This window comes from Paraburkholderia nodosa DSM 21604, from assembly GCF_000519185.1.
In the GTDB taxonomy this organism is placed as follows: Bacteria; Pseudomonadota; Gammaproteobacteria; order Burkholderiales; family Burkholderiaceae; genus Paraburkholderia; species Paraburkholderia nodosa.
Map to the genome: position 1 here is coordinate 1 of NZ_JAFA01000038.1, position 57671 is coordinate 57671.

49 protein-coding genes, 1 tRNA gene and 1 rRNA gene are annotated in these 57671 nt (G+C 64.8%); 35 read left to right on the forward strand and 16 right to left on the reverse strand.

The annotated features are described in order from the left end of the window. Nucleotides 1–103: 103 nt before the first annotated feature. A 5S ribosomal RNA gene (gene rrf, locus A3CW_RS0135495) occupies nt 104–217 on the forward strand. Nucleotides 218–344: 127 nt separating this feature from the next. Here rrf and A3CW_RS0135500 read toward each other — a convergent pair. After that, nucleotides 345–1538, reverse strand: coding sequence for a M20 aminoacylase family protein (locus A3CW_RS0135500; RefSeq protein ID WP_028207777.1), 1194 nt, complete (start codon nt 1536–1538; stop codon nt 345–347). Between the two features lie 179 nt (nt 1539–1717). On the opposite strand from A3CW_RS0135500, the gene A3CW_RS0135505 reads away from it, so the two are divergent. Together A3CW_RS0135505 and A3CW_RS0135510 are read left to right on the forward strand one after the other, a co-directional pair. Next, complete coding sequence (locus A3CW_RS0135505; protein WP_028207778.1) at nt 1718–3796, forward strand: molybdopterin-containing oxidoreductase family protein; 2079 nt, start codon at nt 1718–1720, stop codon at nt 3794–3796. A gap of 148 nt (nt 3797–3944) precedes the next feature. Beyond that, nucleotides 3945–5618: a long-chain fatty acid--CoA ligase gene (locus A3CW_RS0135510; protein WP_028207779.1), complete on the forward strand. Its 1674-nt coding sequence runs from the start codon at nt 3945–3947 to the stop codon at nt 5616–5618. Between the two features lie 163 nt (nt 5619–5781). Here the strand turns inward: A3CW_RS0135510 and A3CW_RS0135515 are convergent, their stop codons facing one another. Then, entirely contained in the window at nt 5782–6966 is a 1185-nt protein-coding gene (locus A3CW_RS0135515; protein WP_028207780.1) for a porin, read from the reverse strand. 306 nt (nt 6967–7272) lie between these two features. Between A3CW_RS0135515 and coq7 the strand changes: the two genes are divergently transcribed. The 18 genes from coq7 (at nt 7273) to lpxC (ending at nt 27780) form a co-directional block, all read left to right on the forward strand. Next, a complete protein-coding gene (coq7, locus tag A3CW_RS0135520; RefSeq protein WP_028207781.1) occupies nt 7273–7935 on the forward strand; it encodes a 2-polyprenyl-3-methyl-6-methoxy-1,4-benzoquinone monooxygenase in 663 nt (220 codons plus the stop codon). A 399-nt stretch (nt 7936–8334) separates the two neighbouring features. After that, complete coding sequence (mraZ, locus tag A3CW_RS0135525) at nt 8335–8763, forward strand: division/cell wall cluster transcriptional repressor MraZ (protein WP_028207782.1); 429 nt, start codon at nt 8335–8337, stop codon at nt 8761–8763. A gap of 17 nt (nt 8764–8780) precedes the next feature. Beyond that, a complete protein-coding gene (rsmH, locus tag A3CW_RS0135530) occupies nt 8781–9734 on the forward strand; it encodes a 16S rRNA (cytosine(1402)-N(4))-methyltransferase RsmH (RefSeq protein WP_035514938.1) in 954 nt (317 codons plus the stop codon). Further along, on the forward strand, nt 9731–10087 hold the full coding sequence (gene ftsL, locus A3CW_RS0135535) for a cell division protein FtsL (RefSeq protein ID WP_028207784.1): 357 nt from the start codon (nt 9731–9733) through the stop codon (nt 10085–10087). Before rsmH ends, ftsL begins: the two co-directional genes overlap by 4 nt. Next, the gene (locus A3CW_RS0135540) at nt 10084–11979 is read left to right on the forward strand and encodes a peptidoglycan D,D-transpeptidase FtsI family protein (RefSeq protein ID WP_028207785.1); all 1896 of its coding nucleotides are present in this window, start codon (nt 10084–10086) and stop codon (nt 11977–11979) included. Before ftsL ends, A3CW_RS0135540 begins: the two co-directional genes overlap by 4 nt. Further along, complete coding sequence (locus A3CW_RS0135545; protein ID WP_028207786.1) at nt 11976–13526, forward strand: UDP-N-acetylmuramoyl-L-alanyl-D-glutamate--2,6-diaminopimelate ligase; 1551 nt, start codon at nt 11976–11978, stop codon at nt 13524–13526. Before A3CW_RS0135540 ends, A3CW_RS0135545 begins: the two co-directional genes overlap by 4 nt. Further along, entirely contained in the window at nt 13523–14959 is a 1437-nt protein-coding gene (locus A3CW_RS48670) for a UDP-N-acetylmuramoyl-tripeptide--D-alanyl-D-alanine ligase (protein WP_051481937.1), read from the forward strand. The genes A3CW_RS0135545 and A3CW_RS48670 overlap by 4 nt, the downstream gene beginning before the upstream one ends. Before the next feature lie 20 nt (nt 14960–14979). Then, nucleotides 14980–16149, forward strand: a complete 1170-nt coding sequence (gene mraY, locus A3CW_RS0135555; RefSeq protein WP_028207787.1) for a phospho-N-acetylmuramoyl-pentapeptide-transferase — start codon at nt 14980–14982, stop codon at nt 16147–16149. Between the two features lie 28 nt (nt 16150–16177). Next, nucleotides 16178–17695, forward strand: coding sequence for a UDP-N-acetylmuramoyl-L-alanine--D-glutamate ligase (gene murD, locus A3CW_RS0135560; RefSeq protein WP_028207788.1), 1518 nt, complete (start codon nt 16178–16180; stop codon nt 17693–17695). After that, entirely contained in the window at nt 17692–18957 is a 1266-nt protein-coding gene (gene ftsW, locus A3CW_RS0135565) for a putative lipid II flippase FtsW (protein WP_028207789.1), read from the forward strand. Before murD ends, ftsW begins: the two co-directional genes overlap by 4 nt. After that, nucleotides 18954–20057 (forward strand): undecaprenyldiphospho-muramoylpentapeptide beta-N-acetylglucosaminyltransferase, encoded by a 1104-nt coding sequence (gene murG / locus A3CW_RS0135570; RefSeq protein ID WP_028207790.1) that lies wholly within the window; start codon nt 18954–18956, stop codon nt 20055–20057. Before ftsW ends, murG begins: the two co-directional genes overlap by 4 nt. Further along, nucleotides 20054–21448, forward strand: coding sequence for a UDP-N-acetylmuramate--L-alanine ligase (gene murC, locus A3CW_RS0135575; protein ID WP_028207791.1), 1395 nt, complete (start codon nt 20054–20056; stop codon nt 21446–21448). Before murG ends, murC begins: the two co-directional genes overlap by 4 nt. A gap of 5 nt (nt 21449–21453) precedes the next feature. Then, nucleotides 21454–22407 carry a D-alanine--D-alanine ligase gene (locus A3CW_RS0135580; protein WP_028207792.1) on the forward strand — a complete coding sequence of 318 codons (954 nt, stop codon included), beginning with the start codon at nt 21454–21456 and terminating at the stop codon, nt 22405–22407. Nucleotides 22408–22467: 60 nt separating this feature from the next. Then, entirely contained in the window at nt 22468–23223 is a 756-nt protein-coding gene (locus A3CW_RS0135585; RefSeq protein WP_028207793.1) for a cell division protein FtsQ/DivIB, read from the forward strand. A gap of 27 nt (nt 23224–23250) precedes the next feature. Next, on the forward strand, nt 23251–24483 hold the full coding sequence (ftsA, locus tag A3CW_RS0135590) for a cell division protein FtsA (protein WP_028207794.1): 1233 nt from the start codon (nt 23251–23253) through the stop codon (nt 24481–24483). Nucleotides 24484–24625: 142 nt separating this feature from the next. After that, complete coding sequence (gene ftsZ, locus A3CW_RS0135595) at nt 24626–25828, forward strand: cell division protein FtsZ (protein WP_028207795.1); 1203 nt, start codon at nt 24626–24628, stop codon at nt 25826–25828. A gap of 265 nt (nt 25829–26093) precedes the next feature. Continuing rightward, a complete protein-coding gene (locus A3CW_RS0135600) occupies nt 26094–26603 on the forward strand; it encodes a peroxiredoxin (RefSeq protein WP_028207796.1) in 510 nt (169 codons plus the stop codon). A gap of 259 nt (nt 26604–26862) precedes the next feature. Further along, nucleotides 26863–27780, forward strand: a complete 918-nt coding sequence (lpxC, locus tag A3CW_RS0135605; protein ID WP_028207797.1) for a UDP-3-O-acyl-N-acetylglucosamine deacetylase — start codon at nt 26863–26865, stop codon at nt 27778–27780. 88 nt (nt 27781–27868) lie between these two features. Here the strand turns inward: lpxC and A3CW_RS0135610 are convergent, their stop codons facing one another. After that, nucleotides 27869–28342, reverse strand: coding sequence for a DUF721 domain-containing protein (locus A3CW_RS0135610; RefSeq protein WP_028207798.1), 474 nt, complete (start codon nt 28340–28342; stop codon nt 27869–27871). Between the two features lie 385 nt (nt 28343–28727). On the opposite strand from A3CW_RS0135610, the gene secA reads away from it, so the two are divergent. The 4 genes from secA to mutT all read left to right on the forward strand — a co-directional run bounded on the left by secA (nt 28728) and on the right by mutT (nt 34214). Then, nucleotides 28728–31532: a preprotein translocase subunit SecA gene (gene secA / locus A3CW_RS0135615; protein ID WP_028207799.1), complete on the forward strand. Its 2805-nt coding sequence runs from the start codon at nt 28728–28730 to the stop codon at nt 31530–31532. A 120-nt stretch (nt 31533–31652) separates the two neighbouring features. Further along, nucleotides 31653–32894: a bifunctional glutamate N-acetyltransferase/amino-acid acetyltransferase ArgJ gene (argJ, locus tag A3CW_RS0135620; RefSeq protein ID WP_028207800.1), complete on the forward strand. Its 1242-nt coding sequence runs from the start codon at nt 31653–31655 to the stop codon at nt 32892–32894. 19 nt (nt 32895–32913) lie between these two features. Beyond that, entirely contained in the window at nt 32914–33786 is an 873-nt protein-coding gene (locus A3CW_RS0135625; protein ID WP_028207801.1) for an ATP-binding protein, read from the forward strand. Then, nucleotides 33783–34214 (forward strand): 8-oxo-dGTP diphosphatase MutT, encoded by a 432-nt coding sequence (mutT, locus tag A3CW_RS0135630; protein ID WP_028207802.1) that lies wholly within the window; start codon nt 33783–33785, stop codon nt 34212–34214. The genes A3CW_RS0135625 and mutT overlap by 4 nt, the downstream gene beginning before the upstream one ends. A 94-nt stretch (nt 34215–34308) precedes the next feature. On the opposite strand, the gene A3CW_RS0135635 is transcribed toward mutT, so the two are convergent. The 9 genes from A3CW_RS0135635 to A3CW_RS0135680 form a co-directional block, all read right to left on the reverse strand. Next, nucleotides 34309–34503, reverse strand: coding sequence for a DNA gyrase inhibitor YacG (locus A3CW_RS0135635; protein WP_028207803.1), 195 nt, complete (start codon nt 34501–34503; stop codon nt 34309–34311). 49 nt (nt 34504–34552) lie between these two features. Continuing rightward, complete coding sequence (zapD, locus tag A3CW_RS0135640; RefSeq protein ID WP_028207804.1) at nt 34553–35308, reverse strand: cell division protein ZapD; 756 nt, start codon at nt 35306–35308, stop codon at nt 34553–34555. 128 nt (nt 35309–35436) lie between these two features. Further along, nucleotides 35437–36057, reverse strand: coding sequence for a dephospho-CoA kinase (gene coaE / locus A3CW_RS0135645; RefSeq protein ID WP_028207805.1), 621 nt, complete (start codon nt 36055–36057; stop codon nt 35437–35439). A 4-nt stretch (nt 36058–36061) separates the two neighbouring features. Continuing rightward, on the reverse strand, nt 36062–36979 hold the full coding sequence (locus A3CW_RS0135650; protein WP_028207806.1) for a prepilin peptidase: 918 nt from the start codon (nt 36977–36979) through the stop codon (nt 36062–36064). A 28-nt stretch (nt 36980–37007) separates the two neighbouring features. Continuing rightward, complete coding sequence (locus A3CW_RS0135655) at nt 37008–38228, reverse strand: type II secretion system F family protein (RefSeq protein WP_028207807.1); 1221 nt, start codon at nt 38226–38228, stop codon at nt 37008–37010. Continuing rightward, nucleotides 38225–39454, reverse strand: coding sequence for a GspE/PulE family protein (locus A3CW_RS0135660; RefSeq protein WP_051481940.1), 1230 nt, complete (start codon nt 39452–39454; stop codon nt 38225–38227). The genes A3CW_RS0135655 and A3CW_RS0135660 overlap by 4 nt, the downstream gene beginning before the upstream one ends. A gap of 141 nt (nt 39455–39595) precedes the next feature. Next, nucleotides 39596–40915, reverse strand: a complete 1320-nt coding sequence (locus A3CW_RS0135670) for an HlyC/CorC family transporter (RefSeq protein WP_028207809.1) — start codon at nt 40913–40915, stop codon at nt 39596–39598. A 198-nt stretch (nt 40916–41113) separates the two neighbouring features. Next, nucleotides 41114–41190 (reverse strand) — tRNA-Pro (locus A3CW_RS0135675). A 52-nt stretch (nt 41191–41242) separates the two neighbouring features. Next, on the reverse strand, nt 41243–42235 hold the full coding sequence (locus tag A3CW_RS0135680; RefSeq protein WP_028207810.1) for a polyprenyl synthetase family protein: 993 nt from the start codon (nt 42233–42235) through the stop codon (nt 41243–41245). Nucleotides 42236–42528: 293 nt separating this feature from the next. Between A3CW_RS0135680 and rplU the strand changes: the two genes are divergently transcribed. The 4 genes from rplU (at nt 42529) to proB (ending at nt 45633) form a co-directional block, all read left to right on the forward strand. Beyond that, nucleotides 42529–42840: a 50S ribosomal protein L21 gene (rplU, locus tag A3CW_RS0135685; RefSeq protein WP_007180329.1), complete on the forward strand. Its 312-nt coding sequence runs from the start codon at nt 42529–42531 to the stop codon at nt 42838–42840. Between the two features lie 26 nt (nt 42841–42866). Continuing rightward, complete coding sequence (rpmA, locus tag A3CW_RS0135690; protein WP_028207811.1) at nt 42867–43130, forward strand: 50S ribosomal protein L27; 264 nt, start codon at nt 42867–42869, stop codon at nt 43128–43130. A gap of 195 nt (nt 43131–43325) precedes the next feature. After that, on the forward strand, nt 43326–44429 hold the full coding sequence (cgtA, locus tag A3CW_RS0135695; RefSeq protein ID WP_028207812.1) for an Obg family GTPase CgtA: 1104 nt from the start codon (nt 43326–43328) through the stop codon (nt 44427–44429). Between the two features lie 85 nt (nt 44430–44514). Further along, nucleotides 44515–45633, forward strand: a complete 1119-nt coding sequence (gene proB, locus A3CW_RS0135700) for a glutamate 5-kinase (protein WP_028207813.1) — start codon at nt 44515–44517, stop codon at nt 45631–45633. Nucleotides 45634–45738: 105 nt separating this feature from the next. Here the strand turns inward: proB and A3CW_RS0135705 are convergent, their stop codons facing one another. Further along, nucleotides 45739–46308, reverse strand: coding sequence for a CNP1-like family protein (locus A3CW_RS0135705; RefSeq protein ID WP_028207814.1), 570 nt, complete (start codon nt 46306–46308; stop codon nt 45739–45741). 119 nt (nt 46309–46427) lie between these two features. Next, nucleotides 46428–47108 carry an RNA pyrophosphohydrolase gene (locus A3CW_RS48675; RefSeq protein WP_035514942.1) on the reverse strand — a complete coding sequence of 227 codons (681 nt, stop codon included), beginning with the start codon at nt 47106–47108 and terminating at the stop codon, nt 46428–46430. Nucleotides 47109–47373: 265 nt separating this feature from the next. On the opposite strand from A3CW_RS48675, the gene A3CW_RS0135720 reads away from it, so the two are divergent. Further along, complete coding sequence (locus A3CW_RS0135720; RefSeq protein WP_028207815.1) at nt 47374–49110, forward strand: proline--tRNA ligase; 1737 nt, start codon at nt 47374–47376, stop codon at nt 49108–49110. A gap of 35 nt (nt 49111–49145) precedes the next feature. Beyond that, a complete protein-coding gene (locus A3CW_RS0135725) occupies nt 49146–49745 on the forward strand; it encodes a MarC family protein (protein WP_028207816.1) in 600 nt (199 codons plus the stop codon). A gap of 88 nt (nt 49746–49833) precedes the next feature. Here A3CW_RS0135725 and A3CW_RS0135730 read toward each other — a convergent pair whose 3' ends face one another. Both A3CW_RS0135730 and ffh read right to left on the reverse strand, forming a co-directional pair. Further along, on the reverse strand, nt 49834–50385 hold the full coding sequence (locus A3CW_RS0135730) for a hypoxanthine-guanine phosphoribosyltransferase (RefSeq protein WP_028207817.1): 552 nt from the start codon (nt 50383–50385) through the stop codon (nt 49834–49836). 147 nt (nt 50386–50532) lie between these two features. Continuing rightward, on the reverse strand, nt 50533–51900 hold the full coding sequence (gene ffh / locus A3CW_RS0135735; protein WP_028207818.1) for a signal recognition particle protein: 1368 nt from the start codon (nt 51898–51900) through the stop codon (nt 50533–50535). A 105-nt stretch (nt 51901–52005) separates the two neighbouring features. Between ffh and A3CW_RS0135740 the strand changes: the two genes are divergently transcribed. From A3CW_RS0135740 to A3CW_RS0135755, 4 genes are all read left to right on the forward strand, one after another. Next, nucleotides 52006–52935: a cytochrome C assembly family protein gene (locus A3CW_RS0135740; RefSeq protein WP_028207819.1), complete on the forward strand. Its 930-nt coding sequence runs from the start codon at nt 52006–52008 to the stop codon at nt 52933–52935. A gap of 22 nt (nt 52936–52957) precedes the next feature. Further along, a complete protein-coding gene (locus A3CW_RS0135745; protein WP_028207820.1) occupies nt 52958–53284 on the forward strand; it encodes a PP0621 family protein in 327 nt (108 codons plus the stop codon). After that, nucleotides 53281–53910: a 1,6-anhydro-N-acetylmuramyl-L-alanine amidase AmpD gene (ampD, locus tag A3CW_RS0135750; protein WP_028207821.1), complete on the forward strand. Its 630-nt coding sequence runs from the start codon at nt 53281–53283 to the stop codon at nt 53908–53910. The genes A3CW_RS0135745 and ampD overlap by 4 nt, the downstream gene beginning before the upstream one ends. Before the next feature lie 559 nt (nt 53911–54469). After that, entirely contained in the window at nt 54470–57460 is a 2991-nt protein-coding gene (locus A3CW_RS0135755) for a ribonucleoside-diphosphate reductase subunit alpha (RefSeq protein WP_028207822.1), read from the forward strand. The last annotated feature ends 211 nt before the right edge of the window (nt 57461–57671 follow it).

Here is a 57671-nt window from a genome sequence, read left to right on the forward strand (position 1 = left end):
TGTTGTGCCGGAAACAACACAACCCCAATTCAGCAGCACACTCTTTACGCTTCTTCCCGATTGGCTGTGGCGCGATAACACCGCGACGCAGCAACCCGTCAAGCCTGATGACCATAGCGAGCTGGTCCCACCCCTTCCCATCCCGAACAGGACCGTGAAACAGCTCCACGCCGATGATAGTGCGGATTGCCCGTGTGAAAGTAGGTAATCGTCAGGCTCCTTATGCTGTAACGTCCAGAACCCCGGTGTCTCCGAAAGAGAGCCGGGGTTCTGGCGTTTGGGCTTCGGACGCGGAAAACAAAAAAGCCGTCCAATGGACGGCTTTTTTGCATTGGTGCCCCGAATTACTGCTGAGCCAGAAATTTCGTCGCCAGGTGTACCCAAAACGACGACCCCACCGGCAGCAGTTGATCGTTGAAGTCATAGCTCGCGTTGTGCAGCATGCAAGGGCCTGCGCCGTGTCCTGCATCCCGGTGGCCGCCTTCGCCGTTGCCGAGAAACGCGTAGCAGCCGGGCTTCTCCAGCAGCATGAACGAGAAGTCCTCGGCGCCCATGGTCGGCTCGACGTTCGCGTCGACGTGATCGGCGCCGACCACCTCACGCATGACCTCCGCGGCAAACTGCGCCTCCGCGCTGCTGTTCACCGTCGGCGGATAGTTGCGATGGAAGGTGATGTCCACCGAGCAGTCGTACGCTTCAGCCGTGCTCCCGGCGATCTTGCGCAGTCGCGATTCGATCAGATCCAGTGTTTCCGTCGTGAAGGTACGCACCGTTCCCGCGATCCAGGCCGTATTCGGCACCACGTTGACCGCATCGCCCGCATGAATCTGTGTGATCGAGAGCACGGCCGTATCGAGCGGCTTCTTGTTGCGCGTGATGATGCTCTGCAACCCGTTCGCGATCTGCACCGCCGTGAAGACCGGATCGCGGCCATTGTGCGGCAACGCGGCATGCGAACCTACGCCCTTGATTTCAATGCGGAATTCGTTGCTCGAAGCCATAATCGGCCCTTCGGTCACGCCGAAGTAGCCAGCCGGCATGCCCGGCCAGTTGTGGATACCGAAAACGGCGTCCACAGGAAACTGTTTGAAGAGGCCATCTTCGATCATGGCTTTCGCGCCTGCGCCGCCTTCTTCGGCGGGCTGGAAAATGAAGACGATCGAGCCGTCGAACTGACCGTGCCGCGCAAGATATTGCGCCGCGCCAAGCAGCATCGCCGTATGGCCGTCATGGCCGCACGCGTGCATCTTGCCTTCGTTGCGCGAGCGATGATCGAACGTGTTGAGTTCCTGGATCGGCAACGCGTCCATATCGGCGCGCAATCCGACCATCCGTTTGCCGGTGCCGCGTTTGAGCACGCCGACGACGCCCGTCTGGCCCATGCCGCGATGCACTTCGATGCCCCATTCTGTGAGCTTCGCCGCAACGAGGTCGGAGGTCTGGGTTTCTTCGTAGCGCAGTTCGGGATGCGCGTGGATCGTTCGTCGAAGGCCCTGAATTTCGCCTTGGGCGGCCTGGATTTCCGGAATCAGTTTCATGGCGGGCGGTGCTCGAAAAGTGGGCGCCCGGCCTTTGTCTCCAAAATTAGCCGGGTCTAGACGGACCATTCTACGCCGAACCTTTTTTTTCGCGCCAACCCACAGGGTGCGTACAGGGCACGCACCCCGAACATAATAAAATCGCTCTTACGACAAAACGCCTCACCCACGGATTTCCGATGAACGCCCCAGCCGAATTTGCCCGTGCGGTTTGCCCGCACGATTGTCCCGATACCTGCGCGATGCGCGTGACGGTCGAAAACGGCCGGGCGATCAAGGTGAACGGCGACCCCGACCACCCGCCCACGCAAGGCGTGCTGTGCACGAAGGTGACCCGCTATGCCGAGCGTGTCCATCATCCGAAGCGTCTGACGCAGCCGATGAAGCGTGTGGGGCGCAAGGGCGAAGGGCGTTTCGAGCCAATCAACTGGGACGAAGCCTGTCGCCTTGCAGCCGGACGCCTCGGCGAAATCGCGCAGCGCGCGCCCGAAGCGATCCTGCCGTATAGCTATGCCGGCACGATGGGACTCGTCCAGGGCGATAGCATCGCCCAGCGCTTCTTTCACAAGCTCGGCGCATCGCGTCTCGATCGCGCGATCTGCGCGGCCGCGGGCGCCGCAGGCCTGCGTTATACGTTCGGCTCGAGCCTCGGCATGCTCACCGAGTATTTCGCGGAAAGCGAAGTGATCCTGATCTGGGGCGCCAACCCCATCGCGTCGAACCTGCACTTCTGGACCCGCGCGCAAGAAGCGAAACGCAACGGCGCGAAGCTGATCGCGATCGACCCCTATCGCTCGCTGACGGCCGAGAAGTGCCATCAGCACATTGCGCTCAAGCCCGGCACGGACGGCGCGCTCGCGCTCGGCATGATGCACGTGCTGATCACCGAGGACCGTCTCGATCACGATTACATTGCGGCCCACACGCACGGCTTCGACGCGCTGAAGGCGCGCGCGCTCACGTACACGCCCGCACGCGTCGCCGCGATCTGTGGCATCGAGGAACAGGTCGTCGTCGATCTCGCGCATCTCTACGCCTCGACGCGCAAAGCGGCGATTCGCATGAACTATGGCCTGCAGCGCGTGCGCGGCGGCGGCAACGCCGTGCGCGCCATCGCCTGCCTGCCCGCTTTGACGGGCGCGTGGCGCGAGCGAGCGGGCGGCGTACTGCTTTCGTCGTCGGGCTGGGCACCTGTCGATGCGAACGCGCTCCAGCGTCCGGATCTGATCCCGGGCTGGCCGCAGCATCAGCCGCGCATCGTCAACATGAACCAGATTGGCGACGCGCTCACGCACGCAGGCGACGCCGCATTCGGACCGAAAGTCGAAGCGATCGTCGTCTACAACTCGAATCCGGTCGCGGTTGCGCCCGAGTCGGCGAAGGTCGCGGCCGGCTTCGCACGCGAAGACCTCTTTACGATCGTGCTAGAGCAGTTCCAGACCGACACCGCCGACTACGCCGACCTGCTGCTGCCTGCCACGACCCAGCTCGAACATCTCGACGTCCACAAGTCGTACGGCCATACGCACGTCATGGCGAACTTGCCTGCCATCGCGCCCGTTGGCGAGGCGCGGCCGAATACCGAAATCTTCCGTTCCATCGCGCGCGCGATGGGCTTGACCGAGCCGGCGCTGTTCGAAAGCGACGAAGACGTAGCCGCCAGTGCATTCGACTGGAGCGATCCCGCGCTGGGCGGTGCCGACTGGGCGGCGCTCAAGCGCGAAGGCTGGCTGAAGCTGAACATTGCCGAAGCGCCGTTCGCGAACGGCGGTTTTCGCACGCCCACGGGCAAATGCGAGTTCCATAGCGAGGCGCTTGCGAAGGCCGGGCTCGATCCGCTGCCCGATTACCTGCCGCCGTACGAGTCGGCGGACGGTGCGCCCGAACTCGCCGCGCGTTATCCGCTCGCGATGATCTCGCCGCCTGCGCGCAACTTCCTGAACAGCACCTTCGTGAACGTGGAGAGTCTGCGCGCGACCGAAGGGGAGCCGCACGTGGACCTCCATCCGGCCGACGCCGCCCGCCGCGAGATTGCCGATGGCGACGAGGTGCGCGTGTTCAACGACCGCGGCTCGATGCGCGCACGGGCGCGTGTGACCGATCGGGCACGCAGTGGTCTCGTGGTGGGTCTGTCGATCTGGTGGAAGAAGCTGGCGCCGGACGGCCGCAACGCCAACGAGGTGACGAGCCAGGCGCTCACCGACCTTGGCGGCTCGGCGACTTTCTACGATTGCCTCGTCGAGGTCGAGCGCGCCTGAAAGCGCCGCACGCTACCGCTAGCGGCCCCGTAACGCGCGTTCGAGGGGCCTTTCTAACTCGCTGATTTGCTGACATAAAAGCTGGGTCGCCATGCTACGATCCAATTTTTTAGCACGACCATTCGAAAAATCAAGGAGGAGACGCTGCATGGAAAAAGTCTGGCTGAAATCGTACCCGCCCGGCGTTCCCGCTGAAATCGACGCGAGCCGTTACGCGTCCATCACTGCGCTGCTCGAGGAGAGCTTCAGCGAATTCCGTGCAAAGCCCGCTTTCGCCTGCATGGGCAAGACGCTCACCTACGGCGAGCTGGACCAGCTCTCCCAGCGTCTGGCAGCGTGGTTCCAGTCGCGCGGCATCGCACGTGGCGCGCGCATCGCGCTCATGATGCCCAACGTACTCCAGTACCCGGTCGCGCTCGCTGCGGTGCTGCGCGCGGGATACGTCGTCGTGAACGTGAACCCGCTCTACACGCCGCGCGAACTAGAACACCAGTTGAAGGACAGCGGCGCCGAGGCGATCGTCGTCCTCGAGAATTTCGCCGGGACCGTGAGCGCGGTCGTCGCCAATACACGCGTGAAGCACGTGCTGGTCGCGGCGATGGGTGATCTCCTTGGCGCGAAGGGCTTCATCGTCAACTTCGTCGTGCGCCGCGTGAAGAAGATGGTGCCCGCCTGGAACCTGCCCGGCCACGTGCGCTTCAACGACGCGCTCGCCGAAGGTGCGCGCAAAGGCTTCAAGCGCGTCGAGCAGACGCCCGAGGACGTCGCCTTCCTGCAGTACACGGGCGGCACGACCGGCGTGGCCAAGGGGGCGACGCTGCTGCACAGCAACCTGATCGCCAACGTGCTGCAGTCGGCGGCATGGACCGAGCCCGCGCTTGCGAAATTGCCATCCGGCACACAACCGGTGACGGTCGCGGCGCTGCCGCTGTATCACGTGTTTGCGTTGACCGTTTGCGGGCTGCTGACGCTGCGCACCGGCGGTCTCGCGATCCTGATTCCGAATCCGCGCGATATCGCCGGCATGATCAAGGAACTGCGCGGCTACTCGATCACGTGTTTCCCCGCGGTAAACACGCTCTACAACGCGATGCTCAACCATCCGGAATTCGGCAATCTGGACTTCACGCACCTGCTCGTTGCAAACGGCGGCGGCATGGCGGTGCAGGAAGCGGTGGCCAGGCGCTGGTACGAGCGCACGCATACGCCGATCGTCGAAGGCTATGGTCTCTCGGAAACCTCGCCCAGCGTGACCTGCAATCCCGTCACGGCGACGGAATACACCGGCACGATCGGTTTGCCGCTGCCTTCCACCGAAATCTCGATTCGCGACGACGCCGGCAACGAACTGCCGATTGGCGAAGCGGGCGAGATCTGCATCCGCGGGCCGCAGGTGATGGCGGGCTACTGGCAGCGGCCGGAAGAAACGGCGAAGGTCATGACGCCGGACGGCTACTTCAAGTCGGGCGACATCGGTCTCATCAACGCGCGCGGCTACATCAAGCTCGTCGACCGCAAGAAGGACATGATTCTGGTCTCGGGCTTCAATGTCTATCCGAACGAAGTCGAGGACGTCGTGGCCAAGCTGCCGGGCGTGTTCGAAGTGGCGGCGGTGGGCGTGCCGGACCAGAATTCGGGCGAGGCGGTGAAGCTCTATATCGTCAAGAAGGACCCGGCGCTCACCGACAAGGACGTGTTCGAGTACTGCAAGACGCAGCTCACCGGCTACAAGCGGCCGAAGATCATCGAGTTCCGCAACGATCTGCCCAAGAGCAACGTCGGCAAGATCCTGCGCCGAGAGCTGCGCGACGGTCGCGCCTGAAAACGCAAGAACGAAGCCAAAGGCCAGCGAGTCACAAGCGAAAAGCGGCCTGCCCATCGAGGGCAGGCCGCTTTTTTGTCGTGCGCACTGTGGCGAAACGACAAAACGCACCAAAGAAAAAAGGCGCCCGGAGGCGCCTTCGAGATTACAGCGACTGTTCTTCTTAGAACTTGTGACGGATACCGACGCGAGCCGTGAACACGTTGTTCGTGCTCGACGGCGTCAGGCCGTTGATCGATGCAACAGCGGCATCGCCCGTCGAGTCCGTGCCCGAAGCGTGCTGGTACACGCCGATCAGGTAGACGTCGGTGCGCTTCGACAGGAAGTAGTCCGTGCCCAGCGAGTACTGGTAGTACTTCGCGCCGCTCTGGCTCGTGCCGTTCGCACGCGTGACGCTGTTGCCGTCCGTGTAGTCGAACGCGAAGCCTGCCAGCAGGGCCGGCGTGAACTGGTACTTGAAGTTCGCTTCGACGTTGTTGAACGTAGCGTTCGTGCCGCGTTCGAAGGCCGACGTAGCCGTCGTGCCGAGGTTGCGGAAGCTGACGTTCGAGTACGTCAGGCCGACCGTTGCTGCGCCGAACGTGTATGCGCCGCCTGCGCCGATGACCTGGTACGTGTTAGCCGATGCGAAGCCGCCATACACCGGGTTGCCTGCAGCCGTCAGGGCTGCGGATGCGCCAGCCGAGCCGCCGTTGTTGAACAGGCCGCCGGTCGCGTTCGGCGTACGTGCGTTCAGGTAACCCACGCCGAGGACGAGGGGACCGTTGTTATAGCCGGCGCCCAACGACCAGATCTGGTTCGCCGAGAAGTTGCCTGCCTGGCCACCGAAGCTGTACGTGCCGCCGAACGTCAGGCCAGCGTAGTTAGCGCTGGTGAACTTGACCGTGTTGTTCGTACGGTAGGCGTTGTTGAAGTTGTCCAGATCCTGCGGGTGAGCCGCGATGTAGCCGCCCCACTGGTCGCCTGCTTCGAGCGGGCCGACGTAGTCGACGACGGAGTCGTACTGGCGACCCAGCGTGACCGTGCCGAACTGTGCGCTCGAGAGGCCGACATAAGCCTGACGACCGAACATCAGGCCGCCCTGGCCGAGCTTGCCGGTGTTCACGTCAAAACCGTTTTCCAACACGAAGACTGCCTTCAGGCCGCCGCCGAGGTCTTCAGCGCCGCGCAGGCCGAAACGGCTGCCTTGCATCACGCCGCTCGACAGGTTGTACAGGTGCTTGCCACCCGAATTCGTGTTGATGTTGAAACCTTCGTCGATGATGCCGTACAGCGTGACGCTGCTCTGAGCGTGAGCAACGCCCGCGAACGCGCCCAGCGCAGCCAGCGCGAGAAGCGACTTCTTCATTGAATGATCTCCAGTGTTTGCGAATCTTTTGCGTCTTTTAACGGGACCGGTTTTTTATAGTGCGGGGTCCTGTCCTTCTAACTTCGCGAGAAGTTGCACGTAATGTAACAAAAGGGTTAATAGTCACAAAGGAAAAGCCAGGGCCTCGCTAAGTACCTGTTTCGTTTACACAACATGGTCTAGAATGTGCGGCTATCTATCGGCGCTGCCCCGGATTGACGGATGTCCGTGAGTTTGTGTAGAGGTGAAAGGGCAGTCCGGGCGAGCGACGATTCCGGCTCGCCAACGAATTGAAAGGGAGGCTGGATGACGCTAGACGACTTGATTACCGAATTCGACCGGGGCCTGCGCTCTCTCACCGGCGTGTCGCGCATGACGCGTCCGATGCCGCAGGCTTCCCCCGTTACCATCGAAGTGACGCCCGAGGGCGATGCCGTACCGGCCGGCAGCGAACTCACGCCTGCCGAGCGCACGCACGCCGCCGGCCTCATGCGCGTCAACCACGTCGGCGAAGTGTGCGCACAGGCGCTGTATCAGGCGCAGAAAATCTCGGCGCGCTCGCCCTCGCTCAAGGCTGCCTTCGAGCAGGCCGCGCGCGAAGAAGAGGATCACCTTGCGTGGACCTCGCGCCGGCTCCAGGCGCTCGACTCGCGTCCGAGCCTGCTCAATCCGCTGTGGTACGCGGGCGCACTCGCGCTCGGTTTCGCCGCCGGCCGCCTCGGCGACAAGGTAAGCCTCGGCTTCATGGCCGAAACCGAGCGCCAGGTCGAGCATCATCTCGACAGCCACCTCGACAGCCTGCCGCCCGCCGATCTCGAATCGCGCGCGGTCGTCGAGCAAATGCGCGCCGATGAAATCTCGCACGCAAAATCGGCCACCGATCTGGGCGGAGTCGAATTGCCTTTGCCGGTGCGTTCGCTAATGCGTGTAGCATCGAACGTCATGACGCGAACCGCCTACTACATCTGATTTAATAGGCTTGGGCCGGCAATCGCTGTCGGCCCAAGCCCGGATTAATCTTTCAGAGCTTTCAGCCCCCGGTTTTAATCCCCGCAAGCCCCCGCTCGATCCCGCCATAGGCCGTTTATCGCCGCGCTTTTCACGTATCACCTTCAGAACCTGCGTTAGCTCATTCATTCATAACGGTTTTTGGCTTTTGTCCCGACTTCAACAAGCGCCGCTAAGTCCTTGTTCTAGCGGATAAATTTCGTCAAAAAACGTCCGGTCTCCCTTGACCCTCGTTGGGCGTTCCTCTAAAGTGGGAGACAGTGTGAGAAAGTGTATTTTTGTGTGATTTCAGGCGCGTATTCAGGTAGATTTTCCGGGATTTAGGCGGGCGGCGAAAAGCGCCGCATTAGGGGGAGCAAATTGTTCCAGGGGGCGTCGGCGCTAACACTCGATGCGAAAGGACGGATGTCGATTCCGTCTCGCTATCGGGAAGCGCTGCAACAACAGGCAGAAGGACGGGTGACGATCACCAAGCACCCGGACGGCTGCCTGTTGCTATTTCCGCGCCCCGAATGGGAAGTGTTCCGCTCGAAGGTCGCCGCCTTGCCGATGGACGCGCACTGGTGGCGCCGCATTTTTCTGGGCAATGCGTCCGACGTCGATGTCGACAGTGCGGGCCGCGTGCTCGTCTCACCTGAATTGCGTCTGGCAGCGGGAATGGAAAAGGAAGTCATGCTGCTCGGCATGGGTAGTCATTTTGAGTTGTGGGATGCGCAGACCTACGCCGCCAAGGAACAGGCGGCGATGGCGCAGGGCATGCCCGACGCCTTGAAAAATTTCACGTTCTGATCGCGGTTCAAAAAGCTATGGCATCTGCGATGAGACAGGGACTGCAGCATCGCACGGTGCTGCTAGACGAAGCGGTGAACGCGCTGATCACGCGCGCGGACGGCGTCTATGTGGACGGCACGTTCGGCCGCGGCGGGCACAGTCGCGCGATCCTCGGGCGTCTCGGCGAGGCCGGGCGCCTGATCGCGTTCGACAAGGACCCGCTGGCGATCGCGACGGCGCAAACCGTAAACGACGCGCGGTTTTCGATCGTGCATGAGAGTTTTGCTTCGCTGCGCGACGAGCTCGCGTCGCGCGGGGTAGGGCGTGTGTCGGGAATATTGCTGGACCTTGGCGTGTCGTCGCCGCAAGTCGACGATCCGCAGCGCGGTTTCAGTTTCCGCGCGGATGGCCCGCTCGACATGCGGATGGACCCGACGCGCGGCGAGTCCGCCGCTGACTGGCTCGCTCGGGCCACGTTGCAGGAACTGACGGAGGTAATTCGGGATTATGGGGAAGAACGGTTTGCTTTTCAGATTGCAAAGGCGCTTGTTGCTCGCCGGGCAGAGTCCGACCGTCTCGGGCCTCTCGACAGCACGGGCGAGCTTGCCCAAATCGTGGCTAACGTCGTCAAAACCCGTGAGAAGGGTAAGGACCCGGCAACCCGCACCTTTCAAGCTATACGGATTCACGTCAATCAAGAGCTTGCGGAGCTGCAGGTCGTTCTAGAAGCAGCACTGTCGTTGCTGGAACAGGGGGGGCGGCTGGTGGTCATCAGCTTTCATTCGCTCGAAGACCGGATCGTCAAGCGGTTCATGCAGGCGCACGCGAGCGCGCCGGCGGTGGACCGCCGTCTGCCGATCCGTGCCGTCGACCTGCCGAGCCCGCCGCTCAAGCTGCTCGGCCGCGTGTTCGCGAGCGACGAGGAAGTCGCCGCGAACCCGCGCGCCCGCTCGGCCGTGATGCGCACCGCGGAGCGCATCACGCCATGAATCGTCTGAACATCTTCCTGCTGATCGTCGTCATGGGGTGCGCGCTTTCCGTCGTGAACGCCACCAATCAGCAGCGTCAGATCTTCATCCAGTTGCAACGCGCGCAGTCGCAGGAGCATCAGCTTCAGCAGGACTACGCACAGCTTCAATATCAGCAAAGCGCGCTGTCGAGAACGTCGCGCATCGAACAGATCGCCACCGACTCGCTCAAGATGCAGCCCGTCACGACCGGACGCACGCAATATCTGACGCTCGCGCCCGGCAGCGCAACCGCCGTCGACGCGCCCGTGCCGACCTCGGCGCCCCCGCAGGGCGCCGCGCCCACGCCTGCCCGTCGCGGAGGCACGCGATGAAAAAGGACAATCGTCGCAAGAGCGTCGCCTTCAGCGCCAATCCCATTCTCTCCGTGCGCCTGCCGATGTGGCGCTCGAAGCTCGTCGTGTTTCTGCTCTTCATGGCGTTCGTCGCGCTCGCCGCGCGCGCGTTCTGGATTCAGGGCCCGGGCAACGCGTTCTATCAGAAGCAGGGCGAAAGCCGCTACCAGCGCACGATCGAGCTGCCGGCCACGCGCGGCAAGATTCTCGACCGCAACGGCCTCGTGCTCGCCACGAGTCTGCCCGTGCGCGCGATCTGGGCGATTCCGGAAGCCGTGCCCGACGATCTCGGCGCCGACAAGCTCAACCAGCTCGGCGCGCTGCTCGGCATGAACACGAAAGAGCTGCGCGCGAAGCTCTCCGAAGACAAGACGTTCGTCTACGTGAAGCGCCAGGTGCCGCTCGACGTCGCGCAGAAAGTGACGGCGCTCGACATCCCGGGCATTTACCAGCGCAACGAATACAAGCGCTTCTATCCGGAAGGCGACGTCACCGCGCACTTGATCGGCTTCACCAACGTCGAGGACGAAGGCCAGGAAGGCGTCGAGCTGTCGGACCAGAAGGTGCTCGCGGGCGTGCCGGGCATTCGCCACGTCATCAAGGACCGCATGGGCCACATCGTCGAGGACGTCGACGAAACAGTCGTGCCCCACGATGGCAAGGACGTCGAACTGTCGATCGACAGCAAGATTCAGTACATCGCCTATTCGAACCTGAAAGCCGCCGTCGAGAAGTTCAAGGCCAAGGCCGGCGCCGCGATGGTGGTGGACGTGCGCACGGGCGAAGTGCTCGCGCTCGTGAACTATCCGACCTACAACCCGAACGACCGCACGCACCTCACGGGCGAGCAGTTGCGCAACCGCATTCTCACCGATGTGTTCGAGCCGGGCTCGATCATGAAGCCCTTCACGGTGTCGCTCGCGCTCGATCTGCACCGCGTCTCGCCGAGTACACTGGTAGATACGGGCCCGGGGCACTTCACGCTCGACGGCGCGACCATCACCGACGACGCAGCGTTCGGCGTCCTCACGGTCGGTGGCGTGATCCAGAAGTCGAGCAACATCGGCGCGACCAAGATCGCGATGACGCTCAAGCCCGAAGAAATGTGGGACATGTACACCAGCATCGGTCTCGGTCAGGCGCCGAAGGTCGGGTTCCCCGGCGCGGCGGCGGGCCGCTTGCGTCCGTGGAAAAGCTGGCGCCGCATCGAGCAGGCGACGATGTCCTACGGCTACGGCCTCTCCGTTTCGCTGTTCCAGCTTGCGCGCGCGTACACGGCGATCGCGCACGACGGCCAGATTCTGCCGGTGACGATCTTCCGCCACCCGGGCGACACGCAGCCGGTGCAGGGCACCCAGGTCTTCGCGCCGACCACGGCGCGTGAAGTGCGCACGATGCTGGAGAGCGTGGTGTCGAAGGACGGCACCTCGCCCGACGCCGCCGTGCCCGGCTACCGTGTGGGCGGCAAGTCCGGTACGGCGTACAAGCACGGCCCGCACGGCTACGATCATTCGAAGTATCGCGCGTCGTTCGTCGGCATGGCGCCGATGCCGAATCCGCGCATCGTCGTGGCCGTCACGGTCGACGAGCCGACGGCCGGCAGCCACTTCGGCGGCGCGGTGTCGGGTCCGGTGTTCTCGGGCATCGTCGGCGATACGCTGCGCTCGCTCAACGTCCCGCCGGACATGCCGGTGAAGCAGCTCGTCGTCGAGGACAACAGCGCCGCCGGCGCCTCGGCCCCGGCCGTCGCGAACGCGCCCGCTGCGCCTGTGAAGCACGTGGCGAACACGAGCGCCGCGAAAAGCGCCGCAGCCGCGCATCACATGACCGTCGCGGACAACGCGAAAAATCGACCCGGAGTCGTCCGATGAACGCCACGCGCACCCAGCATCCCGCGCACCGGCAGATCGCGGACGCGCTCGCATGGCTGCGCGCGCGCGTCGCGCCCGCAGCCGGCCTGCACGCCGATACGCGCTCGCTCAAGCCGGGCGACGTGTTTCTCGCCTACGCCGTCGAGGGCGCGGACAACCGCCCGCACATCGCCAATGCGATCGAGCGTGGCGCCGCTGCCGTGCTGTATCAGCCGGAAGGCTATGCGGGCGAACAGCTCGACGCGTCGATTGCGCTGGCCGTGCCGCAGCTCGACGTGCTCGCGGGCGAAATCGCCAGCGGCTGGTATGGCGACCCGAGCGATGCCATGCTCGTGGTCGGCGTGACGGGCACGAACGGCAAGACGTCGTGCAGCCAGTGGATCGCTTCGGCGTTCACGGCCATCGGCCAGAAGTGCGCGATCGTCGGCACGCTGGGCACGGGCTTTCCGGGCCAGCTCGTGCATACGGGCTTCACCACGCCCGACGCGCCGCAACTGCAACGCAGCCTCGCGCAATTGCGCAGCGCTGGCGCACAGGCGATTGCGATGGAAGTCTCCTCGCACGCGCTGCATCAAGGCCGCGTGAACGGGACCTCGTTCGACATCGCCGTCTTCACGAATCTCACGCAGGACCATCTCGACTACCACCACACCTTCGAGGCCTACGAGGCCGCGAAGGCGCGGCTGTTCGCATGGCCGGGCCTGCGCGCCGCGATCGTCAACGCCGACGACGCAGCGGGGCGCCGCCTGATCGCCGCGACGCGCGGCAAGGCTCGCACGATTGCGTATAGCGTGGCGACGCCCGCCGCCGACGCAGTCGTTGCCGACGCGTGGCTGCGTGCGAGCGACGTGCGAGCGACTGCCACCGGCACGGCGTTCCATCTGGAAACGTCGGATTGGGGCGAGGCGCAAGTCGAGGCGCATGTTCTCGGCCTATTCAACGTGAGTAATCTGCTCGGCGTGCTCGGCGCGCTGCTTGCCGCGAATGTGCCGCTCGTCGCGACGCTCAACGAGCTCTCCAAGCTGCAGCCGGTGAACGGCCGCATGGAGCGTCTTGGCGGCCGCGCCGATCACGACGAGCCGCTTGTCGTGATCGATTACGCGCATACGCCGGACGCGCTCGAAAAAACGCTCGAGGCGCTGCGCCCGATGGCGGCCGCACGCGGCGGCCAGCTCATCTGCATGTTCGGCTGCGGCGGCGATCGCGACGCGACCAAGCGCCCGCTCATGGGGGCGATCGCGGAACGCCTCGCCGACCAGGTCGTCGTGACGAGCGATAACCCGCGCAGCGAATCGCCCACCGCAATCATCGAGCAGATCGCGCAAGGCATGCGCGACGCCGCGAAGGCGCGCCGCATCGAGGATCGCGCGAGCGCGATCCTGCAAGCGGTGCGCGGCGCGGCGCGCGAAGACGTCGTCGTGCTGGCCGGCAAAGGCCACGAGGCGACCCAGGAAATCATGGGCAAGAAGCGCGCGTTTTCCGATCAGGACCACGCGCGGCTTGCACTCGCCGCCCGTGCCACGCACGGGCGCGGAGGTGGTGAATGACGATGCTTTCCCTGCGGGAAGCCGCGGCGCTGATTCCCGGCGCGAGCGTCCTCGGCGACGAGAACGCCACGTTCGAGCGCATTTCGACCGACAGCCGCACCACGGGCCCCGGCGATCTCTTCGTCGCGCTCAAAGGTGACCGCTTCGACGCCCACGACTTTCTCGGCGAGGTCGCGAATCGCCACGTGAGCGCGGCGCTCGTTTCGCGCAGTCCTGGCGACTGGCGCATTCCCGCGCTGCGCGTGGACGACACGCGCAAGGCGCTCGGCGCACTCGCGCTCGGCTGGCGCCGCCGCTTCTCGATGCCGCTCGTCGCCGTGACGGGCAGCAACGGCAAGACGACGGTCAAGGAAATGATCGCGTCGATCTTTGCGGCGGCCGTTGGAGAAAATTTGCGTCTCGCGACCACCGGAAACCTCAATAACGACATCGGCGTGCCGTTAACGTTGCTGCGTTTGAGCGGCGCTCATCGGCTGGCGGTGGTCGAACTCGGCATGAATCACCCGGGCGAGACCGAGTTGCTCGCGAAATTCGCCGAGCCGACGGTCGCGGTGGTGAACAACGCGCAGCGCGAGCATCAGGAATTCATGGCGACGGTGGAAGCCGTCGCGCTCGAGCATGCGAGCGTGATTCATGCGCTCAAGCCCACGGGCGTCGCGGTGTTTCCCGCCGACGATGCCTACGCGAGCATCTGGCGCGTGGCGGCGACGGGTTCGCGCATTCTCGACTTCGCGCTGCATACGGATACGAGTGCGGTGGAAGCGGCAGTCACCGGCAAGCTCGTTGACAAGCTCGGGGGCAACCGTCTCGCGATCGCGACGACGGAAGGCCATCTCGAAGTGGAGTTGAAGGTGCTGGGCGCTCACAACGCGCGCAACGCGCTCGCGGCCACGGCGGCGGCGATGGCGTCGGGCGTCTCGCTCGAAGCGATCGGCCGCGGGCTCGAGGCGTTCGAGCCGGTAAAGGGCCGCTTGCAGGTGAAGCGCGCGGCGCTTGGCGAGATGACGGGCGCGACGGTGATCGACGACACCTACAACGCGAACCCCGATTCGGTGCGTGCGGCGATCGACGTGCTGGCTTCGCGCGTGTCGCCGCGCGTACTCGTGCTCGCAGACATGGGCGAAGTCGGCGACGACGGTCCCGCATTTCACCGCGAGGTGGGCGCTTACGCGAAGGAACGCGGCATCGACGCGCTCTACACGCTCGGCGACGCGGCGCGTGACAGCGCGGCGGCGTTCGGCGCTCAGGCGCTGCATGCCGCCGACGTGGGCGAACTCGTGCAAGCGCTGGCTGGTGCCGGTTACGGCGCTGGTGCAACGATTCTCGTGAAAGGTTCGCGCTTCATGCAGATGGAACGCGTGGTGGCGGCATTGACGAGCCCGAAAGCGAATCCGCAAAACCCTGCGCCGGACACCAAGTCCGGTGCGCACTGAAATACGAAGGAATACAAGGCATGCTACTGGCGCTGGCGCAATGGCTGCAGAATGACGCAAGCTTCTTGCGCGTGTTCAGTTATCTGACGTTCCGTGCGGTGATGGCCACCATCACCGCGATGGCGATCGGGCTTTTTCTCGGCCCGTGGGTGATCCGCAAGCTCACCGCAATGAAGGTCGGCCAGGCCGTGCGTACGGACGGCCCGCAAACTCACCTCGTGAAGTCCGGCACGCCCACCATGGGCGGCGTGCTCATTCTGCTGGGCATCGCGGTTTCCACCTTGCTGTGGGGCGACCTCACGAACCGCTTCATCTGGATCGTGATGCTCGTCACGTTCGGCTTTGGCGCGATCGGCTGGGTCGACGACTATCGCAAGGTCGTCTACAAGGACCCGCGCGGCATGTCTTCGCGCGAGAAGTACTTCTGGCAGTCGGTGATCGGTCTGTTCGCGGCGGTGTACCTCGCGTTCAGCGTCTCCGAAGCGAGCAACGTGCGCGTGTTCGATCTCTTCATGGCGTGGGTGCGTAGCGGCCTGTCGATGGGCCTGCCCGCGCGCGCCGACTTGCTGCTGCCGTTCCTCAAGTCGATCAGCTATCCGCTCGGCGTGTGGGGCTTCATCGCGCTCACGTATTTCGTGATCGTCGGCGCGAGCAACGCCGTGAACCTCACCGATGGCCTCGATGGTCTCGTGATCATGCCGGTCGTGCTGGTCGGCGCATCGCTCGGCGTGTTCGCCTATGTGATGGGCAGCTCGGTCTACTCGAAGTATCTGCTCTTCCCGCATATTGCCGGAGCTGGCGAACTGCTCATCTTCTGTTCGGCGATGGGCGGGGCAGGGCTCGCGTTCCTCTGGTTCAACACGTATCCGGCTCAGGTATTCATGGGCGACGTGGGCGCGCTCGCACTCGGTGGCGCGCTTGGAACCATTGCGGTGATCGTGCGTCAGGAAATCGTGCTCTTCATCATGGGCGGCATCTTCGTCGCGGAGACGCTCTCCGTGATGCTGCAGGTCACCTGGTTCAAGTACACGAAAAAGCGTTACGGCGAAGGGCGCCGCATCTTCAAGATGGCGCCGCTGCATCACCATTTCGAGCTGTCTGGCTGGAAGGAAACGCAGGTTGTCGTGCGTTTCTGGGTCATCACGCTGATGCTGTGTCTGATCGGTCTGTCCACGCTCAAGCTGCGTTGAGCCTCTAAGTAAGCAAGGGAAGCAAGCGATGTTTGGCGAGAAGTTTCGGGATCGGCAAAAGCCGATGGTGCTCGTGCTGGGACTCGGGGAATCGGGTCTCGCGATGGCGCGCTGGTGCGCGCGGCATGGTTGCCGCCTGCGCATTGCCGACACGCGCGAAGTGCCGCCCAATCTTCCCGAACTCGCCGCGCGTGGCATCGACGCCGATTTCGTCGGCGGTCCGTTCACGACGGCGCTGCTCGACGGCGTGGAACTCGTCGCGATCAGCCCGGGCCTCTCGCCGCTCGCCGAAGATCTCGTGCCGCTGATCGCGGCGGCGCGCGAGCGCGGCGTCGAAGTGTGGGGCGAACTCGAACTCTTCGCGCAGGCGCTGCGCCATCTCGGCGAGAGCGGCTACGCACCGAAGGTGCTCGCCATCACCGGCACGAACGGCAAGACCACCACGACGAGCCTCACAGGCATGCTCTGCGAGCGCGCGGGCAAGCGCGTCGCGGTGGCGGGCAACATCAGCCCGGCCATGCTCGACAAGCTCGCCGAAGCCATCGACAACACTGCGCTGCCCGACGTCTGGGTGCTCGAACTGTCGAGCTTCCAGCTGGAGACGGCGCACACGTTCGAGCCGGACGCCGCGGCGGTCCTCAACATCACGCAGGACCATCTCGACTGGCACGGCGGCCTCGACGCCTACGCGGCCGCGAAGGGCCGCATCTTCGGGCCGCGCACGACGCGCGTGCTCAACCGCGACGACGCGCGCGTCATGTCGCTCGCGAGCGTGAAGGCGAGCGGCGACGCGAAGGTCGTGACCTTCGGCCTGAACGAACCCGAGAACGACGGCGACCTGGGTCTGTTGCGCGAGAACGGCATGCAGTGGCTCGTGCAGGCGCACGATCTCGATGCGGCCGACGTGCCTGTGTCCCCGCGTCGCCGCAAGCAGCAGGAAGCGGCGCCCGTGAATCTCGGCATGAAGCGCCTCATGCCGGCCGACGCCCTGCGCATTCGCGGTCTGCACAATGCGGCCAACGCGCTCGCGGCGTTCGCGCTCACGCGCGCGATCGACCTGGCGCCCGCGCCGCTTCTGCACGGCCTGCGCGAATATCGCGGCGAGCCGCATCGCGTGGAGCTGATCGCATCGATCGACGGCATCGACTACGTGGACGACAGCAAGGGCACGAATGTGGGCGCGACGGTCGCGGCGCTCGACGGCCTCGCGCAGCGCGCGGTGCTGATCGCTGGCGGCGACGGCAAGGGCCAGGACTTCGATCCGCTCGCAGCGCCCGTGGCGCGCTGGTGCCGCGCCGTAATGTTGATCGGGCGCGACGCGTCGAAGATCCGCGCGGCGCTCGAAGAAACAGGCATCGCGATGAGCGACCACGCGACGCTCGAAGAAGCCACGCGCGCGGCGGCGGCGCTCGCGCAACCCGGTGACGTCGTACTGCTTTCGCCCGCTTGCGCGAGCCTCGACATGTTCCGCAACTACGCCCATCGCGCGGCTGTGTTCCACGACACCGTAGAAGAAATCGCCGCAGAACGGGGGACGATGATATGAGCTGGTCCGAGCGATTCGGTGCGCGCCTCTCGCGCGAAGACGGTCAGGCCGGCGGTTCGTCGGGCGGCGGCGCGCGCTCGGGCGGTCTTGCGAGCGTCGTCAACGGCGTGCGTCCCGGCCGCTCGCGCATGCTCGACTACGACCACTCGCTCCTGTGGGCCGTGATCGCGCTGCTCGGTCTTGGCGTGGTGATGGTCTACTCGGCCTCGATCGCCATGCCCGATTCGCCCAAGTACGCCTCGTATCGCGACTGGGCGTTCCTCGTGCGCCACATCGTTTCGCTCGTGATTGCCACGGTCGCGGCGCTCGTCACGTTCCGCATTCCGGTTTCCACGTGGGACCGCTACGCGCCGAAGCTCTTTCTGATTGCGCTCGCCATGCTCGTGGTCGTGCTGATTCCGCACATCGGCAAGGGCGTGAACGGCGCGCGGCGCTGGATTCCGCTCGGCGTCACGAACATGCAGCCGTCGGAAATCATGAAGCTCGCCGTGACGATTTACGCGGCGAACTACACGGTGCGCAAGCAGGAATACATGCACAGTTTCGCGAAAGGCTTCCTGCCGATGGCATTCGCCGTGGGCGTGGTCGGCGCGCTGCTGCTGCTCGAGCCCGACATGGGCGCATTCATGGTGATCGCCGCGATCGCCATGGGCGTGCTGTTCCTCGGCGGCGTGAACGGCAAGCTGTTCGGCGGCCTCGTGGCCACGGCAGTGGGCACCTTTACGCTGCTCGTGTGGGCGTCGCCGTGGCGCCGCGAACGGATCTTCGCGTACCTCGATCCGTGGGACGACCGCTACGCGCAGGGCAAGGCGTACCAGCTCACGCACTCGCTCATCGCGTTCGGTCGCGGCGAGTGGTTCGGTGTGGGTCTGGGCGGCAGCGTCGAGAAGCTCAACTACCTGCCGGAAGCGCACACCGACTTTATTCTCGCCGTGATCGGCGAGGAACTCGGTTTCGTCGGCGTGCTCATCGTGATCCTGCTGTTCTACTGGATCGTGCGCCGCTCGTTCGAGATCGGCCGCCAGGCGCTCGCGCTCGACCGCACGTTCGCGGGCCTCGTCGCCAAGGGTCTCGGCGTGTGGTTCGGCGCGCAGGCCTTCATCAACATGGGCGTGAACCTGGGTCTGTTGCCGACCAAGGGTCTCACGCTGCCGCTCGTGAGCTATGGCGGCTCGGGCATTTTGCTGAACTGCGTCGCGGTGGCGCTGCTGTTGCGTGTGGATTACGAGAACCGGGTCCTGATGCGCGGAGGCAAGGTATGACCGCAGCGACGCGCACGCTCATGGTGATGGCCGGCGGCACCGGGGGACACGTGTTCCCGGGGCTCGCCGTCGCGCATCGCATGGAGCAATGGGGCTGGCGCGTGGTGTGGCTCGGCAATCCCGCAGGCATGGAAGCGACGCTCGTGCCGAAGCACGGCATCACGATGGAATACGTGCGCTTTGGCGGCGTTCGCGGCAAGGGCATCAAGACCAAGCTGATGCTGCCGCTGAACCTGCTGCGCGCCTGCACGCAGAGCCTCGCGGCGCTGCGCCGCGTGAAGCCCGACGTCGTGCTCGGCATGGGCGGGTACATCACGTTCCCGGCGGGCGTGATGAGCGCGCTTTCGGGCCGCCCGCTCGTGCTGCATGAACAGAATTCGATTGCGGGTCTCGCGAACAAGGTGCTCGCGAAGCTGGCCAGGCGCGTGCTCGTGGCGTTTCCGGGCGCCTTGCCGAACGCCGAGTGGACCGGCAACCCGATCCGCGAAGCGCTCGAACACGTCGACGCTCCGGCGGCGCGCTACGCCTCGCGCAGCGGTCCGCTGCGCGTGCTCGTGGTGGGCGGCAGTCTCGGCGCCACGGCGCTCAACGAAGTGGTGCCGCGCGCGCTGTCGCTGCTTGCGCCGGAAGAGCGTCCGCACATCGTGCATCAGGCGGGCGCGAAGCACATCGACGTCTTGCGTCAAAACTATCTCGACGCCGGACTCGAGCTGAATGACACGGTGCAGCTCGTGCCGTTCATCGACGACATGGCGAGCGCCTACCGGAACGCGGACCTCGTGGTCTGCCGTTCGGGCGCAATGACGGTGGCCGAAATCGCGGCCGTGGGCGTGGCGGCATGCTTCGTGCCGTTCCCCTACGCCGTGGACGACCACCAGACCACCAACGCCGCGTTCCTTGCCGACAAGGACGCAGCACTCGTGGTGCAGCAACGCGACCTGACGGCGGAAGGGCTCGCCGACTGGTTGCGGCATCAGACCAGAACATCGCTGGCGGAAATGGCAGGGCGCGCTCGCGCGCTCGCGAAACCCGACGCCGCCGATCAGGTCGCGCGCATCTGCGCGGCCGTGGCGGGCGTAAGTGCGGGAGGAAAGCAATGAAACACATCGTCAAACATATCCATTTCGTTGGCATCGGTGGCGCGGGCATGAGCGGCATCGCCGAAGTGCTCGTCAACCTCGGTTATCAGGTAAGCGGCTCGGACCTCGCGAAGAACGCGGTCACCGATCGACTCGCCGCGCTCGGCGCGCGCATCGCGATCGGCCATGCCGAAGAGAACATCGAAGGCGCGAATGCCGTGGTCGTTTCGACCGCGGTGCGCAGCGACAACCCCGAAGTGCTCGCGGCACGCCATCGCCGCATTCCCATCGTGCCGCGCGCCGTGATGCTCGCGGAACTGATGCGTCTGAAGCAGGGCATCGCGATCGCCGGCACGCACGGCAAGACCACCACGACCTCGCTCGTGGCGAGCGTGCTGGCCGCGGGCGGGCTCGATCCGACCTTCGTGATCGGCGGGCGCCTGATCAGTGCGGGCGCGAACGCGCGCCTCGGCACGGGCGACTTCATCGTGGCGGAAGCCGACGAATCCGACGCATCGTTCCTGAACCTGTTCCCGGTGATCGAAGTCATTACGAACATCGACGCCGATCACATGGACACCTACGGGCACGATTTCGCGCGCCTGAAACAGGCGTTCATCGAGTTCACGCATCGGCTGCCGTTCTATGGCATTGCGGTGCTGTGCGTGGACGACCCGAACGTGAAGGAGATTCTGCCGTTCGTCTCGAAGCCGATCATCCGTTACGGCTTCGCGTCCGACGCGCAGGTGCGCGCAGTGAACGTGATCGCGCGCGAAGGCAAGATGCACTTCACGGTGATGCGCGAAGACGCGCCGTCGCTCGACATCGTGCTGAATTTGCCGGGCACGCACAACGTGCAGAACGCGCTCGCCGCGATTGCGATCGCGACCGAACTCGAAGTGAAGGACGCCGATATTCAACGCGCGCTCGCGGAATTCAACGGCGTGGGCCGTCGTTTTCAGCGCTATGGCGAGATTCCCGTCAACGGCGGCGGCGCCTGGACGTTGATCGACGACTATGGCCATCACCCGGTGGAAATGGCCGCGACGATCGCAGCGGCGCGCGGCGCGTTTCCCGAGCGCCGTCTCGTGCTGGCGTTCCAGCCGCACCGCTATACGCGTACGCGCGACTGTTTCGAAGACTTCGTGCGGGTGCTGTCGACCGTCGACGCGCTCGTGCTGACCGATGTCTATGCGGCTGGCGAAGCGCCGATCGTCGCAGCGGATGGCCGCGCGCTCGCTCGCGCGATTCGCGTGGCGGGCAAGGTCGAGCCGGTGTTCGTCGAGACCGTGGATGAAGTGCCGGAGGCGCTTGCCGCAGTGGTGCGCGACGGCGATGTGGTGATTACGATGGGCGCGGGTTCGATCGGCGGTGTGCCGGGCCGGATCGCAGCCCAGGAACAGAAGGCGTGAGCGACATGAGCAGTATCGATCCGAAGTTCGACCCGAAGCAGTTCGGCAAGGTGGCCGTGTTGTACGGCGGCGTGTCCGCCGAGCGCGAGGTATCGCTCAAGTCGGGCACGCTGGTGCTGCAGGCGCTGCAGAGCGCCGGCATCGACGCGCATCCGTTCGACCCGTCAGAACGCCCGCTTTCGGCGCTCAAGGACGAAGGTTTCGTGCGCGCGTTCAACGCGCTGCACGGCGGCTACGGCGAGAACGGCCAGATCCAGGGCGCGCTCGACTTCTACGGCATTCGCTATACGGGCACGGGCGTGCTCGGCTCCGCGCTCGGGCTCGACAAGTTCCGCAGCAAGCTCGTGTGGCAGCAGCTCGGCATTCCCACGCCGCCGTTCGAAGCGGTGCTGCGCGGCGACGACTACGCGGCGCGCGCGCCGCAGATCCTCGCGAAGCTAGGCCTGCCGCTTTTCGTCAAGCCCGCGAGCGAAGGCTCGAGCGTGGCCGTGATCAAGGTGAAGGCGGAAAGCCAACTCGTGCCGGCGCTCGAAGAAGCCGCGAAGTTCGACAAGATCGTGCTGGTGGAAAAAAGCATCGAAGGCGGCGGCGAGTACACCGCGTGCATCGCGGGCGACCTCGAACTGCCGATCATCAAGATCGTGCCGGCGGGTGAGTTCTACGACTACGACGCGAAGTACATCCTCGACACGACGCAGTATCTGATTCCCTGTGGTGTCGCGCCGGAGAAGGAAGCGGAACTGAAGAAGCTCGCGCGCCGCGCGTTCGACGTGCTCGGCTGCACCGACTGGGGCCGCGCCGATTTCATGATGGACCGGGCAGGCAACGCGTACTTCCTCGAAGTGAACACGGCGCCGGGCATGACCGATCACTCGCTGCCGCCGAAGGCCGCGCGCTCGGTAGGCATCGAGTATCGCGATCTCGTGGTGCGCGTGCTGGCACTCACGCTAAAAGATTGAACCCCTGATTAATCTCTGACCGACGAATTGCCGAACCGGAATTGAACCGACAATCTCGAAATGTGGAATAACGTACGCCAGCTCAACCTTGCCGCCAACGCGTTGCACGCGCTGCTCGCGCTCGCGCTGCTGGCGGCCGGCTGCTACTGGCTCGTGCAGCGCCCGAACTTCGCGCTGCGAGAGATCCGCATCGAGGGCGACATCGAGCACATCAATTCGCCCACCGTGCGAGCGAGCGTGGTCGGCCGGCTGAAGGGCAACTTCTTCACGGTCGATCTCGATACGGCGCGCGCCGCGTTCGAGCAGATGCCGTGGGTGCGTCACGCGAGCGTGCGCCGCGTGTGGCCCAACGCACTGGCTGTCACGCTCGAGGAGTACAAACCGCTGGGCACGTGGGGCAGCGATCAGCTCGTGAGCACGGACGGCGAACTGTTCACGGCGAACCAGGGCGAACTCGACGAAGAGTTGCCCGCGTTCGATGGTCCCGACGGCACCGCGCCCGAAGTGGTCGCGCGCTACCGCGACCTGGAGAAGTGGTTCGCACCGCTCGGGCTCACGCCCGACGAGGTGACGCTCTCGCCGCGTTACGCGTGGACGGTGAAGCTCTCGAACGGCATGCAGGTGGAGCTGGGCCGCGAGCGTAACGCCGACACATTGAGCGAGCGATCGCACCGCCTCATCGCGGCATGGTCGGCGGTGACGCAACGTTGGGGCAAAGAGATCGAATACGCGGACTTGCGTTATCCGAACGGGTTTGCGATAAGGGCGGCCGGCATGCGCTTCATCAGTGACACGCCCGCTCCGGGCAAGAAGTAACAGAACATCACACGCAACGAGCGCGATATGAGTAAAGACTATAAGGATCTGCTGGTCAGCCTCGACATCGGGACGTCGAAGGTGGTGGCCGTCGTCGCCGAATTGAAGGGCGAGGGCCACTACGAAGTGATCGGTCTCGGCCAGAGCGAATCGAAAGGTCTCAAGAAGGGCGTGGTGGTGAACATCGAGGCCACGGTGCAGTCTATCCAGAGAGCGCTCGAAGAAGCGGAACTCATGGCCGATTGCAAGATCACTAACGTATTCACCGGCATTGCGGGCAGCCACATTCGCAGCTTCAACTCGAGCGGCATGGTCGCCATCAAGGAGAAGGAAGTCACGCAGGCAGACGTCGCGCGCGTGATCGAAACGGCGAAGGCGATCAACATCCCGACCGACCAGCAGGTGCTGCATATCCTCACGCAGGAATTCATCATCGACGGCCAGGAAGATGTGCGCGAGCCGATCGGCATGAGCGGCATCCGTCTGGAAGTGAAGGTGCATATCGTGACGGGCGCGGTGAGCGCGGCGCAGAACATCGTGAAGTGCGTGCGCCGCTGCGGCCTCGAAGTAAACGACCTCATTCTGCAGCCGCTCGCTTCGTCGCTGGCGGTGCTGACCGAGGACGAGAAGGAACTGGGCGTGGTGCTCGTCGATGTCGGCGGCGGCACGACCGACATCGCGATCTTCAGCGAAGGCGCGATTCGCCATACCGCGGTGATTCCGATCGCGGGCGACCAGGTGACGAGCGACATCGCCATGGCGCTGCGCACGCCCACGCCCGACGCGGAAGACATCAAGGTGAGCTACGGCATCGCGAAGCAGGCCCTCGCCGATCCGGACGAGATGATCGAAGTGCCGGGTCTGGGCGAGCGCGGTCCGCGCACGCTGTCGCGCCAGGCGCTCGCCGCCGTGATCGAGCCGCGCGTGGAAGAGCTTTTCTCGCTCGTGCAGCAGGTGGTGCGCGAGTCGGGCTACGAAGAACTGCTGAGCTCGGGTGTCGTGCTCACGGGCGGCGCCGCGATGATGCCGGGCATGGTGGAACTGGGCGAGGACATCTTCCTGAAGCCGGTGCGCATCGGCGTGCCGGAATACGCGGGCGGTCTGGCCGACGTGGTGCGCAATCCGCGCTACTCGACGGCGATGGGCCTGCTCGTTGAAGGCCGCTCGCAGCGCATGCGCGGGCGCAAGGTTGCAGTGCAGTCGGGGTCGATGGGCCAGGTCTTTTCACGCATGAAGGACTGGTTCCTCGGCAGCTTCTAAGTACAGAAGTCGCAGGACAGAAGGCGAAGTACAAGCTTCGAAAAATCGCGCTGGTGACGGCGGCTAGCGCGCAGTGGAAGGTTGCCCGATCTTCCACTGGATAACGGCCGAGGAGCGGAATCTTTTTCTTGACGGAGGCAACATGGAATTCCAGATGCTGGAAACGGAAACCAACGGCACCATCATCAAGGTGGTAGGCGTTGGTGGTGCGGGCGGCAATGCCGTGCAGCACATGATTAACCGCGGCGTGCAAGGCGTCGATTTCATCGTGATGAACACGGACGCACAGGCGCTCTCGCGCTCGCGTGCATCGGCCGTGATTCAGCTCGGCAACACGGGCCTTGGCGCCGGTGCGAAGCCGGAGATGGGCCGCGCGGCGGCTGAAGAAGCCCGTGAGCGCATCGCCGACGCACTGCGCGGCGCGCACATGGTGTTCATCACTGCCGGCATGGGCGGCGGCACCGGCACGGGCGCAGCCCCGGTCGTCGCGCAGATCGCCAAGGAAATGGGCATTCTCACCGTTGGCGTGGTGAGCAAGCCGTTCGAGTTCGAAGGCGGCAAGCGTATGCGCGTGGCGGAAGCCGGCTCGCAGCAACTGGAGGATCACGTCGACTCGCTGATCGTCGTCCTGAACGACAAGCTGTTCGACGTGATGGGCGATGACGCCGAGATGGACAAGTGCTTCCAGTGCGCGGACGACGTTTTGAACAACGCCGTTGCAGGCATCGCCGAAATCATCAACGTCGACGGTCTCGTGAACGTCGACTTTGAAGACGTGAAGACGGTGATGGGCGAGCAGGGCAAGGCGATGATGGGCACGGCGACGGTTGCCGGCGTCGATCGCGCACGCCTCGCGGCGGAACAGGCCGTGGCGAGCCCGCTGCTCGAAGGCGTCGATCTGTCGGGTGCGCGCGGCGTGCTGGTCAACATCACGTCGAGCCGTTCGCTGCGTCTGTCGGAAACGCGCGAAGTGATGAACACCATCAAGAGCTATGCTGCGGAAGATGCGACGGTGATCTTCGGTGCGGTGTACGACGACGCGATGGGCGACGCGCTGCGCGTGACGGTGGTGGCAACGGGCCTCGGCCGTGCTGCGAAGAAGCAGCAAGCTGCGCCGATGCAACTGCTGCGCACGGGCACGGACAACCAGCCGATCCCGGCTCCGGCGGGCTCGTACGCACCGCAGCACAGCGGCCACGGCAACACGGCCGACTACGGCGCGCTCGACACGCCGGCAGTGTGGCGCACGTCGCGCGACACCGCGGCTTCGCACGTGCAAGCGCTGCAGGAAAAGGGCGTCGATACGTACGATATCCCGGCGTTCCTGCGCAAGCAGGCGGACTGACACGCGAGCCGATCTGACTGCGGCAGGGCACGCGTTGCCCTCGCCCGCAGACAGAGCGCGCGCGCTGCGTAGCAATGAAGGCGAGCAGGACCAGCAAGGCCGCATCCGCGAGGATGCGCGGCAGGGACGGTTGCCCGCCACGCGTCGAGCGTGGGGGACAGGCGCGGTGTCGCCCAACGAACCTGTGTCACCTTGGAGTACATCGTTGCCCAACATTGCACGACGCCGGCGCGACACGCTTGCGCATCGTTGCGAAGGACGAGTCATGATCAAACAGGGTGAAACGCTGCCCGAAGCGACCCTCTTCGAGTTCGTCGAAGACGCGCGCGAGGGCTGCACGCTGGGGCCTAACAGCTTCGACGTGCAAAAGGAAGCGGCGGGCAAGCGCGTGGTGATCTTCGGATTGCCGGGCGCATTCACGCCCACGTGCTCCGCGAAGCACGTGCCGGGTTACGTCGAACACTTCGACGCGCTGCGCGCGGCCGGTGTCGACGAGGTCTGGTGCGTGTCCGTCAACGACGCGTTCGTCATGGGCGCGTGGGGACGCGATCAGCGTACCTCGGGCAAGGTACGCATGATGGCCGACGGCAGCGCAGCGTTGACTCGTGCACTCGGACTGGAGCAGGATTTGTCGGCGCGTGGCATGGGAATCCGCTCCCAGCGCTATGCGATGGTGGTCGACGACGGCGTGGTCAAGACGCTGCACGTCGAAGCGCCCGGCAAGTTCGAAGTAAGCGATGCTGCGAGCATACTTGCCACGTTGACCCGCGCATGAGCGCGTTCGCGGGCGCGGCGTTGCCCTGATGCAACGCGAACCTGCGGCGCAATTGTGACAGGCGATTACGTGAGCCCAGCGGGCCGATCACCCCGGGAACGCCTCCGTTCCGGGTATCGGCCCGCCCTCCATCCCTGGTGGGTAACACAGGGAAACAGTTTGTCACGCCGGTGAAAACGACGGACTTGGCGCAACTGGAGTATAATTCGTGCTATGAATTAAAAAGTCCCGATTGGGATTTTCAATGAGCAAGAAGACCATGTTGAAGCAGCGAACCATCAAATCAATCGTGAAGACAGTCGGCATCGGCCTGCATTCGGGGCGCAAGGTCGACCTGACGCTCCGTCCGGCGGCGCCGAACACGGGCATCGTGTTTTCGCGCGTGGATTTGCCGACGCCGGTGGATATCCCCGCATCGGCGATGGCGATTGGCGATACCCGCCTGGCCTCGGTGCTGCAGAAAGACGGCGCACGCGTCTCGACGATCGAGCACCTCATGTCCGCCTGCGCAGGCCTTGGCATCGACAACCTCTATGTGGATGTGACCGCCGAGGAAATTCCGATCATGGACGGCAGCGCGGCTTCGTTCGTGTTCCTGATCCAGTCGGCGGGTATTGAGGAGCAGAACGCTCCGAAGAAGTTCATCAAGGTCAAGAAACCGGTGGAGATCCGCGACGGCGACAAGTTCGCACGTCTCGAGCCTTATTTCGGCTTCAAGCTCAAGTTCACGATCGACTTCCGCCACCCGGCCGTCGACAAGACGGGCCAGGCGCTCGAAGTGGACTTCGCGAATACCTCGTACGTGCGCGAAATCGCGCGCGCCCGCACGTTCGGCTTCGCGCACGAAGTCGAGATGATGCGCGAGCTGGGCCTCGCGCGCGGCGGCAGCATGGACAACGCCATCGTGCTGGACGAGTACCGCATTCTGAACAACGATGGCCTGCGCTACGACGACGAGTTCGTGAAGCACAAGATGCTCGACGCGATCGGCGACCTCTACGTGGTCGGCCATCCGCTGCTGGCGGCGTACGACGCCTACAAGTCGGGCCACGGCCTGAACAACGCGCTGCTGCGCGAACTGCTCGCGAATGAGGACGCTTACGAGATCGTCACGTTCGACGATCCGCAGAAGGCGCCGCGCGGCTTCGGCTACGAGGCGCAGACCGCTTTCGCTTGAGTCTCGAGCGCGATTTGGCAGTAAAAAGGGCAGCTTTATGCTGCCCTTTTTCTTTTTGCGCGGTTTCGTGAGATTTGAGCGCGCCGGATTAGCGCTTTTTCGTGTGGCGCGCCGCCATCTTCGCGAGGGCTGCCTGCAGCGGCGAGGCCTCCAGCGTGTCGCTCAGCGCCTGGAGCGCTGCCGCGCCCGCCGGTGTCATGCGCGCCTGCTTGGGCGGCGCGGGATCTTTCACGGCTTGCGGGCGCACGCGGATGCGCACGCTGTTCAACGCCCAGCCGCGCGCCTGCAGATCGGCCACGAGGCGCGGCTCCAGATGCCGCAAGCGCGCGGCGAGCGCGTTATGCGCAGTGAAAAGGGCCAACGTGCCGTCCTTGATGAAGCCGGGCTCGACGCTAGCCGCGAGATAGTCGGGCAGCAGCGCGTTCAGGTCGCGCTGGATGGCCGCGATCTGCTCGACGCCGGCGCGCAGCGGCGCGAACGCGTCCGTGCGGCTCAGCACTTCGGCGAGCGGCTGGGGGGCGCGTAGTCCCCTGGACCTTGAAAACGGCGAGAAACGGCTCATGTGGCGTATGGATGGGCTAGCGCGCAGGGACGGCGTCTCGTTGCTGAACGCGGGAAGCCCGACGCACTACGCGACTGCGATGCGGTCATTGTAGCCTGCGCACCGCTCATCCAAGCGCCTTCGGGCCATTCGGCCAGGGCCGCATCGCGGCCCTTCGCCGCACGGCGGGAAGGCCGTCCGCGCGGGCACCGCGCGCGCCAGAGCCGTCTTTGCGCTGACACAGGCGGGTGAGAGGGCGCGTGCTAAAATGCCCGATTCGAATCCACCATTTTGGGCTAAAGCCGCCGAGGTCCCTCCGGTCCGGATGCGTAGTGCACACCCTGCACAACCCGCTGAACCCACCCTCAGGAATCCCGGCCGAAGCCGCGACGCAGACACCGATCCGATGACCACCGGTTTCTTACAGAAAATCTTTGGCAGCCGCAATCAGCGCCTGATCAAGCAATATCAGAAGACGGTCGCGGCGATCAACGCGCTCGAACCGAAGATCGAGCAGTACACCGACGAGCAGCTGCGCGCGAAGACGGTCGAGTTCCGCGAGCGCGTCGCCAATGGCACGTCGCTCGACGAGCTGCTGCCCGAGGCGTTCGCCGTTTGCCGCGAGGCGAGCAAGCGCGTGCTGAAGATGCGCCACTTCGACGTGCAGCTGATCGGCGGCATGGTGCTGCATTACGGCAAGATCGCTGAAATGCGCACCGGCGAAGGCAAGACGCTCGTCGCCACGCTGCCCGTGTACCTGAACGCGCTGTCGGGGCGCGGTGTGCACGTCGTGACGGTGAACGACTACCTCGCGCAGCGCGACGCCGAATGGATGGCGCGCCTCTACAACTTCCTTGGTCTGTCCGTCGGCATCAACCTGTCGCAGATGGACCACGCGATGAAGCAGGAAGCGTACGCGGCGGACATCACCTACGGCACGAACAACGAGTTCGGCTTCGACTACCTGCGCGACAACATGGTCTACGAGACCGAGGCGCGCGTGCAGCGTGCGCTGAACTTCGCCGTGGTCGACGAGGTGGACTCGATCCTGATCGACGAAGCGCGTACGCCGCTCATCATCTCGGGCCAGGCCGAAGACCACACCGAACTCTACGTGCGCATGAACGCGTTGCCGCCGCTGCTCGAGCAGCAGATCGGCGAAGAGAAGGCCGACGGTACGGGCGTGGAAAAGCCGGGCGACTACACGCTCGACGAAAAGGCGCGCCAGGTGTTCCTCACGGAATCGGGCCACGAGAAAGCCGAGCGCATGCTCGCCGAGTGGGGGCTGATCGGCCCGGGCGAAAGCCTCTACGCACCGCAGAACATCACGCTGATGCACCACGTGTACGCCGCGCTGCGCGCCCACACGCTGTTCTACAAGGATCAGCATTACGTGGTGCAGAACGGCGAAGTCATCATCGTCGACGAATTCACCGGCCGTCTGATGGCCGGGCGCCGTTGGTCGGACGGCCTGCACCAGGCCGTGGAAGCGAAGGAGCACGTGAAGATTCAGAGCGAGAACCAGACGCTCGCCTCGATCACGTTCCAGAACTATTTCCGCATGTACGCGAAGCTCTCGGGCATGACGGGTACGGCTGACACCGAAGCGTACGAATTCAACGAGATCTACGGTCTCGAAACGGTCGTGGTCCCGACGAACCGCACGCCCAAGCGGACCGACAAGCAGGACCAGATCTACAAGACGGCGAAGGAACGCTACGACGCCGTGATTCGCGACATCCGCGACTGCTACGAGCGTGGTCAGCCGGTGCTGGTCGGCACGACGTCGATCGAAAACTCCGAGCTTCTCTCGGACCTGCTCACGAAGACCGGTTTGCCGCACGAAGTGCTCAACGCGAAGCAGCACGCGCGTGAAGCCGCGATCGTTGCCGAAGCCGGTCGTCCGCAGCGCGTCACCATCGCCACCAACATGGCGGGCCGCGGTACCGACATCGTGCTGGGCGGCAATGTCGAAAAGCAGTCGGCGTTCATCGAAGCCGACGACGCCATCCCCGCCGACGAAAAGGCGCGCCGCATCCAGCAACTGAGCGACGAGTGGCAGACGCTGCACGATCGGGTGAAGGCCGCCGGCGGTCTGCACATCATCGGCACCGAGCGTCACGAGTCGCGCCGGATCGACAACCAGCTGCGCGGCCGTGCGGGCCGTCAGGGCGACCCGGGCTCGTCGCGTTTCTATCTCTCGCTCGAAGACCCGCTCCTGCGCATTTTTGCGGGTGACCGCGTGCGCGCGATCATGGACCGCCTGAAGATGCCGGAAGGCGAGGCGATCGAGGCGGGTATCGTCACGCGTTCGATCGAGTCGGCGCAGCGCAAGGTCGAAGCGCGCAACTTCGACATCCGCAAGCAGCTGCTCGAGTACGACGACGTCTCGAACGACCAGCGCAAGGTGATCTACCAGCAGCGCAACGAACTGCTCGAAGCGCATGACATCACCGAAACGATCGGCGCGATGCGTCATGGCGTGATCACCGACATCGTGCGTCAGTTCGTGGCGCACGGCAGTATCGAAGAGCAGTGGGACGTGCCCGAGCTCGAAGAAGTGCTGCGCAACGAATGGCAGCTCGATCTCGCGATCCAGGAGATGATCAACGAGTCGTCGTCGATCGACTCCGATGAAATTCTCGAAGCCGTGCTCGCCGCCGGCGACGAAGCGTACGAGCAGAAGGTCGCGCTCGTGGGCCGCGAATCGTTCAGCGCATTCGAGCGCTCGGTCATGCTGCAAACGCTCGACCGCAGCTGGCGCGAACACCTCGCGGCGCTCGACCATCTGCGTCAGGGCATCCATCTGCGCGGTTATGCGCAGAAGAACCCGAAGCAGGAGTACAAGCGCGAGGCGTTCGAACTGTTCGCCGCGATGCTCGAAGCCGTGAAGCTCGAAGTCACGCGTATCGTGATGAACGTGCAGATCCAGTCGCCGGAGCAGCTCGAACAGGCGGCCGAGCAGATCGAAGAGCAGGGCCATCATGTCGAGAACGTCGAGTTCCGCCATGCCGAGTTCGCCGAAGCCGACGCAGCGCCGGCTCCCGCGGCTGCTGTACCCGTGGCCGCCGACGCCGCCGCCGCAATGGTGGGCGCGGCCATGAGCCACACGCCGCCGGTGGGCAGCGAGCTGCCGAAGGTGGGCCGCAACGATCCGTGCCCGTGCGGCAGCGGCAAGAAGTACAAGCAGTGTCACGGCAAGATCGCGTGACGCACGCTTGAACGTAGATTCCGGTGGCCCGCTTCTCCTTGCGGGCCTTGCGTTTTGAATCCCGATGCCGGCCAGGCTCCAGCGCCCTCGCCGGCATTGCCTTTTCGACAGGTCGCCACCATGGCTGTCAATTTCCCCTCGATTGATCCCGCTCAACTTCATCCGGTCGCCGGCGTGACGCTCGGCTGGGCGGAAGCCAACATCCGCAAGCCCAATCGCAAGGACGTCCTGGTGATTTCCGTCGACGAAGGCGCGAGCGTGGCCGGCGTGTTTACGCTGAACCGCTTCTGTGCCGCGCCGGTGACGGTGTGCCGCGAACATCTCGCGAAGGTGCGCGCGGGCGGCAAGGGTATTCGCGCGCTGGTGGTGAACACCGGCAACGCGAACGCGGGCACCGGCGAGCCGGGCATGAAACACGCACGCGAGACCTGCGATGAACTCGCGCGCCTTGCCGGCCTAGAGTCCTCGCAGGTGCTGCCGTTCTCGACCGGCGTGATTCTCGAGCCGCTGCCCATCGACCGCCTGAAGGCGGGCCTTCCCGCCGCGCTGGAGAACCGCAAGACCGCGAACTGGTATGACGCCGCGCAGGCCATCATGACGACCGACACGCTGCCGAAGGCCGTGTCGCGCCAGGTCACGGTCGACGGCCACACCATCACGTTCACGGGTATCAGCAAGGGCGCGGGCATGATCAAGCCGAACATGGCAACCATGCTCGGCTTCCTGGCCTTCGACGCGAACGTTGCTCAGCCCGTGCTCGACGAGCTCGTGAAGTACGTGGCCGACCGCTCGTTCAACTGCGTCACCATCGACGGCGACACCTCGACCAACGACTCGTTCATCATGATTGCCTCGGGCAAGTCGAGCCTGCCCGCGATCACCTCGACTGACACGCCTGCCTACGCCGCGCTGCGCGACGCCGTGACGACCGTCGCCCAGGAACTCTCGCAGCTCATCGTGCGCGACGGCGAAGGCGCGACCAAGTTCATGACCGTGCAGGTGGAAGGCGGCAAGGATGTGGCCGAGTGCCGCCAGATCGCGTATGCGATCGGCCATTCGCCGCTCGTGAAGACGGCGTTCTACGCATCGGACCCCAACCTCGGCCGTATCCTCGCCGCGATCGGCTATGCCGGCGTGACGGACCTCGACGTCGACAAGATCGACCTGTATCTCGACGATGTGCTCGTGGCGAAAGCGGGCGGACGCAACCCGGCTTACCGCGAAGAAGACGGTCAGCGCGTCATGAAGAAGAGCGAGATCCTGATTCGCGTGCTGCTGGGCCGCGGCGACGCGCAGGCCACGATCTGGACCTGCGACCTCTCGCACGACTACGTGAGCATCAACGCCGATTACCGCTCCTGATTTCAAGCGCCTTCACCACATGGACAAGCTCGAACAGTTTCTGACCCGCGCCGAAGCGCTGCTCGGCCGCCTCGAAGCCGTGCTGCCGCCCTCGGCACCCGATATCGACTGGAACGCGGCCGTTGCGTTTCGCTGGCGCAAGCGCCAGGGACGCGGCTTCCTGCAGCCGGTGCCCGCGATTTCGCTGATCTCGCTCGACGACCTGCAGAACATCGACCGGCAGAAAGATCTCATCGACCGCAACACGCGCCAGTTCGTGCAAAAGAAGCCCGCGAACAACGTGCTGCTCACCGGTGCGCGCGGCACCGGCAAGTCGTCGCTGATCAAGGCCTGCCTGAACGCGTACGCGCAAGAGGGCCTGCGCCTGATCGAAGTCGACAAGGACGATCTGCATGACCTCGGCGATATCGTCGATCTCATCTCGGCGCGCCCCGAGCGCTTCATCGTGTTCTGCGACGACCTCTCGTTCGAGGAAGGCGAATCGGGCTACAAGGCGCTGAAGGTGGCGCTGGACGGTTCGGTGGCCGCGCAGTCGGACAACGTCCTGATCTACGCGACCTCGAACCGGCGCCATCTGCTGCCCGAGTACATGAGCGACAACGAGACGTACAAGCACATGCCCGACGGCGAGATTCATCCGGGCGAAGTGGTGGAAGAGAAGATCTCGCTGTCCGAGCGCTTTGGCCTTTGGGTGAGCTTCTATCCGTTCAAGCAGGACGACTATCTGACGATCGTCGGCCACTGGCTGCGCCATTTCGGCTGCGACGACGCCGAAGTCGAATCGGCGCGCGGCGACGCACTTGTGTGGGCGCTCGAGCGCGGCTCGCGTTCGGGCCGCGTGGCGTGGCAGTTTGCGCGCGACTGGTCGGGCAAGAAGGCGCAAGAGGCATGAGCGCCGAGGCCAACGCCGCAAACGATGCTTCCGGAAAGACACGCCCCGTGACGAAAGTCGCGGTGGGCGTGCTGGTGCAGCCCGATGGCCGCTACCTGCTCGCGCAGCGCCCCGAAGGCAAGCCGTATGCAGGCTACTGGGAGTTTCCGGGCGGCAAGCTGGAAGCGGGCGAGACCGTCGAAGCGGCGCTCGCGCGCGAATTGCACGAGGAACTGGGCATCGACGTGAAGGCGTGTCACCTGTGGCACACGCTCGAACACGACTACCCGCACGCCTATGTGCGGCTCTATTTCTGCAAGGTGACCGAGTGGACCGGCGAGCCGCATGGCCGCGAAGGCCAGGCGTTCGTCTGGCAGTCGCTGCCGGCGAGCGTCGAGCCGCTCTTGCCCGCGACGATTCCTGTGCTGGAGTGGCTTGCCGCGGAGTAACGCCCTACGCGGGGCCGCCACGACGCAAAAGGCCGCTGTGCTTGATGCACAGCGGCCTTTTTTTCGTCTGGCGCGAGCGCGTCGCGGCGCTCGCTTACTGGCGCGTATCCGTGGGCGGCGCGTCTTCGGGCGGTGTTTCGTCGTCGGCGCCGCCAATGCGGTACTTTTCGGCTGCCCATGCGCCGAGATCCATTTGCTTGCAACGCTCGGAGCAGAACGGCCGGAAGCGGTTTTCCGGGACCCAGCGGACTTCCTTGCCGCAGGTCGGACATTTGACGACAGTGGTCATGCGATAGAACTTTGGTTGCGTTGAGTCTGGCGTGGCGGCGCGTTTGCTTTCAGAGGCTGCACAGTGTGAGCTGGAACGGCACGTCCTGATCGACGGCTCGCGGACGCAGATCGCCATCCTGCACGGTGAAGCGCACCCACAGCATGTACTTGTTCGCGCTCGCTTCGGGAATCATGCGCAATTCCGGTGCCACGCGTACTTGCATGAGCTGATAGGCGCGGCCCGACAGCATCTGCTGATAGCTGCCCTGCATCGCCATCACCTTCGACGCCTGGCCCGACTCGCGTGCGAGGCGCAGCACGATCGCGGCAGCGTCGCGCAGCGGCAGCAGCGGCGTGACCCATTTCGCGATGTCCTGACGGCGTTGATCGGGATGCAACTGTTGCCACGCGTAATACGACGGCAGATCGAACTTGCAGGTGCCGCCGGGAATGATCGCGCGGCTGCGGATGCTCGTGAGCCACTCGTTATCCATCAGATGCTGGCCCGTCTTGCCTTGCATCTGCGTGAGGCCGGCGAGCGTCTGCTCGATTTCGCCCAGCACGGTTTCGAGCGCATTCTGCTCGATGCCGGGATTGCCGCGGAACGGCGCGAGCGTTTGGCGCTGCCGCTCGAGTTCCTTCATGAGATCCGACTTCAGGTCGGCGCGGCCTGCGACTTCGGCGATTTCGAAGAGCGTCGTGAGCGCGACGTGATGTTCCCTCGGATCCTCCTGGGTCAGGAAAAACGTGAAGCGCTCGAACAGGTCTTCAAGGCGCAGCAGCGTCCGGATTCGCTCGTTGAAGGGATACTCGTAAAGAATCAAGCGCGCTCGCCTCGGGCGTGGTAGGTGACGGATTGCAGGACATTCTAATGCCGTGGGACTACGGTCGCAATCGCGCTGGCCCGGGGCTTTGCCGATGTGACCCGCTAATCGCGCGCGGATGGCGCGTTTTACGCGTTGCTGGCCTTTGCGGCAGCGAGCTTGAGATACGTCTGATGCAATGCGTCGACGTCCTGGTCGAGCGTTTCGAGCGTCGCACCGTTGTCGTTCACCACCACGTTGTCGGCGGCCGCGAGGCGCGCTTCGCGCGTGGCCTGCCGCGCGATGATCGCGAGCACCTGCTCGCGTGTGAAGCCATTGCGGCGCATGACGCGGTTGATCTGCGTTTCCACGCTGCAATCGACGGTGAGCACGCGATCGACGCGCGTCTTCCAGGTGCCCGACTCGACGAGCAAGGGCACGACCACGATCACGTAAGGCCCACTGGCCTCTCGCGTTTCGCGTTCGGTCTCGGAGCGGATCAGTGGGTGCGTGATGGCCTCGAGCCGCTTGCGCGCGGACTCGTCGCCGAACACGAGCGTGCGCATGCGCGCGCGGTCCATCGAGCCGTCCGGCGCGACGAATTCAGGGCCGAATACCGCGGCGATCTGCGCCATCGCGACGCCGTGCGGCGCGGCAATGCGATGCGCGATGAGATCGGTGTCGACGATCGTCACGCCGCGTGCGGCAAAGCCATCCGCGACCGTGGACTTGCCGCTGCCGATGCCACCCGTCAATCCGACCGCGAACATTTGATCAGTTCCCCCACGCAAATACGCCATACAGCGGTGTGCCGGCAAACAAGGTGACGAGTGCGCCAGCGGCCAGATACGGGCCGAACGGCAGCGGCTCTTCGAAACGCATGCGTCCCGTCAACGTAGCGATGATGCCGACGAGCGCGCCCGCCACTGCGGCGATCACGACGATCTGCGGCAGCGCGCTCCACCCGAGCCACGCGCCGAGCGCGGCAAGCAGTTTGAAGTCGCCGTGGCCCATGCCTTCTACGCCACGTAACAGCTTGAAGACCCAATAGACGCACCAGAGCGCCAGATAACCCGCGACCGCACCGATTACCGCTTCGCGCAGCGTGACGAAGGTGCCGGCAAAATTGACCAGCAACCCGGCCCACAGCAGCGGCTGCGTGATTTCGTCATGCAGCATCTGGTGTTCGAGGTCGATGGCGCTCGCGGCGATGAGCGTGGCGCACAGCACGAAGGCGGCGAGCGCCTTGCCGGTGGGCCCGAAGGCGAGCAATGCGCCGGCCGCGCAAGCCGCGCTCGCGATTTCGATGAGCGGGTAGCGCACGCTCACGCGCGCGTGGCAGTGCGAGCAGCGCCCGCGCAGCGCGACCCAACTGAGCACCGGAATGTTTTCCCAGGCGCGCAAGACGTGGCCGCAGTGCGGGCACGCGCTGCGTGGGAGCCAGAGGTTGTAGCGCGCGGGCAGCCCGTCTTGTTCGAAGAGTGGACCGGGCGTGCCAATCGCTTCGGCCACATCGGCGCGCCACGCGCGCTCCAGCATGATCGGCAGCCGGTGCACGACGACGTTGAGGAAGCTGCCGATGACGAGCCCGAACGCAATGGCGAAGAGCATGAGCACGCCGAAGGGCAGACCGGCGAGAGCGGCTGCGAGCGGCGTTGCGGTGTCGGGCGCGGATAGGAGTTGGACGGGCATGAGACGGAACCGGAATCTGGCAGCGATGCTACACCACGTTGCCCAGTTGAATGATGGGAAGATACATCGCAACGACGAGGCCGCCGACCAGCGCACCGAGTACGACGATCACGAGCGGCTCGCACAGGCTCGACACGAGCGCGATCTTTTCGTCGACCTGACGGTCGGCGAGCGAGGCCACATCGAGCAACATCGCGTCGAGCGCGCCCGATTCTTCCGCGACCGCAACGGGCTGAACCACATCGGCCGGAAAGCATCCCGCCGCACGCATGGCTGCGGCGAGCCGCTCGCCGTGCCGCAGGCGCTCGCTGATGCCTGCGCTCGCGCGATCGAAGAATGCGTTGCCGCTTGCGTGCGCGAGCGAATCGAAGGCGTCGGCGAGTGGCGTGCCGGCGGCGAGCAGCGTGCCGAGCGCACGGCTCCAGCGGGCGGCGCACAGCGTGGTGAGCAGCGCGCCGCAAAGCGGGAGCTTCAGCAGCGTGCGTCCGAACGCGATGCGTGCGGCTTCCGAGCGGCGCAAAGCCGCTTGCAGGGCGAGCGTGCCGGTGGCTGCGGCTACGGCTGCCGGCACGCTCCAGCGCGCGGCGCCCGCCGAGAGCATCAGCACGAACTGCGTGGGCGCGGGCAGTGCGGCGCCGAAGCCTTCGAAGATCTGTTTGAACGTGGGCACGACCCAGACCAGCAACGCCGCCGTAATGACAAACGCGAGCAGCAGCACCGCGACAGGGTAGGTGAGCGCAGCGCGCACTTTGGCGCGCTGCGCCGCGGCACGCTCGCGGTCATCGGCGAGGCGCCCGAGTACGGCGGCGAGCGCACCCGAGGCTTCGCCAACGGCGACGAGCTGGCAATACAGCGCGTTGAAGCGCGCCGGATGTCGCGCGAGCGACTCGGCAAAGCGCAGGCCGCCGGCGATGTCGCGCGCGAGCGCTGAGGCAATGCGCGGCATGCCGTTCGGCCCCGGCGAGAGCGCGAGCAGCTCGAGCGCGTTCGCAAGCGGCAGGCCGGCACGCAGGAGGCTCGCGAGCTGGCGTGTAAAACGCGTGACGTCCGTGTGGCTTGCCCTGGGCTCGCCCGCGTTCGATCTGCGCTCGATGGCGAGCACGGTGATGCGCTCGCGCTTGAGCGTGACGCGCACAGCCGTGGCGTCGAGCGCGATCACCGTGCCACGCTTCGTCGCGCCCGATGCGTCGAGACCGCGCCACGCGAAGCGCCACTCGGATGGGCCGCGATGGGCGCGCCCGGTGCTCATGGCGCCTCCGTTGCGGCAAGCGCTTCGGCGAGACTCGTGGTGCCGTCGCGCACGCGTGCGAGCGCGGCGTCGCGCAAGGTTGCCACACCGCTTCTGCGTGCTTCGCGAGCGATTTCGTGTGCGCCGCGCCCTGTGACGATCAGGTCGCGTAGGGTCTCCGAGATCGGCAAGACCTCGTGGATCCCCACGCGGCCGCGATAGCCGATGCCGTGGCAAGCGTCGCAGCCACGCGCGACATAAAGCTGCGTCATGTCACCGTCGTGCGTGTGCAGTCCCGCCGCGACGAGCGCCGCCGGCGAAGCTTCGCCGCGTACGCGGCATTGCGGACATAGCCGCCGCACGAGACGTTGCGCCGTGACGAGCCGCAGCGAGCCCGCCAGGTTGTACGGTTCGACGCCGATGTCGACGAGCCGTGCGCAGGCCGCGCTGGCGTCGTTCGTGTGCACGGTCGAGAGGACGAGATGGCCGGTCTGCGCGGCCTTGACGGCCACGCTGGCGGTTTCTTCGTCGCGAATTTCGCCGATCATGATGACGTCCGGGTCCTGGCGCAGCAGCGCACGCAGTGCGACCGCAAAGGTGAGCCCGGCCTTCTCGCGCACGTTGACCTGATTGATGCCCGCGAGCTGGATTTCGGCGGGATCTTCCACCGAGCAGAGATTGCGCGCCGTGCCGTTGAGCCTTTGCAGGAAACAGTAGAGCGAAAGCGTCTTGCCGCTGCCGGTGGGGCCCGTGACAAGGACAAGACCATGCGGCGCGCTGATCGCTTCGGCTACTGTGCGCTGTTGCGCTTCATCGAGCCCGAGTTCGGCAAGCGACAGGTCGGCCGGAAGTGCTTCGAGCCTGCGCAACACGAGCTTTTCGCCGTGAAGCGTCGGTAGCGAATTCACGCGGTAGTCCTCGGCGGCGCGCGGCGCAGCCGGGGGCGCAAGCCGCAGCCTGCCGTCCTGCGGAATGCGCCGCTCGGCGATGTCCATGCGCGCGAGCACCTTGATGCGCGTGACGAACGCATCGCGCAGATGCGCAGGCGGTCGCGCTATTTCGTGCAGCACGCCGTCGATGCGCAGACGCACGCGCCAGCCGTGTTCCATCGGCTCGACGTGCAGATCGGAGGCGTTGCGCCGCGCGGCTTCGTGCAGCGTTTCGGAGAGCAGGCGAACGGCGGGTGCGTCGTCGAGCTGCGGTGCAGAGACAGGCGCAGGGGCGCGCGCTGTTGCTCCGCCGCCCATACCGCCTTCGGAAGCCACGGCGGCGAAAGGGCGCGCACGATAAGGAGTAGAAAGCATCGGCATGCCGGCGCGAAGCCGCCTCGAACAGATGACGCCTTCATCATGGCGCGCGGCGCACTGCGCCGCCACCTGGCCGAACGGCTAACGTCCCGGCAGCAGCTTCTTCGCCTTTTGCAGCGTGCCCTGGCGCGGCTTGGCGCCAGGTTTGAAGAGCTTGACCGTGCGTACGGCCTGGTCGTCGCTGCGTAGCACTTCGAGCTTCACGTCGCTGATCTGCAGGCACACGTCGCCTTCGGGAATTTCTTCCAGCACTTCGAGGATCAGGCCGTTGAGCGTCTTGGGACCATCCGTGGGCAGCTTGATATGAAGCCAGCGATTGAGTTCGCGCAAAGGCATGCTGCCCGGCACGATACATTCGCCTTCGTCGTTCCAGCCGCCGCGTCCGGTGCCGCTGCGCGGCATCGACGTGGTGAATTCGCCGATCAGCTCCTCGATGATGTCTTCGGGCGTCACGAGCCCTTCCATTTCGCCGTACTCGTTCACGACGAGCGCGATGCGATGGCGGCTTTCCTGGAAGTACTGAAGTTGCTGGAACCCGGGCGTGCCCGTAGGTACGAAATACGGCTCGGTGAGCAGTTCGCGCAGCGTCTCGCGCTCGAAATCCTGATTGTGCAGCGCGGCTAGCGTCTTGCGCACATGCAGCACGCCGAGTACGCGGTCGATGTCGCCTTGATAGACGATCAGCTTGTTGTGATAGCAGGTCTCGAGCTGATGCAGGATCTCTTCGAGAGGGGCGTCGTAATCAAGCGCCTCGATGCGCCGGCGCGGAATCATCACATCGTCGACGGTGATGTTCTCCAGATCGAACAGGTTCAGCAGGATGCTGCGGTGCTTGGTCGGCATGAAGCTGCCCGACTCGAGCACGATGGTGCGCAACTCCTCGGTCGAGAGTCGCTGGTCATGCGCCTTGTGCGTATTGATGTGCAGTATGCGCAGGATGGTGTTCGCAAACATGTTGACGAACCAGACGAGGGGCTTCGTCACGCGCATGAGCGGCGCGATCAAGAGGCTCGCGGGCAGCGCGATTTTTTCCGGAAACGTTGCGCCCACAATCTTCGGCGTGATTTCCGCGAACACGATGATGAGAAACGCAACGATGCCCGTTGCGATCGAGAGCACGAGGTTGTTGCGGCCGAAGGTATGGAGCGCGATCGAGGTCGTGAGGACCGGGATGATGGTGTTGAAGAGATTGTTGCCGATCAGGATCACCGAAAGCAGCAGGTCGGTGCGCGCGAGCAGCTTCTGGGTGGTCTTCGCGCCGAGCGTGCCGTGATTGGCGAGGTATTTGAGCCGATGGCGATTGAGCGCCATCATCGCCGTTTCGGAGATGGAGAAAAAGCTGGAGCAGATGAGCAGGACGAAGACGGCGCAAATCTGCGCCCATAAGGGAAGGTGGTCCACGCGTCGAGAAAATGAGGGGGGGCGGATGGGGAAACTATAACAGAGGGGTACCGCAGTTCCAGGGCGACTGGCCGAACGGACAAGGCCGCTGCCGGCTGCGCGAGGGGCGGTGCGCCGCGAGTTGCCAGGACAGGACGCAGTACAAAAGGTACAGACGAAAAAAAACCGCGCAATGTATGCGCGGTTTTTTTTGAATTCTGGTCGGGGTGAGAGGATTCGAACCTCCGGCCTCTACGTCCCGAACGTAGCGCTCTACCAGGCTAAGCTACACCCCGAATTGACTGCTGGACTCCACAACCCGCTTCGTCTGTTTCAACTTCGTCTGTTTCAAGACTGGCGCGTCGTCGAGTAAGAACATAATTCTAGCAGGCTATCTTTGTAAATGGAAGGGGGGAACGCTGAAATCGCGTCGGCAGCGGCCTGCGCCTCGGTGCGCGCGCATTGCAGCGTGTGCTCGAGTGCGCCCGAGCGCGTAATCGCCGCGAAGATTTCGTCGAAGCGCGTCGTGCCGCCTTGCTCGATCGCTTCGCGCGCAAGCGCGGCTTCCGCCGCCGTGCCGTGCTCGATCAGCCAGATCAGCGGCAGCGTGGGCTTGCCTTCGCGCAGGTCATCGCCGGCGTTCTTGCCCATCGATTCAGGCGTGCCCGTGTAGTCGAGCCAGTCGTCCATGATCTGGAATGCGGTGCCGATGCGCCGTCCGTATTCGGCCGCGGCTTCCTCGGTGTGCGCATCCGCCCCCGAAAGCACCGCGCCGAGCTGCGCCGCGGCTTCGAAAAGCTTGGCGGTCTTGTAGCGGATCACCTGCATGTAGCGGTCGGTGTCCACGTCGGCGTCGTGCATGTTCAGCAGCTGCAGGACTTCACCTTCGGAGATGATCGTCGTGGCAGCGGAGAGAATTTCCATCACGCGCATCTTGCCGACGCCCACCATCATCTCGAACGAGCGCGAATACAGGTAATCGCCCACCAGCACGCTGGCGGCGTTGCCGAACAGCGCATTGGCCGTCTGGCGGCCGCGCCGCAGGTCCGATTCGTCGACGACGTCGTCGTGCAGGAGCGTCGCCGTGTGAATGAATTCGACGACCGCCGCGAGCACATGGCGCTCCGTGCCGTGGTCGCCGAGCGCGCCGGCCACCATCAGCAGGAGCGCCGGACGCAGCCGCTTGCCGCCCGCGCCGATGATGTACTCGGAGATCTGGTTGATCAGCATCACCTCGGACGCCAGGCTCTGCCGGATGACACGATTCACCTGCTCCATGTCACTGGCGATGGGGGCAAGCAGGGTGGCTGCGCTGGGGGATGGAGTGGCGGTGGACGACATGATGGCAAATAGGGGTAGTGCCGCGGATTATAAGGCGAATCGACTGCATGCCGGACGCTCCGCTGCCGCCCTGCCGATGGCTCCCTCTATTTTCGCGCGGCCCGGGCGGCCGCGTGGATGCTGGCGCTATGCCGTGCGGATAGCCCCGGGGCCCATCTGACGGGCCCGAAGACCGTTGCGCACACTCGCGCAACGGTCTTGCATGTCTTTTGACCGCGAAGCTAACTCTATGTATAATCTAAGGTTTCGGGCGCGCAGTGTGCCTGAAAAGATTACTCAGAGTGAGGTTCTCAATGTACGCGGTCATAAAAACCGGCGGCAAGCAGTACAAAGTTGCCGTTGGCGAAAAACTTAAAGTAGAACAGATACCGGCTGACATTGACGCAGAAATCACGCTCGACCAGGTTCTCGCAGTGGGCGAAGGCGAATCGATTAAGTTCGGTACGCCGCTGGTCAGTGGGGCTTCCGTCAAGGCCACCGTTGTGTCGCAAGGCCGACACGCCAAAGTGACCATCTTCAAGATGCGTCGCCGGAAGCACTACCAGAAGCATGGCGGCCACCGCCAGAACTACACCGAACTGCGCATCGACGCGATCAACGCGTAAGCGCACGCAGGTAAAGGAGCAAACAAATGGCACACAAAAAGGCAGGCGGGTCGTCACGTAACGGCCGCGACTCAGAGTCGAAGCGACTTGGCGTGAAGGTGTACGGCGGCCAGGCGATCCTTGCAGGCGGCATCATCGTTCGCCAGCGCGGCACGCGCATGCACCCGGGCCTGAACGTCGGCATCGGCAAGGACCACACGCTCTACGCGCTGGTCGACGGCCACGTCGCGTTCACGATCAAGGGCGCAGCCAACAAGCAACTGGTCAACGTCGTCCCGGCAGCGGCCTAAGCTTTAGACCGCTCGCGAGCGGGCTACACGCGACGCAAAGAAGGCCCCGCGAAGTTTGCGGGGCCTTTTTATTTATCCGCAGTCTTTCGGGGTCGTAACGGGCTTCCGTTGGCTTGCGGAGCGTCGTTGGCGCCCGGGTTGGCCAGTTTCGGCCATGGCGGGCAAAATATCGATATCCACGGGACGGAGTAACTCATGAAGTTCATTGACGAAGCGAAGATCGAAGTCATCGCCGGCGATGGGGGCGATGGCAGCGCGTCGATGCGGCGCGAGAAGTTCGTCCCGTTCGGCGGGCCGGACGGCGGTGACGGCGGGCGCGGCGGCAGCGTCTACGCCGTCGGGGACCGCAACATCAACACCCTCATCGACTACCGCTACACGAAGAAGCACCAGGCGCGCAACGGCGAGAACGGCCGCGGCTCGGACTGCTACGGCAAGGGCGGCGACGACATCACGCTGCGCATGCCGGTGGGCACGGTCATCACCGACCAGGACACGGGCGAGTTGATCGCAGACCTGACCGAGCACGATCAGCAAGTCATGGTCGCGCAGGGCGGTGCGGGTGGCCTCGGCAACCTGCATTTCAAGTCGTCCACGAACCGCGCACCGCGTCAGAAGACCGACGGCAAGGCCGGCGAACGCCGGATGCTCAAGCTGGAGCTGAAGGTGCTCGCCGACGTCGGACTGCTCGGCATGCCGAACGCGGGCAAGTCCACGTTCATCTCCTCGGTGTCGAACGCGAAGCCCAAGATTGCCGACTACCCGTTCACGACACTCGCGCCGAATCTGGGTGTGGTGCGCGTGGGGCCGAGCAAGAGCTTCGTGATCGCCGACATTCCGGGCCTGATCGAAGGCGCGTCGGAAGGTGCGGGCCTCGGTCACCAGTTCCTGCGCCACCTGCAGCGCACGAACCTGCTGCTACATCTGGTCGACCTCGCGCCGTTCGACGAAAGCGTCGATCCGGTTGTGGAGGCCAAGGCGATCGTCGGCGAGTTGCGCAAGTACGACGAGACGCTCTACGACAAGCCGCGCTGGCTCGTGCTGAACAAGCTCGACATGGTGCCGGAGGACGAGCGCGCCGAGCGCATTGCCGACTTCGTGAAGCGCTTCGAGTGGGACGGTCCCGTGTTCGAGATTTCCGCGCTCACGGGGCAGGGCTGCGAAAACCTGTGTTACGCGGTGTACGACTACGTCTCCGCGCACTCCGACGCGCGCCGTGCAGCCGAAGCCGAAGACCTCGCATCCGACGTGCGCTTCCGTGAGGGGCAAGGCGGGAACGCGCAGCAGCCGCAGGAGTAATTCGTCGCACCGGCCGGCCCGTGAGCCGCGCTGGCCGCGCCAAGGAAACTTCACGCGTCATCAGTCATTTGGGAGACCGCGCAGCATGCGTTCCGTCATCGCCGATTCGCGGCGTCTGGTAGTGAAAGTCGGTTCGAGCCTCGTCACCAACGACGGCCGCGGGCTCGATCATGCGGCAATCGGCCGCTGGGCCGAGCAGATTGCGGCGCTGCGTGCGCAGGGCAAGGAGGTCGTGCTCGTGAGTTCGGGCGCGATCGCCGAAGGCATGCAGAGGCTCGGCTGGACCAAGCGGCCGCGCGAGATCGACGAGCTTCAGGCTGCTGCGGCAGTCGGGCAGATGGGCCTCGCGCAGGTCTATGAAAGCCGCTTTGCCGAGCACGACATTCGCACTGCGCAGATCCTGCTCACGCACGCCGACCTGGCTGACCGCGAACGCTATCTCAATGCGCGCTCCACGTTGCTCACGCTGCTGCGCCTCGGCGTCGTGCCGATCATCAACGAGAACGACACCGTGATCACCGACGAAATCAAGTTCGGCGACAACGACACGCTCGGCGCGCTCGTCGCGAACCTGATCGAAGGCGATGCGCTCATCATCCTCACCGACCAGAGCGGCCTTTATACGGCCGATCCGCGCAAGGACCCGAGCGCGACGCTCGTGCAGGAAGCCGATGCAGGCAAGCCGGAGCTCGAGGCAATGGCGGGCGGCGCGGGGTCGAGCATCGGCCGCGGCGGCATGCTCACCAAGATCCTCGCGGCCAAGCGCGCCGCGCATAGCGGCGCGAACACGGTGATCGCGAGCGGGCGCGAAGCGCAAGTACTCGTGCGTCTGGCTGCGGGCGAGGCGATCGGCACGCAGCTCATCGCACGCACGGCGCGCATGGCGGCGCGCAAGCAGTGGATGGCCGACCACCTGCAGGTGCGCGGCCACGTCGTGATCGACGACGGCGCGGTGCAGAAGCTCACGGCAGACGGCAAGAGCCTGCTGCCCATCGGCGTGACCGGCGTGCAGGGCGCGTTCGCGCGCGGTGAAGTGATCGCTTGCCTGAACGGCGCGGGCGTGGAAGTGGCGCGCGGGCTCACCAACTACAGCAGCGCGGAAACGAAGCTGATCCAGCGTCATCCGAGCGGCGAGATCGAGGGCATCCTCGGCTATATGCTCGAGCCGGAGTTGATCCACCGCGACAATCTCGTGCTGGTTTGACGGCCGGTCCCAGCCAGCCGCGCATCGCCAAAAGTTAAAAAGCCGCTGTGGCCAAAGGCCGCAGCGGCTTTTTTATGCCCATCACAGCATGCCGTGGCTTGGCCGTTAACGCACCAGCGTCGACTGCGTGCGGCCGTAGCGCAGATTTTCGATGAGGGTCGACGCCTTCGCGATCGGCATCTTGTTGGCGCAGAAGTAGTCCTGATAAAGCCTCGACTGGTACGCGTTGAGCGTGCCGTTCTCGATGCGCGACCAGTTGTTCGCGACGGTCTGGTCCCAGCCATTGTGATCGGCATCGAGGCTCGCGTAGAGGCGCCACTCGTACGTGTCGCAGCGAATCCCTTCGTAATTCACGTTACGGGCGCCAGTCGGGCTCGTGATGACGATCGTATAGCGCACGACGCCGTCCGTGCCGACCGTGAGCGAGCCAGGGTCGACTGCGAACTTGAGCGGCGAATTGTTCGAGACGTCGAACGGCAGCAGCGTCGCGCCTGCCTGCGGCAGCGGCGGCAGGCCCTCGAGCTTGTTTTCCTGCCATTCGCCCTTGCGGTCCAGAAGGTAGACGAACGTGCTGTCGTCCTTGTTCGTGGGACCGGAACTGGAGCACGCGGCCAGTCCCGACACAAGCAGCACACCGCCTGCGGCGCATGCCGCAGCAAGAGCAAATCGTTTCAAATTGGTTTTCCTCGAAGCACGGGCGCGAGTTGCGAACGAACTGCGCCGCGAATGCGAACCGGCGGGCCCCGGCGCGTGATGCGCCCGGGCCCGCCGGTTCGGGCGTTCTTTGCGTTGGCTCAAGCCCCTTGATCCTGCTCGTCCTGCGCAGGCTCGATGATACTCTGCGCCGACGCGCAATCGCTTTCGATCGGCGTACGTTCGGGTACGCTTTCTGCCGCGACTTCGTACGGCTCAGCGTGCACCGCGTCTGCGTGCGCCGACGTCACGATGCGCGGGTAGCGCACCTCGTGAGCCTGCACGCCCAGGCGCTCCTGACGCGGCGCGGGCCGGCGTAGGAAGCGCGAGAGCTCGGTCAGCGCGAGCTGATAGACATCACGCTTGAACTCGATGACCGCTTCGAGCGGTACCCAGTATTCGTTCCAGCGCCACGCATCGAACTCGGGATGCTCCGTTGCCCGCAGGCAGATATCGCAGTCGCGCCCGACCATACGCAGCAGAAACCAGATCTGTTTCTGACCGCGATAATGGCCGCGCACTTCGCGCTTGATGAACTTGTCCGGCACCTCATAACGCAACCAGTCGCGTGTGCGACCGACGATCTTGACGTGCTCCGGATGCAAACCGGTTTCTTCGTGCAACTCCCGAAACATTGCCTGCATGGGGGTTTCACCATACTTGATGCCCCCTTGCGGAAACTGCCAGGAATGTTCGCGAACCCGCTTGCCCCAAAACACCTCGTTTCGCGCGTTCAAGAGGATGATGCCGACGTTCGGGCGAAACCCCTCACGATCCAGCATACAACCACCTTCGAATCCTTTAAAATTGCTTTGATTATAAACAGATAACGGTCCTCACGCACCCGCGGTCCGTGACCCGGCGTCCGGAAAGTTGAGCGAATGGCCGCGACCGCGCAAAACGGTCTCGGGGCGCGATCGGCTTCGAATCTGGCCGGCGTCATCGGCGCGGGACCCGGCACGTTGTCATAATGGCGGGCTCGTGAACTCCTCCGTTGGTCACTTCTTCGGGCGGTCTGCACCGGGCCGCCGCTTTTGGATAATTTGAATGAAAGCCTCCCGTTTCTTTATCGGCACCCTGAAGGAAGCGCCCGCTGACGCGGAAATCGTCAGCCACAAGCTGATGGTTCGCGCGGGCATGATCCGTCGCATCGCTGGCGGCATTTACAACTATCTGCCGATCGGCCTGCGTTCGATCCGCAAGGTCGAGCAGATCGTGCGCGAGGAAATGAACCGCGCCGGCGCCATCGAGCTGCTCATGCCGGCCGTGCAGCCAGCCGAGCTGTGGCAGGAATCGGGTCGCTGGGAACAATACGGGCCGGAACTGCTGCGCTTCAAGGACCGCAAGCAGAGCGACTTCGTGATGGGCCCGACGCACGAAGAGGTCGTCACCGACATCGCGCGCGGCCAGATCAAGAGCTATCGCCAGCTGCCGGTGAACTTCTACCAGGTGCAAACGAAGTTCCGCGACGAAATCCGTCCCCGTTTCGGCGTGATGCGCGGGCGCGAATTCATCATGAAGGACGCGTATTCGTTCGATAAGGACGTCGAAGGTCTCAAGCTCTCGTACCAGAAGATGTACGACGCTTACGTGCGCATCTTCACGCGTCTCGGCCTGCAGTTCCGCGCAGTCGCAGCCGACAACGGCTCGATCGGCGGCAGCGGCTCGCACGAATTCCACGTGATCGCGGAAACGGGCGAGGACGACATCGCCTACTGCCCGACTTCGGAGTTCGCGGCCAACGTCGAAGCCGCCGAAGCACTGCCGCTCATCGCGCAGCGCGGCGCCCCCACGCAAGCGCTCACGAAAACGCCCACGCCGGGCGCGGCCAAGTGCGAGGCGGTCGCCGAACTACTCGGTATTGCGCTCGAAAGCACCATCAAGTCGATCATCCTCGCAACGGACAACGAGGGCGCCGAGCCCACGATCTGGCTGCTGATGCTGCGCGGCGACCACGATCTGAACGAGATCAAGGTCGGCAAGCTCGAAGGCCTGAGCGGCTTCCGCTTCGCGACCGAAGCGGAAATCGTCGAGTGGTTCGGCACGCCGCCGGGCTACCTCGGGCCGCTCAACACGAAGAAGCCGGTCAAGGTGATCGCCGATCGCACGGTCGCGAACATGAGCGATTTCGTGGTCGGCACGAACGAAGTCGATTTCCACACCACGGGCGTGAACTGGGGCCGCGACCTGCCGGAGCCGGTCGTCGCCGACATCCGCAACGTGAAGAAGGGCGATCCCTCGCCGGACGGCAAGGGTGTGATCGACATCTGCCGCGGCGTCGAAGTGGGCCACGTGTTCCAGCTCGGCACGAAGTACTCGGAAGCGATGAACGCCACCTTCCTCGCCGAGAACGGCAAGCCTGCGCCGATGCAGATGGGCTGCTACGGCATTGGCGTCACGCGTATTCTCGGGGCAGCCATCGAGCAGAACTTCGACGAGAAGGGCATCATCTGGCCTGAGTCGATCGCGCCGTTCCAGGTCGTCGTGTGCCCGATGGGCATGGACCGCAGCGAGCTCGTGCGCGAGCACGCCGAGCGCGTCTACAACGAACTGCTCGAAGCGGGCGTGGACGTGATTCTCGACGACCGCGGCGAGCGCCCGGGCGTGATGTTCGCCGACTGGGAGCTGATCGGCGTACCGCATCGTCTCGTGATTGGCGAGCGCGGCCTGAAGGAAGGCAAGATCGAGTACCAGGGGCGCCGCGATACCGAAGCGACGCTGCTGCCGGCCGACGAGGCCGCGCAGACAGTGGCGCAGAAGATCCGCGCTGCGCTCGCGGTTTAACGACGACCTATCCCGGTTAAAGGAGCGCTGCGAGCGTGGAGTACAGTTTTCTGTCCGCTACGGTCCTGCTGCTCCTCATCACCGACCCGCTCGGGAATATTCCGCTCTTCATCAGCTGCCTGCGCGGCGTTGCCAAGCAGCGCCGCGCCGTCGTGATCCTGCGCGAGGTCGCGATTGCGTTCGTGATCCTGCTCATCTTCATGGTCGCCGGCAACAGCTTCCTGCGCATGATGGGGCTCACCGATACCTCGCTGCGCATCGGCGGCGGCATCGTGCTGTTCCTCATCGCGCTGCGCATGATCTTTCCGCATCCGGGCGGCCCGTTCGGCGGCGGCGACAAGGGCGGCGAGCCGCTCATCGTGCCGCTCGCCATTCCCGCGCTGGCGGGGCCTTCGGCGCTCGCCACGGTCATGCTGCTCACCTCGCAGGCGCCCGGCAAACTCTATGAATGGGTGGCGGCGCTCGTCGTGACGATGGTGATTTGCGCAGTCGTGCTGGTGATGGCGGAGCGCATCCAGCAGTTGCTGGGAGAGCGCGTGGTGACGGCCTTCGAGCGGCTGATGGGCCTCGTGCTCGTGGCGATATCGGTGGAGATGATCCTCGCGGGGATCGCTACCTTCGTGCATCACCTCTGACGTCGCGTGCAGCGGGCGTCGCCGGCAACAAAAAAGCAGCCCGCGGGCTGCTTTTTTTTCATGGTGCGTCAGAAAGCCGATGCGCGCTTCACGCGCCTTCGGTCAGCGCGCGGATGGTCGGCAGATTGCGCCAGTAACCCTTGGCGTCCATGCCGCAGCCGAACACGTAGCGGTCCGGCACCGAAAAACCGCAGTAGTCGGGATGCAGCGGCTTGGCCTTCGTGAGGGTCTTCTCGCACAGCACGGCCGACAGGAAACGCTTCGCGCCCATGTCCATGATGCGGTCGCGAATCGCGGCCATGGTCTCGCCCTCGTCGAGGATGTCGTCGAGCACGAGCACCACACGGTCCTTCACCGACTCGCGCGGCGCCACGCGCCACTGCATCTCGGCGCTGCCCTTGATCGCGTTGCGGTAGCGCGTGAGGTGGATGTAGTCGAACTCGAGCGGGAAGTCGAGGTGCGGCAGCAGCATGCCGGTGAACACGGCGGCGCCGCCCATCACCGACAGCACGAGCGGGAAGTCCTCGCTGATCTCGGCGCGGATGGCTTCGGCCATCCGGCCGATCGACGCATTGACGTCGCCCTCCGAAACGATCTCTTCGGAGTGGCGGAAAATGTGCAGGGCTTCTTCGCGATTCATGACTCTGGCGGGAAGGTAGCTGTAGCTACTGAAGTGTGGAAAATAACGGCGGCGCGCGCTACAGCATAAACCCGCGCATTTGGTCCGTCGCGCGCCGCGTCGAGTGGGGCCGCCGTGCGCGCGATATGCGCCGCGCGGCCCGCAGGATCAGCGCATGCCGGGCATCATGCCCTTCATGCCGCGCATCATCTTTTGCAGATTGCCGCCCTTGAGCTTCTTCATCATGGTGCGCATCTGCTCGTACTGGTTGAGCATGCGGTTCACTTCCTGAACCTGCACGCCCGCGCCCGCCGCAATGCGGCGCTTGCGCGTGGCCTTGATGAGTTCGGGTTTGGCGCGCTCGGCGGGCGTCATCGAGTTGATGATGCCTTCCATGCGGCGCATCTGCTTCTCGGCCTGGCCCATGTTGGCGCCCGAGGCGGCCTGCTGGAACTGCGCGGGCAGCTTGTCCATGAGCGACGACAGGCCGCCCATGCTCTTCATCTGCGAGAGCTGCGCGCGGAAGTCGTTGAGGTCGAAGTCGCCGCCTTTCTTGACCTTGTCGGCGAGCTTTTGCGCGGCCTGGACGTCCACGCCGCGCTGCGCTTCCTCGACGAGCGCGAGAATGTCGCCCATGCCGAGAATACGGTTCGCCATGCGGTCCGGGTGGAACACCTCGAGGCCGTCGAGCTTTTCCGCGACGCCGACGAACTTGATCGGCTTGCCGGTGATGTGGCGCACCGAGAGCGCCGCGCCGCCGCGCGAGTCGCCGTCGAGCTTGGTGAGCACGACGCCGGTGAGCGGCAGGGCGTCGTTGAACGCCTTGGCGGTATTGACCGCGTCCTGACCGAGCATCGCGTCCACCACGAACAGCGTTTCAGCTGGCTTGAGCGTGGAGTGCAGCGCGGTGATTTCGTTCATCATCGCCTCGTCGATACCGAGGCGGCCGGCCGTGTCGACGAGCAGCACGTCGTGATAGTGGCGCTTGGCCCAGTCGACCGCTGCGGCGGCGATCTCGACGGGCTGCTGGTCCGGCTGCGAGGGGAAGAAGTCGGCGCCGACCTGTTCCGTCACCGTCTTCAACTGCGCGATGGCGGCAGGGCGGTAGACGTCGCACGAAACAGTGAGGACCTTCTTCTTGTACTTCTCGCGCAGCAGCTTGGCGAGCTTGCCGGTGGTGGTGGTTTTACCGGCGCCCTGCAGACCCGCCATGAGGATGACCGCGGGCGGCGTGACGGCGAGATCGAGTTCGGCGGCTTTGCCTTCGTAGTCGCCGCCGATTACGGCGGTCAGCTCGCGCTGCACCACCCCGACGAGCGCCTGCCCCGGCGAGAGGCTGGAGATCACTTCCTCGCCGAGCGCCTTCTCTTTCACCTTGGCGATGAATTCGCGCACGACGGGCAGCGCCACGTCCGCTTCGAGCAGGGCGAGACGCACCTCGCGCAGCATTTCCTGCGTATTGGCTTCGGTCAGCCGGGCTTCGCCGCGCAGCGTCTTGACGACGCGCGCCATCCGTTGAGTGAGATTGTCGAGCATGGGGAGGCGGTGAGCAGTGCGGCCCGGCCCGCGCGCGCTAAATGGGAACGCGCCGCGTTTCGTCGCGATCCCGCGCGGCCAGGGGGCCTATAGTAAACTTCGAACATGGATATTGTACTGTATGCCCTCACCGTGCTCCTGTACGGCGGATTGTGCGCCGCCGACTGGCGCGCGCTGCGCCGCGCGGGCACCGCGCCGCTGCTAGGCAGCGTGCCGCCCGTTCCGGTGACGCTCGGCGCGGGCGGCGACGCCCTGCGCGCCCGGACCTTCGGCCCGCTTTCCCGCGCGCTGCTCTTCGTCGCGCTCGCCGCGCACGGCGTGCTGCTGCACATGACGATCTTCCCCGCCAACGAAATGGTGTTCGGCTTCGCCTTCGCGTTGTCGGCCATGTTCTGGCTCGGCGCGGGAATCTACTGGATCGAGAGCTTTTTCTTTGCGCTCGACGGCCTGCGTCTCCTGCTGCTGCCGTTGGCCGCCGTCGCGTCGATCCTGCCGCTCGTGTTCGGCGGCGTGCGCGTGCTGCCCTACGCGGCCGCGCCGATGTTCAAGCTGCACTTCGTCATCGCGAACATCGCCTATGGGCTCTTTGCGATCGCCGCGCTGCACGCGGTGCTGATGCTCGCCGTCGAGCGCCGGCTGCATGCCCTGAAAGGCGCCGGCTTCCAGCGCAACGCGAGCAATCGCGGCGGCGGCTGGCTCTCGAACTGGATCGAGACGCTGCCGCCGCTCCTCACGATGGAAAAGCTGCTGTTCCGCCTGATCGGCGCGGGCTTCGTGCTGCTCACGGCCACGCTCGTCTCGGGCATCGTGTTCAGCGAGCAGTTGATCGACCGGCCGCTTTCGCTCGATCACAAGACCGTCTTCGCGATTCTTTCGTGGCTGATGTTCGGCGCGCTGCTCACCGCTCGCAAGATTTCCGGCTGGCGCGGCCGCGCTGCGCTGCGCTGGGTGATCGCATCGTTCATCGCCTTGCTGCTCGCTTATGTGGGCAGCCGTTTCGTCTTCGAGGTGCTGCTGCACCGCCCTGTGGTTTGAGTCGTGTGAGTCGCGTGTTCCGATGAGACAGATTCTTCTCCTCATACTGCTGTTCGTGGTCGGACAGTGGTTCGTCAAGGCGCTGCGCCGTGCGCAGACGCAAACGCGTGCCGGTGCGCAGCCAGGGCAGGGTGCGCAGCCAGGGCAGGGCGCCGCGCGCAACGCCAATGGCGGCGCGAGCGCGAGCAGCAAGGCTGCGCTGCCCGAGCCGATGGTGCGCTGCGCCGAGTGCGGCGTGCATGCGCCGCGCAGTGAATCGGTGAATGTCGGCGCGCGTTCGTTCTGCAGTTCCGAGCACGCGCGCGCCTGGGACGCGCGCACCACGGCCCAGGATCGCCCCGCACGATGAGCGCTGCCGCATCGCCAGGATCGCGCGCGTACGCAGTCGATGCGCAGGGCTGGGTGCCCGGCGCGCGTCACCTGCCTTCGCCTAACTTCGAGGGCCGCCCGCAAGGCGCCGTGCCGACGCTCATCGTCGTCCACAACATCAGCCTGCCGCCCAACGTATTCGGCGGCCCCGAGATCGCCAATCTCTTTCTCAACCGCCTCGACTGCGACGCGCATCCGTACTTCGACGCCAACCTGCGCGGCGTGCGCGTCTCGGCGCACTTCGTCATTCATCGCGATGGCGCGCTCGAGCAATTCGTCTCGTGCGACGAGCGCGCGTGGCACGCGGGCGCGTCGAGCTTCTTCGGGCGCGAGCGCTGCAACGATTTCGCCATCGGCATCGAACTGGAAGGCAGCGACACGACGGCCTTCGAGGCGCCGCAATACGCGACGCTCGCGGCGCTCGTGAAGGCGCTCGTCGCGCACTATCCGATCGAGGCGCTGGCGGGCCATTCGGACATCGCGCCCGGGCGCAAGACCGATCCCGGCCCGCACTTCGACTGGGCGCGCCTCAAACACGATACGCAGCTCGCCGATGCCAGCTTCCCCTATATCCAGGGGCATGGCGCGCAGAACGCGGCGTCGTGACACGCTCCAGCGCCTGCTGAACCCTCTCCAGCTGCACAAGAAATAAGCACCTCTTGCGCGTAAACGCAGGGTCTTCGCGCGCGCCTCGCAGACCACTCGAAGGGGCATTTGCCGCCAAGGCCCGCGCTGCTTGGCTTGTGGTCTTGTCAAGATAGGACCAGCAAAAAAAGCCATTTGATCGTACAGTTTCTTCCACTATACTTTGTACCTGAAACAAGGCTTCACACCATATGTTGTGTTGTACCGCGGCGCCCCGCTTCACGCGCAAGGCGCCGCGCGCGTTACCGGCATAGAAAAAACAGAAACTTTGTACGGTGCCGTCGGCCGAGAGAACCGGCGCACCGGCTGTAATCGAGAGAGAAGGTACAGCCAATGATCGCGACATCCACGATGAAGACCGAAGCAGTCCGTGATTCATCTGCCTTGTCGCATCCGGCAGCCTCGCCAGGCTGGACTTTTTTCTCTGCCCGATCGAGCGTGCACAAGGGGGCACGACGTCGGCGTCCGTCTTAATCCGCGAACTCTCTTCGCACCTTTCCAGGACCCAGGAGCTTTGCACATGCAAACGACCGATAACGTCTCGACCCGGTATGAAGGCGCGCCCGCCGCGCACACGCTGGGTGGCCAACCGCAAGACGGCCAGACGAGCGCGCAGCAGTTCGCCGACCACAAGGTGATTCGCCGCAACGGTAGCGTGGTGTCGTTCGAACCTTCGAAAGTCGCGATCGCGATGACGAAGGCCTTCCTCGCCGTAAACGGCGGCCAGGGCGCGGCTTCGGCGCGCGTTCGCGAGCTCGTCGAGCAGCTCACGCAGAACGTCGTGCGCGCACTCGTGCGCAGCCGTCCGAACGGCGGCACGTTCCACATCGAAGACATCCAGGATCAGGTCGAGCTCGCGCTGATGCGCGGCGGCGAGCACAACGTCGCGCGCGCCTACGTGCTGTATCGCGAGAAGCGCAACCAGGAGCGCGCCAACGCGCCGGAAACGGCAGCGAGCGCAGCACCCGGCATCAACGTCACGGACAACGGCGTGACGCGCCCGCTCGACATGCAGGCACTGCGCGCGCTGATCGCCTCGTCGTGCGACGGTCTCGGCGACGCGGTCAACGCCGACCCGATCGTCGCGGAAACGGTGAAGAATCTGTACGACGGCGTGCCGATGAGCCAGGTCTACGACTCGGCCATCCTCGCTGCGCGCACGATGATCGAAAAGGACCCGGCGTATAGCCAGGTGACCTCGCGCATCCTGCTGCACACGATCCGTCGCGAAATTCTCGAAGAGGAAGTGACGCAAGCCGAAATGGCCGTGCGCTACGCCGACTACTTCCCGCAGTTCATCAAGCGCGGCGCGGAAGCCGGCCTGCTCGACGACAAGCTCCAGCAGTTCGACCTCAAGCGCCTCGGCAACGCGCTCGACGCGAGCCGCGATCTGCAGTTCGGCTACCTCGGCCTGCAGACGCTCTACGACCGCTACTTCCTGCACGTCGGCGGCACGCGCATCGAAATGCCCCAGGCATTCTTCATGCGCGTCGCGATGGGCCTCTCGCTCAACGAGATCGACCGCGAAGCGCGCGCGATCGAGTTCTACAACGTGCTCTCGTCGTTCGACTTCATGTCGTCCACGCCCACGCTGTTCAACTCGGGCACGCACCGCTCGCAGCTCTCGTCGTGCTACCTCACGACGGTTGCCGACGATCTCGACGGCATCTACGAAGCGCTCAAGGACAACGCGCTGCTCTCGAAGTTTGCCGGCGGTCTGGGCAACGACTGGACGCGTGTGCGCGCGCTCGGCTCGCACATCAAGGGCACCAACGGCAAGTCGCAAGGCGTAGTTCCCTTCCTGAAGGTCGTGAACGACACGGCTGTCGCCGTGAACCAGGGCGGCAAGCGCAAGGGCGCGGTGTGCGCCTACCTGGAATCGTGGCACCTCGACATCGAAGAATTCCTTGAGCTGCGCAAGAACACGGGCGACGACCGCCGCCGCACCCACGACATGAACACGGCGAACTGGATTCCCGACCTGTTCATGAAGCGCGTGATGGAAGGCGGCGACTGGACGCTCTTCTCGCCCTCGACCTGCCCGGATCTGCACGACAAGTTCGGCGCCGAGTTCGAACAGGCTTACACGGCTTACGAAGAGAAGGTCGCGCGCGGCGAGATCAAGCTGTTCAAGAAGCTGCCGGCCGCGCAACTGTGGCGCAAGATGCTCGGCATGCTGTTCGAAACCGGCCATCCGTGGATCACGTTCAAGGATCCGTGCAACATCCGTTCGCCGCAGCAGCACGTGGGCGTCGTCCACTCGTCGAACCTGTGTACGGAAATCACGCTGAACACCAGCGACAGCGAAATCGCCGTGTGTAACCTGGGTTCGGTGAACCTGGTCGCGCACATGGTCGAACAGGCCGACGGCACGTTCGCGCTCGACCACGACAAGCTCAAGCGCACCATCAGCGTGGCGATGCGCATGCTCGACAACGTCATCGACATCAACTACTACGCGGTGTCGAAGGCGCGCAACTCGAACCTGAAGCACCGTCCGGTGGGTATGGGCATCATGGGCTTCCAGGACTGCCTGCACGTTCTGCGCACGCCGTTTGCTTCGCAGGAAGCCGTGGAGTTCGCCGACCGCTCGATGGAAGCCGTCTGCTACTACGCGTACTGGGCGTCGACGGAGCTGGCAGCCGAGCGCGGCCGCTACTCGACCTACCGCGGCTCGCTGTGGGATCGCGGCATCCTCCCGCAGGACACGCTCAAGCTGCTCGCCGAAGCACGCGGCGGCTACGTCGAAGTCGACTCGAGCGAGTCGATGGACTGGACGTCGCTGCGCGAGCGCATCGCGACGCACGGCATGCGCAATTCGAACTGCATCGCGATCGCACCGACCGCGACCATCTCGAACATCATCGGCGTGTCGCCTTGCATCGAGCCGACGTTCCAGAACCTCTACGTGAAGTCGAACCTCTCGGGCGAATTCACGGTGGTGAACGACTACCTGGTGCGCGACCTGAAGGCGCGCGGCCTGTGGGACGAAGTCATGGTCGCCGACCTGAAGTACTTCGACGGCATGCTCTCGCGCATCGACCGCGTGCCGGCCGATCTACGCGCTGTGTATGCAACGGCGTTCGAAGTCGACCCGACGTGGCTCGTCGAAGCCGCATCGCGTCGTCAGAAGTGGATCGACCAGGCGCAGTCGCTGAACATCTTCATGGCGGGCGCATCGGGCAAGAAGCTCGACGAGATCTACAAGCTCGCATGGGTGCGCGGCCTGAAGACCACGTACTACCTGCGCACGATGGGGGCTACGCACGTCGAGAAGTCGACGGTTGCGCACGGCGCGCTCAACGCCGTGCCGACGGGCGGCGAAGGTGGCGGCAATGCAGGCGGCGCGTTTGGCGGCGCAACGGGCGGCGCATTCGGCGGTGCAGCAGGGTCGATCACGATGCAGGCCGCACCGCAAGCCGCGGTTGAAGCGGCGCCGGAAGCCGATGGTCCGGTGTGCATGATGCGTCCGGGCGACCCCGGCTTCGAAGAGTGCGAGGCTTGCCAGTAAAGCTGGCTGCGCATGATGCGTGCGGTGCAACGCCGCTCGCATCATGCGAGGACCGAAGCATCAGTAGTAAACAGTAGTCGAAGCAGCCGTAGCGAGATGTAACAGCGAACGAGGCGCGCGCAATGCGCGCCGACTCTCCCGGCAACGTGCACCACGCGCGTTGCAGTACGCGAAAGAGGCAACAGGAAGGAATCCCTGGAGTTTCTCGCAG

Coding starts and splice junctions, on each gene's coding strand:
- A3CW_RS0135600 (WP_028207796.1), top strand. CDS start 26,094: ATGATCAAACAGGGTGAAACGCTGCCCGAAGCGACCCTCTTCGAGTTC.
- ftsW (WP_028207789.1), top strand. CDS start 17,692: ATGAGCTGGTCCGAGCGATTCGGTGCGCGCCTCTCGCGCGAAGACGGT.
- rplU (WP_007180329.1), top strand. CDS start 42,529: ATGTACGCGGTCATAAAAACCGGCGGCAAGCAGTACAAAGTTGCCGTT.
- mutT (WP_028207802.1), top strand. CDS start 33,783: ATGAGCGCCGAGGCCAACGCCGCAAACGATGCTTCCGGAAAGACACGC.
- A3CW_RS0135580 (WP_028207792.1), top strand. CDS start 21,454: ATGAGCAGTATCGATCCGAAGTTCGACCCGAAGCAGTTCGGCAAGGTG.
- cgtA (WP_028207812.1), top strand. CDS start 43,326: ATGAAGTTCATTGACGAAGCGAAGATCGAAGTCATCGCCGGCGATGGG.
- A3CW_RS0135720 (WP_028207815.1), top strand. CDS start 47,374: ATGAAAGCCTCCCGTTTCTTTATCGGCACCCTGAAGGAAGCGCCCGCT.
- A3CW_RS0135635 (WP_028207803.1), bottom strand. CDS start 34,503: ATGACCACTGTCGTCAAATGTCCGACCTGCGGCAAGGAAGTCCGCTGG.
- coq7 (WP_028207781.1), top strand. CDS start 7,273: ATGACGCTAGACGACTTGATTACCGAATTCGACCGGGGCCTGCGCTCT.
- A3CW_RS0135730 (WP_028207817.1), bottom strand. CDS start 50,385: ATGAATCGCGAAGAAGCCCTGCACATTTTCCGCCACTCCGAAGAGATC.
- A3CW_RS0135650 (WP_028207806.1), bottom strand. CDS start 36,979: ATGCCCGTCCAACTCCTATCCGCGCCCGACACCGCAACGCCGCTCGCA.
- A3CW_RS0135585 (WP_028207793.1), top strand. CDS start 22,468: ATGTGGAATAACGTACGCCAGCTCAACCTTGCCGCCAACGCGTTGCAC.
- argJ (WP_028207800.1), top strand. CDS start 31,653: ATGGCTGTCAATTTCCCCTCGATTGATCCCGCTCAACTTCATCCGGTC.
- ftsA (WP_028207794.1), top strand. CDS start 23,251: ATGAGTAAAGACTATAAGGATCTGCTGGTCAGCCTCGACATCGGGACG.
- A3CW_RS0135625 (WP_028207801.1), top strand. CDS start 32,914: ATGGACAAGCTCGAACAGTTTCTGACCCGCGCCGAAGCGCTGCTCGGC.
- lpxC (WP_028207797.1), top strand. CDS start 26,863: ATGTTGAAGCAGCGAACCATCAAATCAATCGTGAAGACAGTCGGCATC.
- ftsZ (WP_028207795.1), top strand. CDS start 24,626: ATGGAATTCCAGATGCTGGAAACGGAAACCAACGGCACCATCATCAAG.
- A3CW_RS0135540 (WP_028207785.1), top strand. CDS start 10,084: ATGAAAAAGGACAATCGTCGCAAGAGCGTCGCCTTCAGCGCCAATCCC.
- mraY (WP_028207787.1), top strand. CDS start 14,980: ATGCTACTGGCGCTGGCGCAATGGCTGCAGAATGACGCAAGCTTCTTG.
- A3CW_RS0135500 (WP_028207777.1), bottom strand. CDS start 1,538: ATGAAACTGATTCCGGAAATCCAGGCCGCCCAAGGCGAAATTCAGGGC.
- A3CW_RS0135545 (WP_028207786.1), top strand. CDS start 11,976: ATGAACGCCACGCGCACCCAGCATCCCGCGCACCGGCAGATCGCGGAC.
- A3CW_RS48670 (WP_051481937.1), top strand. CDS start 13,523: ATGACGATGCTTTCCCTGCGGGAAGCCGCGGCGCTGATTCCCGGCGCG.
- A3CW_RS0135660 (WP_051481940.1), bottom strand. CDS start 39,454: ATGGGCGGCGGAGCAACAGCGCGCGCCCCTGCGCCTGTCTCTGCACCG.
- ffh (WP_028207818.1), bottom strand. CDS start 51,900: ATGCTCGACAATCTCACTCAACGGATGGCGCGCGTCGTCAAGACGCTG.
- secA (WP_028207799.1), top strand. CDS start 28,728: ATGACCACCGGTTTCTTACAGAAAATCTTTGGCAGCCGCAATCAGCGC.
- A3CW_RS0135680 (WP_028207810.1), bottom strand. CDS start 42,235: ATGTCGTCCACCGCCACTCCATCCCCCAGCGCAGCCACCCTGCTTGCC.
- A3CW_RS0135740 (WP_028207819.1), top strand. CDS start 52,006: ATGGATATTGTACTGTATGCCCTCACCGTGCTCCTGTACGGCGGATTG.
- ftsL (WP_028207784.1), top strand. CDS start 9,731: ATGAATCGTCTGAACATCTTCCTGCTGATCGTCGTCATGGGGTGCGCG.
- A3CW_RS0135610 (WP_028207798.1), bottom strand. CDS start 28,342: ATGAGCCGTTTCTCGCCGTTTTCAAGGTCCAGGGGACTACGCGCCCCC.
- murC (WP_028207791.1), top strand. CDS start 20,054: ATGAAACACATCGTCAAACATATCCATTTCGTTGGCATCGGTGGCGCG.
- A3CW_RS0135510 (WP_028207779.1), top strand. CDS start 3,945: ATGGAAAAAGTCTGGCTGAAATCGTACCCGCCCGGCGTTCCCGCTGAA.
- rpmA (WP_028207811.1), top strand. CDS start 42,867: ATGGCACACAAAAAGGCAGGCGGGTCGTCACGTAACGGCCGCGACTCA.
- A3CW_RS0135755 (WP_028207822.1), top strand. CDS start 54,470: ATGCAAACGACCGATAACGTCTCGACCCGGTATGAAGGCGCGCCCGCC.
- A3CW_RS0135655 (WP_028207807.1), bottom strand. CDS start 38,228: ATGAGCACCGGGCGCGCCCATCGCGGCCCATCCGAGTGGCGCTTCGCG.
- A3CW_RS0135745 (WP_028207820.1), top strand. CDS start 52,958: ATGAGACAGATTCTTCTCCTCATACTGCTGTTCGTGGTCGGACAGTGG.
- A3CW_RS0135505 (WP_028207778.1), top strand. CDS start 1,718: ATGAACGCCCCAGCCGAATTTGCCCGTGCGGTTTGCCCGCACGATTGT.
- A3CW_RS48675 (WP_035514942.1), bottom strand. CDS start 47,108: ATGCTGGATCGTGAGGGGTTTCGCCCGAACGTCGGCATCATCCTCTTG.
- murG (WP_028207790.1), top strand. CDS start 18,954: ATGACCGCAGCGACGCGCACGCTCATGGTGATGGCCGGCGGCACCGGG.
- murD (WP_028207788.1), top strand. CDS start 16,178: ATGTTTGGCGAGAAGTTTCGGGATCGGCAAAAGCCGATGGTGCTCGTG.
- coaE (WP_028207805.1), bottom strand. CDS start 36,057: ATGTTCGCGGTCGGATTGACGGGTGGCATCGGCAGCGGCAAGTCCACG.
- A3CW_RS0135515 (WP_028207780.1), bottom strand. CDS start 6,966: ATGAAGAAGTCGCTTCTCGCGCTGGCTGCGCTGGGCGCGTTCGCGGGC.
- rsmH (WP_035514938.1), top strand. CDS start 8,781: ATGGCATCTGCGATGAGACAGGGACTGCAGCATCGCACGGTGCTGCTA.
- ampD (WP_028207821.1), top strand. CDS start 53,281: ATGAGCGCTGCCGCATCGCCAGGATCGCGCGCGTACGCAGTCGATGCG.
- proB (WP_028207813.1), top strand. CDS start 44,515: ATGCGTTCCGTCATCGCCGATTCGCGGCGTCTGGTAGTGAAAGTCGGT.